Annotated in this window: 37 protein-coding genes; 10 read left to right on the top strand and 27 right to left on the bottom strand. The window is 47.6% G+C overall.

Annotated elements, in window-relative coordinates; genetic code table 11:
• From ACJROR_RS01210 to ACJROR_RS01160, 11 genes are all read right to left on the bottom strand, one after another.
• A partial coding sequence (locus tag ACJROR_RS01210; protein ID WP_406545507.1) for a glycosyltransferase family 2 protein occupies positions 1–561 on the bottom strand: 561 nt, incomplete at its 3' end.
• Positions 562–583: 22 nt separating this feature from the next.
• Positions 584–2,479 (bottom strand): polysaccharide biosynthesis/export family protein, encoded by a 1,896-nt coding sequence (locus ACJROR_RS01205; protein ID WP_406545506.1) that lies wholly within the window; start codon positions 2,477–2,479, stop codon positions 584–586.
• A gap of 257 nt (positions 2,480–2,736) precedes the next feature.
• A complete protein-coding gene (locus tag ACJROR_RS01200; protein ID WP_406545505.1) occupies positions 2,737–3,471 on the bottom strand; it encodes an NAD-dependent deacylase in 735 nt (244 codons plus the stop codon).
• 156 nt (positions 3,472–3,627) lie between these two features.
• Positions 3,628–4,059, bottom strand: a complete 432-nt coding sequence (gene ndk / locus ACJROR_RS01195) for a nucleoside-diphosphate kinase (protein ID WP_406039658.1) — start codon at positions 4,057–4,059, stop codon at positions 3,628–3,630.
• Between the two features lie 87 nt (positions 4,060–4,146).
• On the bottom strand, positions 4,147–5,589 hold the full coding sequence (gene pepB / locus ACJROR_RS01190) for an aminopeptidase PepB (RefSeq protein ID WP_406545504.1): 1,443 nt from the start codon (positions 5,587–5,589) through the stop codon (positions 4,147–4,149).
• Between the two features lie 12 nt (positions 5,590–5,601).
• Entirely contained in the window at positions 5,602–6,768 is a 1,167-nt protein-coding gene (locus ACJROR_RS01185) for an aminotransferase class V-fold PLP-dependent enzyme (protein ID WP_406545509.1), read from the bottom strand.
• A gap of 900 nt (positions 6,769–7,668) precedes the next feature.
• Positions 7,669–8,340 carry an RloB family protein gene (locus tag ACJROR_RS01180; RefSeq protein WP_406545503.1) on the bottom strand — a complete coding sequence of 224 codons (672 nt, stop codon included), beginning with the start codon at positions 8,338–8,340 and terminating at the stop codon, positions 7,669–7,671.
• A gap of 2 nt (positions 8,341–8,342) precedes the next feature.
• Complete coding sequence (locus ACJROR_RS01175; protein ID WP_406545502.1) at positions 8,343–9,740, bottom strand: ATP/GTP-binding protein; 1,398 nt, start codon at positions 9,738–9,740, stop codon at positions 8,343–8,345.
• A gap of 172 nt (positions 9,741–9,912) precedes the next feature.
• The gene (locus ACJROR_RS01170) at positions 9,913–10,377 is read right to left on the bottom strand and encodes a transcriptional repressor (protein ID WP_406545501.1); all 465 of its coding nucleotides are present in this window, start codon (positions 10,375–10,377) and stop codon (positions 9,913–9,915) included.
• A gap of 55 nt (positions 10,378–10,432) precedes the next feature.
• Positions 10,433–10,672, bottom strand: coding sequence for a heavy-metal-associated domain-containing protein (locus ACJROR_RS01165; RefSeq protein ID WP_406545500.1), 240 nt, complete (start codon positions 10,670–10,672; stop codon positions 10,433–10,435).
• Positions 10,673–10,978: 306 nt separating this feature from the next.
• Positions 10,979–16,225 (bottom strand): PKD domain-containing protein, encoded by a 5,247-nt coding sequence (locus tag ACJROR_RS01160; protein WP_406545499.1) that lies wholly within the window; start codon positions 16,223–16,225, stop codon positions 10,979–10,981.
• Positions 16,226–16,532: 307 nt separating this feature from the next.
• On the opposite strand from ACJROR_RS01160, the gene ACJROR_RS01155 reads away from it, so the two are divergent.
• Positions 16,533–17,111 (top strand): hypothetical protein, encoded by a 579-nt coding sequence (locus tag ACJROR_RS01155; RefSeq protein WP_406545498.1) that lies wholly within the window; start codon positions 16,533–16,535, stop codon positions 17,109–17,111.
• Positions 17,112–17,248: 137 nt separating this feature from the next.
• Here ACJROR_RS01155 and ACJROR_RS01150 read toward each other — a convergent pair whose 3' ends face one another.
• The 8 genes from ACJROR_RS01150 to queA all read right to left on the bottom strand — a co-directional run bounded on the left by ACJROR_RS01150 (position 17,249) and on the right by queA (position 26,138).
• Positions 17,249–17,980 (bottom strand): RNA methyltransferase, encoded by a 732-nt coding sequence (locus ACJROR_RS01150; RefSeq protein ID WP_406545497.1) that lies wholly within the window; start codon positions 17,978–17,980, stop codon positions 17,249–17,251.
• Between the two features lie 90 nt (positions 17,981–18,070).
• Positions 18,071–19,063, bottom strand: coding sequence for a hypothetical protein (locus tag ACJROR_RS01145; protein ID WP_406545496.1), 993 nt, complete (start codon positions 19,061–19,063; stop codon positions 18,071–18,073).
• A gap of 219 nt (positions 19,064–19,282) precedes the next feature.
• On the bottom strand, positions 19,283–20,254 hold the full coding sequence (secF, locus tag ACJROR_RS01140; protein WP_406545495.1) for a protein translocase subunit SecF: 972 nt from the start codon (positions 20,252–20,254) through the stop codon (positions 19,283–19,285).
• 10 nt (positions 20,255–20,264) lie between these two features.
• A complete protein-coding gene (gene secD / locus ACJROR_RS01135; protein ID WP_406545494.1) occupies positions 20,265–22,148 on the bottom strand; it encodes a protein translocase subunit SecD in 1,884 nt (627 codons plus the stop codon).
• A 70-nt stretch (positions 22,149–22,218) separates the two neighbouring features.
• The gene (yajC, locus tag ACJROR_RS01130) at positions 22,219–22,587 is read right to left on the bottom strand and encodes a preprotein translocase subunit YajC (protein ID WP_406039638.1); all 369 of its coding nucleotides are present in this window, start codon (positions 22,585–22,587) and stop codon (positions 22,219–22,221) included.
• Positions 22,588–22,938: 351 nt separating this feature from the next.
• Positions 22,939–23,685: an aminotransferase class IV gene (locus tag ACJROR_RS01125; protein WP_406039636.1), complete on the bottom strand. Its 747-nt coding sequence runs from the start codon at positions 23,683–23,685 to the stop codon at positions 22,939–22,941.
• 239 nt (positions 23,686–23,924) lie between these two features.
• Positions 23,925–25,034: a tRNA guanosine(34) transglycosylase Tgt gene (gene tgt, locus ACJROR_RS01120; RefSeq protein WP_406039634.1), complete on the bottom strand. Its 1,110-nt coding sequence runs from the start codon at positions 25,032–25,034 to the stop codon at positions 23,925–23,927.
• A gap of 15 nt (positions 25,035–25,049) precedes the next feature.
• Positions 25,050–26,138, bottom strand: a complete 1,089-nt coding sequence (gene queA / locus ACJROR_RS01115; protein ID WP_406545493.1) for a tRNA preQ1(34) S-adenosylmethionine ribosyltransferase-isomerase QueA — start codon at positions 26,136–26,138, stop codon at positions 25,050–25,052.
• A gap of 466 nt (positions 26,139–26,604) precedes the next feature.
• Between queA and ACJROR_RS01110 the strand changes: the two genes are divergently transcribed.
• Positions 26,605–26,847, top strand: coding sequence for a hypothetical protein (locus tag ACJROR_RS01110; RefSeq protein WP_406545492.1), 243 nt, complete (start codon positions 26,605–26,607; stop codon positions 26,845–26,847).
• A 446-nt stretch (positions 26,848–27,293) separates the two neighbouring features.
• On the opposite strand, the gene ACJROR_RS01105 is transcribed toward ACJROR_RS01110, so the two are convergent.
• From ACJROR_RS01105 to malE, 4 genes are all read right to left on the bottom strand, one after another.
• The gene (locus tag ACJROR_RS01105) at positions 27,294–28,430 is read right to left on the bottom strand and encodes an ABC transporter ATP-binding protein (protein WP_406039630.1); all 1,137 of its coding nucleotides are present in this window, start codon (positions 28,428–28,430) and stop codon (positions 27,294–27,296) included.
• 71 nt (positions 28,431–28,501) lie between these two features.
• A complete protein-coding gene (gene malG, locus ACJROR_RS01100; protein WP_406545491.1) occupies positions 28,502–29,422 on the bottom strand; it encodes a maltose ABC transporter permease MalG in 921 nt (306 codons plus the stop codon).
• A 3-nt stretch (positions 29,423–29,425) separates the two neighbouring features.
• Positions 29,426–31,051, bottom strand: coding sequence for a maltose ABC transporter permease MalF (malF, locus tag ACJROR_RS01095; RefSeq protein WP_406545508.1), 1,626 nt, complete (start codon positions 31,049–31,051; stop codon positions 29,426–29,428).
• A gap of 259 nt (positions 31,052–31,310) precedes the next feature.
• Positions 31,311–32,504 carry a maltose/maltodextrin ABC transporter substrate-binding protein MalE gene (gene malE / locus ACJROR_RS01090; RefSeq protein WP_406039624.1) on the bottom strand — a complete coding sequence of 398 codons (1,194 nt, stop codon included), beginning with the start codon at positions 32,502–32,504 and terminating at the stop codon, positions 31,311–31,313.
• A gap of 532 nt (positions 32,505–33,036) precedes the next feature.
• Here malE and ACJROR_RS01085 point away from each other — a divergent pair.
• From ACJROR_RS01085 to ACJROR_RS01075, 3 genes are all read left to right on the top strand, one after another.
• A complete protein-coding gene (locus ACJROR_RS01085; protein ID WP_406039622.1) occupies positions 33,037–34,884 on the top strand; it encodes a DUF3413 domain-containing protein in 1,848 nt (615 codons plus the stop codon).
• A 5-nt stretch (positions 34,885–34,889) separates the two neighbouring features.
• Entirely contained in the window at positions 34,890–35,738 is an 849-nt protein-coding gene (locus tag ACJROR_RS01080) for a tetratricopeptide repeat protein (RefSeq protein WP_406545490.1), read from the top strand.
• Positions 35,739–36,174: 436 nt separating this feature from the next.
• Positions 36,175–37,503 carry an ATP-binding protein gene (locus ACJROR_RS01075; RefSeq protein WP_406545489.1) on the top strand — a complete coding sequence of 443 codons (1,329 nt, stop codon included), beginning with the start codon at positions 36,175–36,177 and terminating at the stop codon, positions 37,501–37,503.
• Positions 37,504–37,577: 74 nt separating this feature from the next.
• On the opposite strand, the gene ACJROR_RS01070 is transcribed toward ACJROR_RS01075, so the two are convergent.
• Positions 37,578–39,014 carry a M48 family metalloprotease gene (locus tag ACJROR_RS01070; protein WP_406545488.1) on the bottom strand — a complete coding sequence of 479 codons (1,437 nt, stop codon included), beginning with the start codon at positions 39,012–39,014 and terminating at the stop codon, positions 37,578–37,580.
• A gap of 613 nt (positions 39,015–39,627) precedes the next feature.
• Here ACJROR_RS01070 and ACJROR_RS01065 point away from each other — a divergent pair.
• From ACJROR_RS01065 to ACJROR_RS01045, 5 genes are all read left to right on the top strand, one after another.
• Positions 39,628–41,433: an AAA family ATPase gene (locus ACJROR_RS01065; protein WP_406545487.1), complete on the top strand. Its 1,806-nt coding sequence runs from the start codon at positions 39,628–39,630 to the stop codon at positions 41,431–41,433.
• A 361-nt stretch (positions 41,434–41,794) separates the two neighbouring features.
• The gene (locus ACJROR_RS01060; protein WP_406545486.1) at positions 41,795–43,441 is read left to right on the top strand and encodes an AI-2E family transporter; all 1,647 of its coding nucleotides are present in this window, start codon (positions 41,795–41,797) and stop codon (positions 43,439–43,441) included.
• Positions 43,442–43,673: 232 nt separating this feature from the next.
• Positions 43,674–44,849, top strand: coding sequence for an AAA family ATPase (locus ACJROR_RS01055; protein WP_406545485.1), 1,176 nt, complete (start codon positions 43,674–43,676; stop codon positions 44,847–44,849).
• Between the two features lie 261 nt (positions 44,850–45,110).
• Complete coding sequence (locus ACJROR_RS01050; protein WP_406545484.1) at positions 45,111–46,463, top strand: ATP/GTP-binding protein; 1,353 nt, start codon at positions 45,111–45,113, stop codon at positions 46,461–46,463.
• Positions 46,463–47,179, top strand: coding sequence for an RloB family protein (locus ACJROR_RS01045; RefSeq protein ID WP_406545483.1), 717 nt, complete (start codon positions 46,463–46,465; stop codon positions 47,177–47,179). The genes ACJROR_RS01050 and ACJROR_RS01045 overlap by 1 nt, the downstream gene beginning before the upstream one ends.
• A 134-nt stretch (positions 47,180–47,313) precedes the next feature.
• Here the strand turns inward: ACJROR_RS01045 and ACJROR_RS01040 are convergent, their stop codons facing one another.
• From ACJROR_RS01040 to ACJROR_RS01030, 3 genes are all read right to left on the bottom strand, one after another.
• Entirely contained in the window at positions 47,314–47,781 is a 468-nt protein-coding gene (locus ACJROR_RS01040) for a hypothetical protein (protein ID WP_406545482.1), read from the bottom strand.
• A 637-nt stretch (positions 47,782–48,418) separates the two neighbouring features.
• Positions 48,419–49,198: a DnaA ATPase domain-containing protein gene (locus tag ACJROR_RS01035; RefSeq protein WP_406545481.1), complete on the bottom strand. Its 780-nt coding sequence runs from the start codon at positions 49,196–49,198 to the stop codon at positions 48,419–48,421.
• A gap of 25 nt (positions 49,199–49,223) precedes the next feature.
• Positions 49,224–50,558, bottom strand: a complete 1,335-nt coding sequence (locus ACJROR_RS01030) for a DUF2066 domain-containing protein (protein ID WP_406545480.1) — start codon at positions 50,556–50,558, stop codon at positions 49,224–49,226.
• Between the last annotated feature and the right edge of the window lie 139 nt (positions 50,559–50,697).

The raw sequence follows: 50,697 nt of genomic DNA, 5'->3' as shown, positions 1-50,697 counted from the left end.
CTGATATGAGGCTCCCTCAGTCTCGCACATGACAATGTGATGCTGCCGGATAAAGCTGGTTTTGTAGATGCCGTTAAACACCGACGGATGAAAACGCCAGATTCTGAAAGTACCGTATTTGTCCATCACCCTTTCAGTAAATTTAGGATAGCATTCGTACCGGTGAATCCTGTCAGTGCCGTTAGTCTTAAAAAAACCGTTATAGCGGAATACATCAACCTCGGGATAACTCTTCGCATATTCTGCCAGACACTCGTAAAAATCCGGAGCCAGGAGATCATCCGGCTCATAGATGGCCACATAGTTTCCCGATGCATTCTCCATACCGGTATTGCAGGCCTTGCCGTAACCGGAATGGGGAATTCTGATACAGCGGAATCTGGGATCGGAACTGATTTCCCGGCAGATAAGATCATTGGTGTCATCAGGGGTGCCGTCATCTACAATAATGACTTCCAAATCCCTGAAGGTCTGATCCTTAAGAGACTTTATCGCGCCGGGAATAAACTCCCTGACATTGTAGACCGGCACCACAACCGAAATTTTAATAGCATCTGCCATATAAGTTTACCACCGCTGCCGCTTACAGCCCTACCGCTACCTTGGTAGCAACGGCAATCTGGTAGATAATCTGCATGACATCCTTGGCAAACTGCATGTTCTTGGTATCCACTTCCGGCATCACAATGATCCGGGATCCCGGAACCACGGCCAGCTCGTTGCTTCTGGCTACCCTGCCATTGGGATGAACAATGAGGATGTTATCCTCATCGGCTCTTTCCGAAAATCCGCCGGTCTCGTTAATGTAATCCAGCACGGTGTATCTTTCATCAAAAACCACCGCTTTGGGCATCAGCACCTCGCCCCCGATCTGAATAACATTGGATTTCTGGGGAATTATTATCTGATCCTCATCCTCCAGCAAAAGATCCCGGATTCTGCCGTTTGAGGAAACCACTATCACGCCGTCCGGCTGAGCGGACTGTGCCCTTTTGACAAAATCCTGAATAAGCTCAGCTTCCTTGACTCTGATATTGGCTTCATCCACAGAACCGGATTCAGCAGTAAGAGCGGACTGCTCCAATCTCTTCAGAGCATCATTGATAATGAGCCGCTGCTGCTCAGCCACGCTCTTCCGCTTCACATAAATGGAGCCGGTATCGGCAACTAGAGGATCCACCTCCACATTGGCCAGCACCTCTTTAAGATGCGTTCCCTTATGCACGATATAACGGGATTTTCCGTTTATCGGGCCTAATACGCTGGCCACCAAAGTGCTGTTCTGCGTATCAGAAACGAACATCACCCTGTCATCAGGATTAAAACGGTAATTTCTGAAGGCATCAAGAGAGAGATATCTGTTAAAGCTGGTCTTTCCCTTGGAAATGCCAGTGACCTGCACATGAGTGACGTTGGCTTCGATGCCGGAAAGAGCCAGTAAATCATTCCCGGTGCAGGAATCCTTAGTGAACTCATAGGAGGCCGGTTTCTTGATAAGACCGTAGGCGCTTACGGATATCTGCTTGTTATTAACCAAAATAACGTCATTGTTTTCCAGGGTTATTTCAGGGAGATCGCCCTCCGTTATAAACTTGTAAAGGTCGATCTTTTTAATGACTTTCCCCTTTCTTTTGACATGGATCTCGCGATAGCTTCCGGTCTGGGAATTGATGCCCCCGGCCCGGTCTATGTAGGACAGAATATTGTCATTCTGACTGCCGGCATAGCGTCCGGGATTGTTAACGGCGCCGGTTACAAAGATGGCTACCGGCTGAGAGCTCTGAAGATTGACATAAAGCTCCACGTTATTGGTAAAGACCTGTCCGATGGCATTTTTAATGGTGCTTCCCAGGGATGAATCATTGCAGCCCAGTACAAATACCGGTCCGATTTCAGGAATAAAGATATTCCCCTGAATATCCACCGTGAGCACATCCTCATACTGCTTGGCCCCCCACATCTTAACCACAATGCGGTCTCCGGGAGAAACCTTATAGTTGGGGTTGATATCCGTCTGAAAGGTATTGGCGAAATTGCCCTGAAAGAGCTCATAGCCAAAGGGCTTAAGCTTATTGAACTCCACAGTCTGATAAGCTCGCTGAGCCCAGGCCGGCTTCGGAGAATCATCAGGGTTGAAGGGATTGTAATTCGGATCTGAAAAGTCCCCCTGCTGAGCCTGCCCGGAAGCTGCCGGCGTCCCAGCTCGCTCCCCGATTTTTCTGACAGTCTGAGGAGCCTCCGCATTATTGGCCGCCAAAACCGGCGACACCGCAAAAGTCCCCAGAGCAAAAAACAGCGCTCCCGAAAACGCCAGCGTCCGGACTAAGGCAGGCACCGCAGAGGCATCATCGCAGTCATGACCTGACTGAAGCTGATGACGGGACTGTGAAATATGGCAGGATCGCAAAACCGCGCTCGCTAATGACTGCCGAACAGCCCTTCCGGCTGCATGGCTGTTATTAAATAAGCCGAACATCATATGTAGTAGATTCCAGGATGCTCCTTAGAGCCGCTATTCAAAGAAACGGCGCTAAGCAAAAAAACAGTAACAATAAATGTGACCATTGTAGCAAGAAATGCCCTGAGTCTCAAAAATTCAGCGTTTTTTTTGGACTTACGCAGTTACGCTCAGCACGCCATGCCTCTGCACGTAAAGCTTAAAGCTTTCGCGCAAAAACCAAAACGGCAGCCCGTAAGCCGCCGTCATAAATAATCTGCCTGAGTCAGAACTCCTTCTCAGGACTGTTTCTTCAGAAAATCAATGCTTCCGCTTTCCAGAAGCCGGGAAACAAAATCCGGCACTGTAACACCGGCCTTACCGTACACGCTATAGGTAAAGCTGGAATTCTGCAGCGAGGGAGTCAGATTGAACTCCACAGAGGGGTAGCCCAGACGGTTCACCGTCCTTACAAAACCCGCTGCCGGATAAACCACGCCGGAGGTGCCTATGGAGAGGAAGAGACTGCCCCGGGAAAGGCAGCTGTCGATTTCCTCCATGAAGTAGGGCATCTCTCCGAACCAGACAATGTCAGGCCGCAGCTCCTTTTTTCCGCAGACGGGACAAACCGAATCCTCGGAAGAATCCTGCTCCCAGCGGGTATGGGCTCCGCATTCCTTGCAGAGAATGCTCTTAAGCTCCCCGTGCATATGGATGACATTTTTTGAGCCGCCCCTCTCATGGAGGTCATCAATGTTCTGGGTAACCACGGTAACCGAGCCCCGGCGCCACTCCTTTTCCAGGCGGGCCAGAGCCTCATGCGCGGGATTCGGCTTCACATTGTCCAGGTTCTTCCGAAGCCGACTATAGAAGCGATGCACCAGATCCGGATCCCGGATATAACCCTCGGGAGTAGCTACATCCTCCACCCGGTGCTGCTCCCAAAGTCCGTCCTCGGATCTGAAGGTGGGAATGCCGGACTCCTGAGAAATTCCAGCTCCGGTAAGGATCACGATATTCCTGATTTCCGCCATAAGTTCACCTCCGTTTCAGTTAAAGGTCTTTATTGAATACCAGCCCGCTTCCCGCAGAGGACGCCTGCATATGAACGCCCCGGCGCAATCCTGCTGTTTCGGTCGTTAATAATAATTTCCGGGGGCTTTTCCCCTCCGGTATCTTCCGGCATCATACTATCTGGTGCGGGGGCAGATCTCGTCCTCGGTAAAGAAATAGGAAATCTCCCTTTCGGCAGCTTCAATGCAGTCAGACCCATGCACCGCATTCTGGTCAATGGAGGTAGCATAGTCAGCCCGCACCGTGCCGGCCCGGGCGTGCCGGGGATCCGTATCCCCGATAATCTCCCGGTGTCTCCGGACGGCATCCTCGCCCTCCAGCACCTGCACCATAATCGGTCCGGACATCATAAAATCCATCAAAGCATCAAAAAACGGTTTATGCCTGAGGTGAGCATAAAAACCGGCAGCCTCCTGATGATTAAGGTGCACCATTTTGGCTGCAATCACTCTGAGACCGGCGTTTTCAAAACGGTGGTAGATATCCCCGATAAGATTGCGGGCGACAACATCAGGCTTGATAATGGAGAAAGTACGTTCAATAGCCATGAAAAACCTCCTTTTGTAAAAATTTCCGCTAAATATAGATCAAAAAAAGCTCCGGTACTCAGGAGCTTTTGTCATTTGTGATCTTCATTAACGGATTTGCCAAAGATCTTTCACAAAGCGGGCTATAGATCTTATTCCGTGTCCCCGGGCTCCCAGGCCATAGCCCGATGCCGGGGTTTTCTGATAGGAGGCGGAGAGATCGATATGCGCCCATTTCGCAGGATCTTTCACAAAACGGGCCAGAAATGCCGCTGCCGTGGTAGCCCCGGGTTCATCATTTACCGAGTTGGTGATGTCCGCAAGACCGGATTTAACAAGATCCAGATGAAACTCCTCCAAAGGCAGTCTCCAGGCATATTCGTGGGTTTCCCGGGCTGCTTTCAGAAAGGTCTCCGCCATGAAGTCCTCCAAAGCCAGCACCGCATGATACTCTCTCCCCAGAGCCGTCTTGGCCGCGCCGGTCAAAGTGGCGGCGTCCAGAATATACCCGCCGTCCTCTCCGGCTGTAATAAGAGCATCCGCCAGTACCAGCCGCCCCTCGGCATCGGTGTTGTCAACCACTGCGGAAACCCCGTTACGATAGTGAATAATGTCCCCGATGCGCATGGCCGAGCCGGAGATCATGTTTTCCGCGCAGGCCAGATAGGCCTTCACCCGTCCCGGAAAGCCAGTTGCCGCCAGAAGAGCCAGTGCTCCGGCCACAGTAGCAGAACCGCCCATGTCGCTGTGCATGGACTTCATATATGACGAAGGCTTAAGACTGTAACCTCCGGTATCAAAGGTAATGCCCTTTCCCACAAGAGAGGCAAATACCGGAGCGTCATTTCCGGAAGGCGCATAGTCAAGAACATAGAGACAGGGAGGAATTGAGCTCCCCTTTCCCACGGTAACAATGCCCTCATAGCCTTTTGAAGCCAGTTCCTCTCCGGAAATTTTTCTTACAGAAAACCGCCCCCCGGCAAGATCCCTGAGAAGGAGAAGTTCCTTCATATAGGAATCGGGATTAAGGATATTGCCCGGAAGATCAATGGTATCCCGTACCCATTTCACAATCTTTAACAGCGTCTGAAACTCTTCGTCCGCTGAAACCCGGGGCGTAAACTCGAGGCACTGCTTCTTATTAAGAGTGCGAAAGCCCTGACTGAAGGCAAAGGAAGCCTCCGTATCCCAGACAAAATCCCCGGAATCCCGAAGCTGTACATTGTTAAAGCCCCGATCCGCCAGGGTTCGGGCCGATTTTCTGATAAATCTGAGAAAGGCTTCATAACCCATGCCGGCGCATTCGCTGTTTCCGTCATTCCCAATCGCCGGAACAGGCTTTTCCGGAACAATGGCAATGCCGTTCTCCAAAATGGCCGGACTCTGTCCCCGAGGATACCAGGCGGGAATGCTCTCCCGGGAAGCCACATAGACCTCCATGAGCGGATCTTCCTTATCGCCCTTGCTCTCCTCCGCTGCTCCCGCATTTTCCGGAAGCTCCTCCGGTCTGTGACCGGCACTGCTGTCTCTGGCACAACCTTCTGCAAACATGCTGTCTTCTCCCTATTTCCAAAAGCTGCCCTTGGCCTTCAGCTTCAAATATTCCGCTTTCACATAATCCACGGTAAAGTCAATCTCTTCCTCAGTGGTGAATCTCCCTAACGAAAACCTTATGGAAGCATGAGCTTCCTCATCGGAAAGCCCCAGAGCCTTAAGCACATAGGAGGGATTAACTGAAGCCGAGGTGCAGGCCGATCCCGTGGAGACCGCAATTTTGGTAAGAGCCAAAAGAAACTGCTCGCCGTTAACCCCCCGGAAGGTGAGGTTGAGATTTCCGGGGAGACGTTCCCGGAGGGAGCCGTTTACCAAGACTCCGGAAAGGGAGCAGAGTCCGTGCCGGAGTCGTTCCCGAAGATCCCGGATCCGGGCATTCTCTTCATCAAAGCACTGCCCCGCAATCTCATAGGCCAGTCCCAGCCCTGCAATCTGGTGCGTAGCCAGAGTGCCGGATCTGAGCCCCCGTTCATGACCGCCGCCGTGAACAACCGCTTCAGGACGGGGGGCCGTATTCCGGATATAGAAGGCTCCGATGCCCTTGGGGCCGTAAAGCTTATGTCCCGAAAACGAAAGATAATCCGCCGCCTGCTCCCGGACATCAATTTTAATTTTGCCGGCACTCTGAGCGCAGTCAGAATGAAAAAGAGCCCCGTATTCATGGGCCGTATCCGCCAGAGCTTTTATATCCTGCACGGTGCCGATTTCATTATTGGCATGCATCAGAGTAACCAGGAGCGTTCTTTCGTTAAGATGCTCCCGGAGCATTTCCGGAGTTACCCGGCCCTCCCGGTCCGGTTTAATGCGGATCACCTGAAAGCCCAGCTTTTCCGCAAAGGCGCAGGAGTCCAAAATGGCCTTGTGTTCTATGGCGGAGGTGATAATGACATTTCTTTCGCCGCCCTGAAATTTCCAGGCAAGACCGATTACCGCCAGGTTGTCGCTTTCCGTGGCTCCGGAGGTAAAAACAATCTCCCGGGAATCCGCTCCGATAAAGTCCGCCACCTGATTGCGGGCAATGTCCACCGCCTCCGCGGCCTGCCAGCCATAGCTGTGGGATTTGGAGGCCGCATTTCCGAACACGCCGTCCAGGGTGAGACAGGTCATCATTTTTTCCGCCACCCGGGGATCTGCCGGAGATGTGGCAGCATAGTCTAAATAAACTGGAAACTTTATCATCTTAATTTTGCCATCAAGTTCTGTCATTAAATTCTACAATAAGGCTCTGTAAATAAGGCTAACCTGATTGTCTTGAGTTCCGGTTATCTTCATAAAACTTCGGTGTTATCCCTGCACCTCCCATCCGGTCTTGTGAAGGCTGAAGTTCGGTTAATATTCGAGATCAGAATCGGGCAGGGCTGCCTATTGTCCTCTTGTTCTAACCTTTTCCATCTTCCATAATTAGAGCTTTCAGAAATCGATATACCAGTGATATAACTCATCATCCGCAATCCTTTCGGACAGAACCTGAAGTAATTTGCTGCGATAGGGGCTGCGATTGACGGTATTAAAGAACTTGCTCAAGTCAAGATACATGACTCAGTCAAGACATTCATTAACGTATACAATAGCCTTGCCAACGGCCGCTATGCATCCTTACTCCGGCCTGAACATAAAAGCTGTTATCAAAGAAGAGCTTTTCGTACTCCAGACTCAGCACAAGCGCTACGGTCTGTTGTACAAACCGATCGAAAGCAACGAGTATGACTATAAGGACGTTTATCACCCTTCTCCGTTATCACCATTCGCCCTGGAAATGTATACCCGTTTATTGGTTTCGAAATGTAAGTTCCGTTTTCACCGATTCTGAAATTTCACCGGAATGAGCCAGAACACAATCCCTCAGATCAGAAGTCTTCATACCGCCAACTCTGGCGTTATCTTTGCTGTTTATTACTTTCTGAAGATCCTTGGTCAGACATTAAAAACACAATGGATTGCTGCAATCCTATTAACATATGCACATCGGCCGGAGCATCACAGATTAAAATTTCTCTTTATCTAAAACTTAACAAAATATTCAATCAAGGAACAATCAACGTACGCTCTTAGCTAAAAATTTACAATCAGATTCGTCTAATTAAACATACCTTCAATAAGCACACCTATATTAGTACCTAAACTGTTCTTCAGCTGGCAAACATCAGTAGAAAAATTTTTTGCATTATTTATTGCTGTAACGACATTATTTTTATAATTAGCATCAAACTTCAATCTGGTCTTGTTATATGAACCACCAAGACATTCTTTCAATAACGATTCTACATATGTTCTGCCATCTGTCTTTTTATTTTCAAGAAGTTTCTGCTTATCATATTCTTTACAATCTTTGAAGTGCAGAAGCAACCAAAATTCAAAACAAGGATTAGATACATAAAATTTAACTTGAGCTTGTCTTACACATTCCAATAACTGATCGTACTGTTTTTCAGAAAAACTATGTTTATCACGATCAACAATTAAACAGAATTGATCGCCTCTATCAGGAAAATAGTTATCATAATCATCAAGCTCTTTCCTGGCTTCTTTGTACAAAGAAAGAGGATTGCTGCTTGTATTATTTTCATGCCTAATATAAACAAATTCTACCAAAGAATTGATGTTTAACTGTTTTCTATTGCTTTTTATACCAGAAAAATACAGATACTCAGTTTTGCGCCCTTCACAGGCTATAAAATATTTGATTTTTGATTCTAGTCCCGGACGATCATTTTCCGAACGTACGCCATATTCACGATCAATTCTCATAATCAATTATCCACATCTTCATAGTCAGGGTATATCGAATCAAATAGCGGTACAGCTCCATATCTGCCATCCAAATAAGCAACATCTATTCTTTTATCAAATCTTTCGTTGAAACGATCAAAAGGCACTATGACAGAAGCTCCGTTTTCTTTTCTTTCGATGAAATAAATTTCGTCACGTCTAAGTAATTTAAGATTTAAAAGTCTGCTTTCGTGAGTAGTTATTACTAACTGTATATTCTTTATCTTGGCGATTCTCAGAAATGTTTTCACAAAATGAAGTGTAAGCTGAGGATGCAAACTGTGATCTAATTCATCAATAATAAATAATGAATTCTCTTCAGCAAACAATACTGATAATAAATCCAACAGTCTTCTTGTACCATCTGACTCTTCACCGAGAGAAAATTTCACATCAGAAACACCAAAATGTTCAAAACAGATTTCCTTGAATTTGATTTCATCACCATTCGTTGAAATTAATATCAAATTACCATTAATGTTTACACGTAAGACTTTATTATCATTTTCAAGTAAAGACTCTGATCTTTGTCTGCCTAATAATTTTATCGTCTTGTCAACATCGTCTCGAAGTTTGTAACTCACTTTATCAAAGGCCTGATCTTTTGAAATTTCATGCGAAATAATTTTAGAAATTCCTGTATCAAAACTTTTCAGAGCCTTCATTAAATCTGAAAAATTATCGAAAGATAGTGTATCGTATCCAGTAACAAGCGTATCCGGATATGAAATATTTACATTGGAAATCCACTTATAAATATCTCTTAAGATTCCAAGTTTTCCTTCATTTTTATAGAGTTCAGCCTTATTAGACACAACCTCCTTAAGAAATAATTTATAGTCAACTTTACTATAATCCTCCAAATAAATATTCATTCGTCTGGCTATATCAGAATTCAGGTAATTATCATTAAAATACGACACCCCATCATTAATGTTTCGAGTATAGATTGTAACATTTTCTTCTTTACCTAATTTGATTAACCATTCTTCCTTAATTTTCTTTTCAAATACAGAAATTTCAAAACCATATGCATAAACACAATCATTTATAAGTATTTCAAATTCGAAGTATGAATTCCTGTTTTTACTTAATGGGTTCATTCGAAAATAATTATTTCTGTTTGAATCGGCGAAAGAATTTTCTGTACCTTGCAAAAGAATTGTTACTGCATACTGAATAGCCTTAATCAGATTTGACTTCCCTGATGCATTTGCCCCAAAAACAGAAGCAAACTTAAGAAGTTTAAAATCTTTAGCTGAATATAAGCGATCTTCATGATTTTTAATATTACCTGATATCAGTGAAAATGACTGGTTATCATTTATTGAACAGAAATTTCCTACATTAAAACGCACCAGCAATCCTGAAACACTCATAATTTTCTTCTCCCATAAGCGATCATGGATCTTTCCCGGATTTTTTCAAACATTCAAGCTGACGAAATACTTGAGGAAAACGCTTAACAGACAAATTTCATAGACACTCAGTCCGCATCCCAGATTCTGAACGCTCTTTCCTCTTTTTAAGCCTGCCTCTTTTTTTCGGCTCTCACTTCTTTACCGAAATATGCACCGAGTCATCTATGGTGGTGACATCAATCTTTTCATCAGACTTAATAAGCCCCTTTACCACCAGCCCCAGTCTCAGAAGCTCCGGAAGATCAATATCGCAGTCCGTAACCTCGGCACCGCTGGAATCCCGCACCGAACCCAGACGGAACTGGCACTTCCGGCAGGCGCTGACATCAAAGCCGTGGCCTCCGGAAATAATACCCAGGTTCTCCAGCACATTAAGAAAGCGGTAAACCGTGGAAATACCCATGTCAGGGTTTTTCTCCCGGGCTTCGTAGTAAAGCTCCTTGACGCAGGAATAGCTTCCTGAAAACAGGAGATCAATAAGCTCCATACGCTGCCGGGACATGCGCACCCGGGCCTCCTTCAGCTTTTCCAGACAGCGGGAGCGAGCCTCCTTTATCTGGAACTCAGCATTCTCCGATTCTGAAAACTCTGCCATAAAATCCTCACTATCCTGATCCCCTGACAGCAACACTGCCAAAAGACATCGCCTGTCACCTGTCTTTCATCTTAATATCCTGCAGCAGGAATGTCACCTGACCATGCAGTCTTTCCGAAACTCCGGAAAGAAGCCTTAAAAGCTCCTCTGAAGAAAGGTCGGTTTCGATATCCGCCGTGGTTCCCCCAAAGGGCATTATTACATTCCGGAGTTCCGGAAGAGCGGCGAGGCTCCTCCGGAGACTTAAGGCGCAGAGCGGGCAGTCAATGCCGATAATCCGAAAAAGGCAGCGCATTTACTTCCCCGCCCTCCTGAACATTTAAAAAACCGGCTTTGCCCCGACTTACTCATGGAGCACTCGAACTCATGGAGCACTCGAACTCATGGAACACTCGAACTCCGGGAGCGCTCAAAAGCCGTTGCTCACCGGAATATAGCAGATTACCGATCCTGACGCAACTATACCGGTATTCCCCCGGCATTCCCGCACCAGCGGCATCATCTCCGGAAAGCGGATCCGCTGATTTCCCTGAAGCTCAGATCAAAAAAGGCCGCAGGATAATCCTGCAGCCCTTCATTTCACCTTTCTGAAAATTCAGACTTACTTCTTATTCTTTCTTCTTCTCAGGAAGAGAGAGCCCAGAGACAGCATGGCCAGAGAGAGCATGTCCATGGCGCCGCCGCCCTTCTTGCCGCCGGAACCTGCGGAAGAATCACTGTCGGAATCGCTTTCCCAGTCCGGATCCGGGGTAATATTGTCATCACCGCCCGGAGTCACCTCGGACTCAGCTTTCTTTACAGTAAGCGGAATATAGCCGGAGAACACATTGGTATCCTGAGCGGTGGCATCGATGCCCTCGGTTACCAGACGGTAATCACCGGCTTCGGCAAAATCGAGCTTGAGCTCATTGCCCTTCTTCACCGTGACATAGTCATCGCCGGAGGTGGCATCGCAGTCCACAGTCGAACCATTGGTAACACGGCAGAGGGTGTAGCCGTCCATGCCCTGAACCGCAGCGCTCTGAGAGGCGGCGCCGGTCTTCTTGTATACCTTATAGGTCATGTCCAGCTTTTCCACGATCAGCGTAAAGAGCTTGCCTACGTATACATCCAGCGGAGTAACCTCGGCGTTGTCAGCGGTAACCACGCCGATCTTGCTGGCAGAGCTGCCGCCGTTTCCGGAGCCGAAGCTGAAATCAGGCACTTCGCCTTCCTTCCAGTAGCCTCTCACATATACGGAGTGCGTATCGGTGGCCACTGCCTGATCCTCACTGTCAAACACGGTAACAGACACAATGTGAGTGCCGGCCTTGCTGAAGGACCAGTTAAGCACCGGATTGCTAACCGTAAGCTTCTCGCCGTCGACCTCCCAAACAAAGCGTCCGATAGTGCGGTTGCCGCCCAGCTTGGCATTGGCTGCGGAATACTGCGCGCGGCTCAGGGCGTTAACCTCGGCGGGGCCCTCGATTTCCACAAAACCGGTTACCTCGCCGCTGTCATTAACCTGAACAACGGCTTCCGCAGAGGTCTTGAGACCCTCATTGTCGGTAACGGTTACAACTACCTTGTGAGTACCATAGGAGGAGAACTTATGGGTGAAGGAGGTTACCTTGCCGGAAGCGATCTCCGCGCCGTCTACCAGCCAGGAGTAGCTGGCGATCTCACCATCGTCAGAGGCCACAGCAACAAACTCCACGGCTGCATCAAGAGCGGCAGCGGTAAGCTTCGGAGATACGGAAACCACCGGAGGCAGGTTCTCGGAAGGAGGTACCACGGTGATCTCGGCAGAGGCTGTGCCGGAAGCGCCCTTGGCATCAGTTACGGTTACCGAGTAGCGGGTGGTTTCCTCAGGGGTTACCGTGATCCTGGCAGTGGTCTCACCGGTGCTCCACTTGTAGGTGATTTCATCGCCGTCGGCATCACTGGAAGCAGAGGCATCAAGAACAGCGCTGCCGCCGGTCTTAATGGTGGCGGCGGAGCTCTCAATAACGGCTACCGGAGCATGATTATCCACACCGCGGACGGTTATGGTAATCACCTCCTGAGCAGTCCGGCCGTCTCTGTCGGTTACCGTGAGCTTGTAGGAAGTGGTAGCTTCCGGAGTAACTCTGATAGAAGATGTGGTCGCGCCGGTGTTCCAAGAATAGGTGAGTCCGGCTCCGGTGGAACCGGAGGCGTTCAGAGTTACGGTCTCGCCCTGATCAATCTCGGTAGCGGAAGCGGTGATCACAGCCTTGACCGGAATGACATCATCAGAGGAGGAGGCCACAATCTTCTGAGTCTCCGTCATGGTATCCCCGGCGGAGGAGGACTTCTTCATGGTTACGGTATATTCGCCGGCTGCCTTGTAGGCATGGGAAACCTCATAGCCGGAAGCCGTTTCGCCGTCGCCGAAATCCCAGCTGATGTTTTCGTAATCATAGGCAACGCCACAGCCGTTATCCCAGCCCGGAGCGGTCCAGAATTTGGCAGTGAGTCCGTTAACCTCGGCCACAATGGGAGCAGGGAGAGCTCCATTCGGGAAGCACTCTTCTTCAGACTTAACGTTAACGGTAACCGTAGCAGCGGAAACCGCACCCTGATTGTCGGTTACGGTAACGGTATAGGAGGTGGTCTTCTCCGGAGTAACCGTGATCTTGGCAGTGGTCTCACCGGTGCTCCACTTGTAGGAGGAGATGGTGCCGTCAGGATCGGTGGAACCGGAAGCATCCAGCACTACGGAGGTGCCCGGAGCCACCACTTCAGCGCCGCCGGAAATCACAGCCTTAGGAGCCTTGTTTCTGGTATCCAGCACTTCAGGAATGCCGTCAGTGAGCTTGGTGCCGTCCACAGAGGTATCCTGAACGGAGCTTATAGTGAAGTTGCCGCCGCTGGAGGTCTTGTACCAGTTGTTGCCGCAGTCATTGAACAGGAATTCAATGCCGGTTCTGTCGCTGTCAAAGCTGAGATCCTTCTTGTACCAGCCCTTTCCGGCATCGTCCATCTCCACTCCCGGAGGAGTTGTCCAGTCGGTTTCAGCTCCCGGAGTGCCGCGATAGTGGATGCACACCTTGGTAAGCCCCTCGGCGGACGGCTTGAAGTAGATGGTGGCATTGTTCGGGATATCCGTAGGAGCGCCTTCGGTTACTGATCCGTTCTGAGCAATGGTGTAAACGCCCTTGGAGAGACACTTGCCGTCAGCGGAAGGATAGAAGGTGTTTTCGCCGTTGTTATGAATTCTGATATCGGCGCAGCCGGCGTCACGGGTATAGGTGACGGTGGTCTTGAAGTAGCCGGAGCTCTTAACATCGTCCATGGACTGGGAGCTCCAAGCGCCGGTGCCGGAATCCTTGTAATCAAGATATACCGAGCCGGTATCGGAAGCGGCCGGCTTGGCATAAACGGTAACCTTGTCGGTAAGCACCACGGCCCCGTCGGTGAAGAACATATGAGTGCCTTCGATCTCGCCGTTCACATCCTCTTCATAACCGGCGCCCTTCTGGGTGTAGCGGCCGGCGCCTACGTAGGTATGGCCGATTTCGCTCCGGGTAACATTGCCCAGATTGTCAGTGGCCTCCATGTAGTAGTCCACCAGCTGATCCCGGAAGTCGGTGATATAGGCATAGTAGGTATCACCGATCTTCTGAGCCGGCAGCACCTCATAGTTCTTGGAGACGGCATTGGCCTGCCAGGCAACGCCGTTCTTCACCGGATCCAGCTCGCGCTTCTTGGTGCTGTAGACCTTCCACTCGCCTACCTGATTCACGTCCACATTGGGCTGACCGGTAAAGGCCTTGGGATTGTAAACCCGGGGCGCAATATCGGTAGGAGACATTCTCTTGTCCTTATGGGCGCGGACATAAACCTTCACGTCCTTGATGCCGCTGACGTCATAGGCATAGGTGTAAACAGCCCAGGTGTTGTCGGCAAATGCCGTAGTCCAGCCCTCGGCCTTGCCGGAGTTGGCAGAACCAGGGTTAGTAGGATAGCGCTGCACCCACCACATGGAGGGACCGGTCTTATCCTTGGCCAGATTCTTGGAAACATAGGGCTCGGAGAAGAACAGGGACTGGTTAAAGCCCAGGGAAGGCTTAACATTGTCGTCCACGTTTTCATCATAGTAGCCGAAGCCGGAATCGATGGAGGAGATCAGGAAGTACCAGGCCAGCTCAGCCGGATTGGCGCCGCCCTTGTAATCATTGGCCTCATCGCCCTTCACCGGATAGGACATCATGTAAGGATTAAGCTGATTTCCGGAATAGGTAACCTGCTTCTCGGCATCCGTGGAGGGAGACCAGTAGTTGGGATGGGTATCCAGCCAGATCTGCTCGGCGGTCTTGGCATAGTTCAGAGAAGCCTGCAGAATGGCGAAGTTTCTCTCGAGATAGTGGTAGCCGTATTCCAAAGATACCGCATGGCCGAAGGGAGTGCCGGCAAAATTGGTCGGAAGCTCGAACTCCGTGCCGTTGGCGGTATTGAAATCAGCCAGCTGGCCCTTCCAGACACCCATAGGAATATGCCAGTGGTACCAGTCCGGGTCTGAAGAGGAATCACGGGTGTCCACCCAAGAGCCGTCCTGAACATGCTGAATGTCGTCTGCGGGAATAGGATAGGCCTTCAGGTATTCTTCAACGCCCATGCCCACTACACCGGCAGAAGAGTATTCCTCGCCGGATGCCAGCCATGTGCCGATGGAGCCGGCACGGCCTTCGCCGTTATCGCCGTCGTGAGCGATAACGAAGTACATGGTTCTCCCGCCGGCATCAGCCTCGTAGGAGGGACGGTCGATTTCGTTGGAGGCAGTGGCGATGCCCTCCCAGCCTTCCAGCCAGGATCCGTTCTGATCCACCGGAATGCCGGCAATCTTGGAAACCTCGCCGGTCTCCGGATTTACATACTGCACCCAGTGCGGGATATCGCAGAACGGGAACTTGTTCAGAATGTTCTGCTGCTCGTGAGCCATGCCCACATGCTCCCATTTGCCCTTCTCGTAAACATTCTGGAGATCGGCGCGGTTAGGGGGAGAAACCAGGGTGTCATAAGCAGGGTTTTCATTATTGTACGGATAGTCCCGGAGCGCGCGGGAGAAGTGGTTGTTGCCCATTACGGACCATTCGATGCCCAGCTTCTTAAGAGTGGGGATCAGCCTTTCGGAAAACCCGAGCTCCGTGGGGAAGAAGCCCTTGGAGGATTTGAACTGGGAACCCAGGAAGTAATCCTGCTGCAGAGTGACGTTCTGATAAATAAGATCCTTGAGGAAGTATTCCGGTCCTACCAAGGGGCCCATGGAATGGTGGCCGGTGAAGTGAATAGGATCCAGAGCATTGAAGCCGTTAGTGGTCTTAACGGAACCCACCGTGCTCTTCCAGTCAGCTGACCAGCCCGGTTTATAGAAGGCATTAAAGGATCCTCTTTCCGCAAAATCCTGCACGTTGTTGATAACCGCAGCGGACATGGTCACATGAGTCTGGCTCTTGGGATGACTGCCGTTGTTGGCCCTGGCGGTCTGAGCCGGCCAGACGGTATAGGCATTCTGCTTGGCGTCCCGCATGTAGTACTGTTCCAGATTGTCATGGGGCATGGGGGCGCCGGTGGGCAGCAGATACTTGTAACCGGCCGGAGGATTGGTCTTTATTTCCAGAGCTCCGCCGTCATAGGTGTAACGGATGGGGCTGCCCACTGCGGCTGACTTATAGGTAGAGGTATCATAGTACGGCCAGAAGTTCGGCATGTGATTGTGATAAATGTGCGTAGCAGCAACCACCGCCTCCGCATCCTGAGTAAGCGCAAGGCCGGGGAGAGCCATGGCCAGCCCCACGGCAACTGCCATGGCCTTAGGACGAAAACTGAATGTTTTGTTCTTCTTCATATTTGTCAACTCTTAGGCTTGTTAGCAAGGAATGTTCAACACAGGGAAAGCTCCCGTTTAACCTCCGATTTTACATCCTGAGAAACTATTTTCACAGACAAGATGTTAATAAAGTGTTAATTTTTTGTTATTATTTTACTAATATATGACCGGGTTCAAACTTTGCCGTGAAACATTTCATTTTCCGGAAAAGCACGCATTTTCAAGGAAACGGGGACAGAACCGTGCACATCTCTGGTACAATACAGAAGAAGATAAGCATAAGCTTAAAAAGCTGACACCTGACGAAAACACATAGGGGGATTGTATGAAACTCAGCGAAGAAGACGGCGAACTTTTTATGAAGCTCTGGAGCGAACTCACAGACTATGTTTCAGAACAGAAAAACCTGGAAAACCCGCTCCTCTGGCCGCCTGAAAGGGTAAACACCAAGGAATTTCATACCGCCTACACTGCCCTTCTGGATGCCCTGTTCAGCGAAGACGGAGCTCTCATTGACAGCTTCGTGTCCGCTAATCCGGATCTCCCAGGAGAGCATCAGGATCTGGTGTTATCCTGGAAGAACCACATTACCGACAAATTCATTCTGGAACGCTATCTCAAAAAGGGAGCGGTTTTTCACGGGAGGGGCAAGGCCTTCATTGTGCAGGGCATCAGTGAAAGTCTGGAGGATCAGTACTGGGGCCAGGCTCCCCTGATGGTGGAAACCACCCTGATCCCTTTTCGAAAGGTCATTACCTTCACCCGGATCATCAGCGTCTACTCCATTTCCTTCGGCCCCGGAGCCAGAAGAGGCTTTAAGGAAAGCTACAGTGAAATGAAGGCGGCCAAACGGGTCTACTCCTCGCTGCCGGTTCCTGATGATGACGATGACGACGAATACTGAGGCTGTCCCGGTTCAGCGATAATCAGGGATGATGACAGCATCTGAAATAAGCTCTGAAGAAGCTCTGAAGAAGCCCCGGACATCCCGGGGCTTCTTCACGTCATCCCTGCATCATCTCCGTGTCCTGATCTTTTTCTTCAGTGCTTCTTCAGGGAAGCCATAACGCCGTAAATGATCTGGAGCTCGTGATCGGAGAGATCGGCTTTGCCAAAAATATGCCTGAGCTGTTCCATAATGGTGCCGTTAACCTGAGGCTTAATGAAGCCGCTGGTTTTCAGTGCATTTTCCAGAAAGGAGTAAAAGCTTTCCCACTGCTCATGAGCGGGCTTCAGGGGCTCCTTCACCGGGACAGGGCCGGAAGATAAGACGCTTTTCTCCTGCCGGAGGAGGATCTGGCGAAGCTCATAGGCCAGCACCTGCACGCTCATGGCCAGATTAAGGGAGGAATAAGCCGGATTGGCATCAATGTTAATATGGATATCGCACCTGGCGAGCTCGGCATTGGTAAGCCCGGAGCTTTCCCGGCCGAACACCAGGGCAACCCGTTCCCCGTTAGCAGCATGGGACAGCGCCCGGGCGAGGCCTTCCCTGGGCTGATAAAGCGGTCTTTCCAGCGAACGGCGCCGGGCGGAGGCTCCGGCTGCAAAAGAAACGTCCCGGAGCGCCTCGTCCAGAGAGGATACTATGGTAATAGTCCTAACCACATCAAAGGCTCCGCCGGACAAAGCCTCTGACTCCGGGGTGATCACCGGACGGTCGGTAACCACGGTAAGACGGGAAAGGCCCATGGTTTTCATGGCCCGGGCTGCGGATCCGATGTTGCCGGGATGGGTAGGCTCCACCAGCACCACCCGGATGAGATCAAGCATTTTCAGAGATTCCGGACTCAAAGAACCCGGCATTGGCTGTTCCTGAACCATTTTTTGCGATTCTTAAAATTTCCCTGCGTATTTCCGGACTTATGACTTCTTTTCCGCACTGGCGCCGTTTCCGGGAGCGCTCTCGGGGTCTCCCTCGGGAGCAATGGGCGCGTCCTCGGGAGCCGCCTTATGATAACCGCCCTTTCTGGACAGCTCCTTTCCGGCGTAATGATATTCCAGATAATAGGTAACGTTGGTCATCATGGCCAGCCGGAAATAGTCATTGGCTCTTTCTTCTTCACCTTTGATCTGATGGTACTTGCCAAGATAGAAATAGGCCTCGCACAGTCTTTCGGTTTTCTGTTCCTCGGTGGCACCGTCCAGAACGTGCTCCCAGAAGTCCGCCTCGGAACGGAGTCCCAGCATGACCTGAAGCATTCTCACATTCCAGAGATCCTCCCGATCGGCAAGAAGCCGGAATCTTTCCTGAAGTCTCGGAACGGCCTGTTCCGGATGCAGCTTTGATTCAATAATATAAAGCCAGACAATGCGGAAGACATCATTGCGATCCTCAAGATAATACCTGCTGAAATCCTCATGGGCCATCTGATCTCTGAGACCGTAGTAAAGGGCAATGCCCCGGGCCGAGTAGATGCTGCTCAGGGTCGGCTCCAGTTCCAGGGCCGCATCAAAGGCGTCATAGGCTTCAAGATACTTGCCGTCCATGGCCAGCATTACCCCGAAGTAGCCGTACCCCTCGGCAAACTGCAGATTTTCCTGAATGGCGGACATAATCCCCAGCTGCGCCAGAAAAGAAAGACCGGTCTTGTCATAGACGAAGCTTCTCTCATAAAGCAGACGGGCTCTTTCCGTCTTGGTGATATGGGGATCAGCGATCTGGCGGGAAAGCTTGATAATCAGCATCTGATCAGAGGTATCCACCACCCGGGGAGTTACAATTTTGATAAATGACGGATCAATATGACCGTCAGACACCGTCCCGGCGCTCACATTCATTCCCGCGCATCCCGTGAGAATAAAACCGCCCAGCATCAGGGACAAAAAAACTCTGTTAAACATTGCTGCACGCATTGCTGATTCCTGTTATCCCGCATATTCCGGGAAAAAAACACATCCCCGCAGGGCTCCTTCGTATAGTGGCTTTCGCATTTTTATTTTAATGCATTGAAGGAAAATAATGACAGAGAGGGCCGGTAACGTAAGACAAAATGTGAACTTAGCCTGCGAGAGCATAAAAAAACCGGGAAAACGCCAAGGTAATCCCGGTTCGTCATCTGAAAGAACTTCGTTTTAGTCCGGGTAAGGCACCTCGGCCTCAGGCTCGCCGATATCCTTCTTGATCTCCATGGGGAGCAGATTCTCTCTCTGAATCTTGAGCAGGAGCGGCCAGGTAGAAGCCACATAGATGGAGGAGAAGGTACCGAACACAATGCCTACCAGGAGGGCCAGAGAGAAGCCGTAAATCATCTCGCCGCCCAAAAGCAGGAGAGCCATTACGGTAATGAGAGTGGTTCCCGAGGTGATGATGGTTCTGGAAAGAGTTTCGGTAAGAGACACGTCAAACAGTCTGTCCATGGGCATTTTGTGCAGACGTCTGGCGTTTTCGCGGATACGGTCAAACACCACGATCTTGTCATTCAGGGAGTAGCCCACCACGGTGAGCACCGAGGCCAGCACCGTAAGGTCGTACTCCACCCACATCAGGGAAAACACTCCCAGCACCACAAACACATCGTACACCAGAGAGATCACGGCTCCGGTAGCCATACGCCACTCAAAGCGGGCGGCAATATAGGCCAGCATCACAATCAGCGATACCACAATGGCCACAATGCCGCTGGTAACCAGCTCCTCGCCCACGGCCGGTCCCACAAACTCGCTTCTGGTGACCTGAGCTCCGGAATTCATGGAGGTTACGGCTGTTTTAACCTTTTCGGTAATGCCCTGCTGATTCTCCCCCTCTTTGGGACGCAGTCTTATGGAAACGTCCCGGGAGGTGCCGAAGAACTGCACCACAGCGCCTTCAATGCCGTTTTTCGCCAGACTGGCGCGCACCTCCTCCAGATTAACCGGCTCGCCTGAGGGATTCTCGGGGTACTGCACCTCGATAACGGCGCCGCCGGTAAAGTCAAGTCCCCAGTTAAGGCCCTTAACGCCCAGAAGAACAATGCAGCCTATTACCAGGAGCAGACACAAAGCCTCCACCGGCTTTGCGATTTTCATAAAAGGGATAACGGTTCCCTGCTTAATTACCTGAAACATAGCTTCTCCCTTAAATCCACAGCTTCTTGATATTGCGTCCGCCTACAGCCGCATTTACCACGGCTCGGCAGGCGGTAACAGCCGTAAACATGGAGGATACCAGCCCCACCATCAGCACCAGGGCAAAGCCCTTGACGGAGCCGGTGCCCACCAGGAACAGAATCAGAGCCACGAAGAAGGAGGTAATGTTGGAATCCGCAATGGTCACAAACGCCCTCTCATAGCCGAGATTGATAGACTGCTGCACGCCCCGGCCGTTTCTGATTTCCTCGCGGATGCGCTCGTATATCAGCACGTTGGCGTCCACCGCCATGCCGATGGTCAGCACGATGCCGGCGATGCCCGGAAGAGTCATGGTGGCTCCCGGTATCAGAGACATAAGGCCGACAATGAGCACAAAGTTCATCAGAAGCGCCAGATTGGCCACAAGACCGAAGGCCCGGTAGTAGATGATCATGAAAATAAAGAGTATTCCCATACCCCAAAGCATGGCCGTCATGCCGTTTATGATGTTCTGCTGTCCCAGACTGGGGCCGATGTTTCTTTCCTCCACAATCTGAATAGGAGCGATAAGAGCGCCGGCGCGGAGCAGGAGGGCCAGATTATGGGCTTCCTGCGGGGAATCCAGACCGGTAATGCGGAACTTGGTGCCCAGGCGGGCCTGAATGGTGGCCACGTTAATGATCTGCTGCGCCTTGCGGAAGCGGGGTCTGTTCTCCGCATCAGTTCCGGCTGCCTCGGAAGCTGCATCCTGATCAATGGCCTTGTACTCGATAAAGTTGGTGGCCATGGGATCGCCGATATGATCCCGGGTAAAGTCGGACATGATCTGACCGCCCTTGGAATCCAGACTGATATTAACCTCGGGACGAGAGTTTTCATCCATGCCGCTCCGGGCATCGATAATATGATCGCCGGTTAAGATTACTCTCTTGGCTACCACTACCGGCTGATCGTCCTTGCTCATGATGACTTCGGAATTAGGAGACACCTTGCCGCTGGCGGCATCCTGAATGTCAGCTGCCTGATCCACCAGCCGGAACTCCAGAGTGGCTGTGGCGCCGAGGATTTCCTTGGCCCGGGCAGAGTCTTCAACACCGGGGAGCTCCACCACAATTCTTTCCGCGCCCTGTCTCTGCACCAGAGGCTCGGCCACGCCCAGCTCGTTAACACGGTTTCTGATAATGTTGATATTCTGCTCCACGGCATAGGTGCGGATTTCCTTAAGCTTCTCCGGCTTTACCTGAGCAGTGATGACAAACTTGCCGTCAGCCTTTTCATCTGACTGAAACACCATGTCCCCGTGTTTTCTCTTAAGGAGCTCCAGGGCCTTATCCATGGTTTCGGCATCCCGGAAGAAGATCTGAACATCAGTGCCAACGGCCTGAGCTCCGGTAAGACGGATCTTCTCCTGACGGAGCTCGGTTCTGAAATCCTGCACCGTCTGGCCGATAATCTTCTTCATGGCTTCATCCATGTCCACCTCCATCAGGAAGTGAAGGCCGCCCCGGAGATCGAGACCCAGCTTGAGAGGATGAGCTCCGATGCTTCTGAGCCAGTCCGGAGTGGCAGCGGCAAGATTGAGAGCTACCACATATTTATCTCCCAGCTCCTTGGACAGCTTGTCCTTGACGCTGAGACGCAGGTTATTATCCTTAAATCTGATAAGCGCCTGACCGTTCTCATGCTCAATTTTGCACTGATCGCTGCTGCACAGAGGATTCACCACCCCCTGAATCCGGGACAGATCGCTTTCTGCCAGGGTAACGCCTCTGGTTCCTGAAATCTGAATGGCCAGATCCTCGCCATAAAGGTTCGGAAGAGCATAAATCGCTCCCATTATCAGTATCAGGATTATCAGCAGGTTTTTCCATAACGGGAATTTGTTTAACAAAACCGCCTCCTTGTATTCCCGCGGCAGGTTCGGCTGACTCCGCTGCCGCTGTTTGGTAATCCGGTAAAACTTATTTCAGATCCGCAGTCTTCACCACGTCGAAGGTTCCTTTGGGAAGCACGCCGGCAACATTGACGCGTCTTATCATCAAAGTGCCGCTGGCACTGACCTGAACAGTGTAGTAATCACGGTTTTCGCTGATTTTAACAATCTTCCCCACAATACCGCCGGTAGTATAGATTTCATCACCCGGCTTCAGCTGGGACAGAATCTGCTCCATTTCCTTTCTCTTCTGATTCTGGGGCCGCATCATCAGGAAATAGAAAACGACAATAAAGCCCACCATGATGATGAGAAAGGTGAAATCAAACTGCGGCTGAGGAGCCTGAGCGGCTCCGGCGGCTGCTTCATCAGCCAGCGCTGTTGGAAAAAAATTCATGAACTTACCTCAATTGAGCAATGCATACATTCAAGTGGTGCATTATAACCAAATAGGAGATCCTCCGCACGTTTTTTAACTGACATGGAAATGCCGTTTCCGGCGGAAGCATAAGTTACGGGGAATAAAAGCAGGGAATACAGTAACGGCATCCTCGGGGAAAAGAAGGTTGAAAAACAGGTGAAAAGGGGAAGAAAAAATCCCGAAATTTCAGAATAACATGAGGAAAAAAAGAAGCCCGGGGCTCGGAAAGCCGCAAAAACTGCTTAAAGCGTTTCTGACGGCAACGCGCCACATCTGTCAGCGCTCTTTTTCTGTCAGCGGGTTCTTTCTGTCAGCGGGTTCTTTCTGTCAGCGCACTATCTGAGCCGGCATCTCGTTAAGAATTGCGCTTACCAAAAAGATGCGGTCAGCAAGGTAGAGATCGTTCAGCTCGAAAAGACCTTCCTTTATGATGTACCCCCGGGCCTGATAGCGATCTATGGTCTTCTGCCGGGCCACTCCGGCCACGATGCCGGCGCTGATGCTGGGAGTATAGATAATCCTTTTCATCTGCCAGAAAATATTGGCCTGACAGCACTGGGCCACATAATTATCGGTATTCAGAAAAATAATCTCGTCAGCGCCGTCCCGGCGGGCTGCATGGAGGGCCAGACTGCTTTCCACCCGGGAAAGAGTCATATATCTGGAGGTCAGCCCCGCTGCCGGCATGCGCAATCTGCTGATCTTGATCCGGTAGCCCCGGCGATAATCCTCCTCCGGAATCTCCCGAGAATCATGAGAAATCAGAAATTCCGCATGGGGATAGCGATCCGCCACAATGTATACCGACACGGATCCGAAACGGATACCCCGGATGCGGATAAGAGCGCTCAGGGCATTTTCCAGGCGCCTGAGAGAAAATTCTCCGGTAAGTCCCAGTTCTTCCTTGCCGGCCAGAAGACGGCGGTAATGCTCGGCCAGGTTTTCCGCCCTGATAATGTTGCGATCCTTCTCATAAAGGATTCTCATGGTCTCGAAAATGCCAAGCCCGTTAAGAAAACCGTCGGGAAGATAGCCGCCGATTTCTTCAATGCCATCATCGGTTATTCTGAACATCTGCTGCCTCCGAAACCCCTGATCCGAAAATCCCTGTCCCTGTTTCCGGACAGTCCTCAAGAGCGAAAACTCCTCAGGCGCAAAAACAGCGCGGGAGATCCCGCTTAAAAGGATAACGGAGACCATTTTACTGAATTACAAAAGCCTCTCAAAAAATCATGATCCCAAAATTCAGCCGGATTCACCAAATTTTGCAGGATATGGTTTCTGACGGTGATCCCCTTAACGATTCTGCGGCATCAGTCGTTTTCCGGATAGATTTTGAAGAACTCTTCAGCGAACCTCTCAAAGGTCCCCTGGGCGATTTCCGCGCGGATCCTTTCCATAAGATGCTCATAAAATCTGAGGTTGTGAATGGTGTTAAGCCGGGCTCCCAGCATTTCGCCGCATTTATCAAGATGATGGAGATAGCTCCGGGAGTAGTTTTTGCAGGTATAGCAGTCGCATTCCGGATCCAGAGGCCCGAGATCCTGACGATAACGGGCATTTCTGAGCTTAACCACCCCTGAGGACGTGAAGAGATGGGCATTTCTGGCATTTCTGGTGGGCATGACGCAGTCAAACATATCAACGCCCCGAAGCACGCCGGAAACTATATCCTGAGGCTTTCCCACCCCCATGAGATAACGGGGGCGATCCTCCGGCATCGCTGCGGTTATATGATCAAGAATGCGATGCATGTCAGCCTTCTCCTCGCCCACCGCAAGACCGCCGATGGCATAACCGTCAAAGCCGATGTCCAAAAGGCCCTCCAGTGATTTATCACGGAGATCCTCGTAAATGCTGCCCTGAATGATTCCGAAGAGCGAGTTGGGATTATTGAGCCGGTTAAATTCCTCCCGGGATCTTTTAGCCCAGCGAAGACTCAGGTTCATCGACCATTCCGCTTCATCATGTGTTGCCGGATACGGAGTGCATTCGTCAAGACACATAACAATATCGGAATCAAGATCCGTCTGAACCTGCATGGATATTTCCGGGGAAAGAAATACCTTATCGCCGTTTACCGGACTCCTGAAGTAACAGCCCTCCTCCTTGAGCTTGCGGAGCTTCCCCAGGGAAAACACCTGAAAGCCGCCGGAATCAGTGAGGATAGGACGTTTCCAGTTCATAAACTCATGAAGTCCGCCATGGAGCCGCACCACCTCCATGCCGGGACGCAGCCAGAGATGAAAGGTATTCCCCAGAATAATGTCGGCATCAATGTCCCGCACCTCCTCCGGAGTGAGTCCCTTAACCGTTCCGTAGGTGCCCACAGGCATAAAGGCCGGAGTCCGCACGATGCCCCGGGGAAAAACCATTTCGCCGAGCCTGGCTCTGCCGCATTTGGCTTTAAGAGTAAATTCCATAAAAAGTCGGTTCCTTTAATTGTGTTCGCACAGGCGTTCAATATCTTCCCGGGATTCGGGACAGGGATTTTTGGTGATAAACATGGCATCGCCGTAGCTGAAAAAGCGATACCTGTTTTCTACCGCAAAACGGTAGGCCGCCATAGTATGCCGGTATCCGGCAAAGGCGGCCACCAGCATAATTAGAGTTGATTCGGGGAGATGGAAATTGGTAATCAAAGCGTCAATCACCCGATAACGGTATCCCGGATAGATAAAAATCGAGGTGTCTGAGGCAAAAGGCTCCAGATCGCGATCGTTCTTTTCGGCAGCCTGAGCCGCGCTTTCCAGAGATCGCACGGAGGTGGTGCCCACGGCAATCACCCGGCCGCCCTGCTCCTTAACCTCCCGGATTGCAGCAACAGTTTCGGGAGGCACTACGGCATACTCCGAATGCATGTGATGCTTAAGAACATCATCCTCCTTCACCGGCTGGAATGTGCCCGCTCCCACATGCAGGGTCACCCAGGCAAACCGGACGCCCTTTTCCTGCAGTTTCCGCATTAACTCCTCATCAAAATGAAGTCCCGCTGTGGGAGCGGCCACGGCTCCGGGATCCCGGGCGTAAACAGTCTGATAGCGCTCCCGGTCTTCGCTGGTATCGGGTCTGTCAATATAAGGCGGCAGCGGAATATGTCCGATATCATCAAGGATGGTAAAAATATCTGCTTCCCCGTCAAATTGAACCTCAAAAAGATCTCCCTCCCGGGAAACCATGGTGGCTGTGTACCCTCCGTCAAAAAACAGCCGGGCTCCGGGTTTGGGCGAACGGGAAGATCGCAGGTGGGTGAGAGCGGTATGAGAACCGGTAACCCTTTCTATGAGGATCTCAAAGGCCCCGCCGGATTCCTTCTTCCCGAAAAGACGGGCCGGAATCACTTTTGTATTATTAAAAACAAGAAGATCTCCGGGATTGACTAAATCCAGAACATCGTAAAAATGCCCTTCCCGGAGCGTGCCGTCTTTGCCGTCAAGTCTTAAAAGACGGCTATGGGTGCGTTCCGGGGCCGGGTATCTGGCAATAAGCTCCTGAGGGAGTTCAAAGTTAAAATCTGATCTCAGCATGATATGGCGGACAATAAGACAAAAAGCATTGACAAAGTCATTTCTGAAAACTGTGACGGATCTTAAGAACTGAACACGGTTTTTGCAACTGTTACGAGCAATTATTTCCTGAGAACAGGAGTCTTTCCGCCCTCAGCAAGCTTGGCCGTACCTTGGAAAAACAACATGGGGACACAAAAGCCAATTAACGTTTCAGGTATCCTCCCCCAAACCGGAAACAGAGCTCTGACAAATTGCGGCCAAAAACGGAATAACGAACAGATTTGTCAGCAAGCAAGCCTCTGTGTGCTAATCCGCGGCACCAAAAAAAATTTTCTAAAAACTTGACACATATCACATGTTTTGTGATAATAACTGCGATATGACTTCTTTGGTCAATCGTTCATTAGTCACTTTGTATTCATAGTTATTGTTTTAATAACGCCACTCCTTCTCTGAGGGAGTGGTCTTTTTTTATGGACGCTCCATGAAAAGCTTTGCAAGCGCAGCGGAACCGTTACGGCTTTGTCTGAAGGCCGGCATCGGCATCTCCGGAGAAACTCCATTCATGTTAGCGCGGCTTATTACGAAACTGCTCCCTCAGCCGCATCCGCCGGCTCCTCTAACTGTTTTCCCGGGAAGCATCAGAAAATCTCTTGGCCAGATACAGGAAATTGCAGCAGATCTAAGCAAGCAGGTTAAAACATTGCATAAAAAAGGTTATTATTAAATTTTTGGGTTTTAATGCCAGGGTGAATATCAAAGGCTGGTGTCATAGTTATCAATAAGAGTTCATCCGTAATTTTGATTGTTATTACAGGAATGTATTTTGGTAAGGAATCAATCAGATGTCAGTGGAACCAAGATAACAAAATCAGCAGTACTGAATAGCAGCCTGATAATCAGTTTAGTTATCAAGACCGCCTAATAAATAATTTAAAAATATCAAGATTTTGCAATAGCTGAATTATAATTAATAAATTACCAAACTCAAGCATTCCGATTAACTGTAAATTAAAAATCAGTAATTAATATAGAAATTACAATTGAATTACTTTAATTACTGAAATCAATTGATATATCCTAATTTCAAAAATAAATAAACACAACTTAATCTCTAAAAAAGAAAAAGGCGATGTTCGCACACCGCCTGTCTCTTAGCTAGGATTGATTCAATTAAGAACGATTGTACTTGGAGGTTCTTCTGAAGGCCTTCTCTTCATGGTCAAAGAGATAGCATGCCTTGGCTGGAATGCCTACTTCCAATGAATCACCGGTATCAACCGGGATTTCGGAAGCAGCCTTAACAGTGAAGTCCTCACCGTCAACGTCCATGTAAACAAAGGATTCAGCTCCCAGGTGCTCTGCTACCTGTACCACACCGGAAAGACGGTTTTCTGCATCCGGATGATCAACAGGAACCAGGTGCTCAGGACGAATACCTAATTCAACCTTATCGCCAACGTTAGCGCGACGGGCATCAACACAGGCAGTGATCACATCTCCGGTGTTAAGCTTGACGCGGCAGCGTTCTTCGCCAATCTCAATAAGCTGGCCCTTGAGGAAGTTCATCTTCGGGGAGCCGATAAAGCCTGCCACAAACTTGTTGCAAGGATTATGATAAAGCTCCAGAGGAGAACCGAACTGCTCCAGATTGGTTTCAGCAGAATCCTTGAGCGGGCTCAGCACTGCAATGCGGTCAGCCAGAGTCATTGCCTCAACCTGGTCATGGGTTACGTAAATGATGGTAGCATTGAGTTCCTTATGGAGCTTGGCAATCTCAATACGCATCTTTACGCGGAGCGCTGCATCGAGGTTGGACAGCGGCTCGTCGAAAAGGAACACGTTAGGCTGCTGCACAATGGAACGGCCGATGGCCACACGCTGACGCTGACCGCCTGACAGAGCCTTGGGCTTTCTGTCCATGAGAGCTTCAAGACCGAGAATCTTGGAAGCATGAGCCACACGCTTCTCGATGGTGTCCTTATCGAACTTCTTCAGCTTAAGACCGAAAGCCATGTTTTCACGCACATCCATGTGAGGATAAAGAGCATAGGACTGGAACACCATGCCTACACCGCGCTCTACCGGAGGGATGTCGTTCATGTAAACGCCGTCAATCTTGAGTTCGCCGCCAGTGATATCTTCAAGACCGGCCACCATACGGAGAAGAGTTGACTTGCCGCATCCGGAAGGTCCTACGAAAACGATGAACTCGCCGTCCTTGATGTCAAGATTGATGTTACGCAGAGTATCCTTGAGAACACCAAGCTTATAGTTTTTCAAAACATTTGTTAAAGTAACTTCAGCCATTTATATAGCTCCGAATTAAATAATTCCCTGTAAAGGCGGCACCATACAGCCCGTACCGCCAAAATTAACCATTAGCCCTTTACACCGCCTGCAGTGAGACCGCCGACCAGCCAGTGCTGAGCCAGGAGGAACACTACGGTAATCGGGAGACCGGACATAACTGCTGCGGCAGCAAAGTCGCCCCACTTCTTGTCCTGGGAAGCCATGTACTGCTGAGAACCTACTGCAAGAGTGTAATCATTTACATTGTCAGTAAGCAGAATGCTGGCCACCGGAACTTCGGTGATGGTACCGATAAAGGCAAGAATGAACACCACTGCCAGAATCGGCACGGAAAGCGGCAGCAGCACCAGTCTGAAAGCCTGCCACGGGGTAGCGCCGTCAATTGCAGCTGCTTCTTCCAGAGACGCATCAATGGTTTCAAAGTAACCCTTGATTGTCCAGATGTGCAGCGCAATGCCGCCCATGTACGACAATATCAGACCGCCGTGGGAGTTAAGACCCAAAGCCGGAATATAGGAGCCGATGTTATCAAACAGAGCATAGATGGCAACCAAGGCCAGCACTGCCGGGAACATCTGGAACACAAGCATGCAGTCCAGGATGAACCCCTTGCCCGCAAAGTTCAGACGCGCAAACGCATAGGCGCTGGTGGTTGAAAGCACTACGATAAAGGCTGCGGTTACTACTGAAATATAAATTGAATTCCAGAGCCAGCGCAGTACCGGGAACGGCGGTAACACTTCCTTCCCGCTGGGATCTACATAAGAGATTCCCAGAGCCAGCTTCCAATGATCCAGCGTCAGCGAATCGAATCCCGGGAAGAAAAGTCCCAAAATACTGTCAGATACGTTGGTGGCAAAATTACCTTCACGGAACGAAATCATCACCACCATGAACAGGGGGAACAAAATCGCCATGAGGAAGATGCACATGAACGCATGAGTTGCCCAGATGCGATATTTAATCGACTTTGGTTGTACTATTGCCATTTGTTATCTCCCTGTGTCCCTCTTGGTTAACTTGAGCTGAGCAACTGCCAGAGCGCCTACCAGAATGAATATCATGGTAGCGATTGCAGATGCCAGACCATAGTCATGTCCGCCGGCGCCGCCTTCAAATGCCAGACGGTAGGTATAGGACACGAGCAAGTCAGTAGCGCCTGCCATGGTAGCTGTGGTGCTGCCAGGTTCAGGCAGATAGTCAGGACCGCCGTTGGTCAACAACATGATAAGAACGAAGTTGTTGAAGTTGAAGGCAAAGGATGCAATCATCAGCGGGAACAAAGGCTTCCACAGAAGCGGCACGGTAATGTTGAAGAAATTCTGGATAGGACCGGCTCCATCCATGGCTGATGCTTCATAGAGATCATCCGGAATGGATTTGAGAAGACCCATGCAGAGAATCATCATATAAGGATAACCCAGCCAGGCGTTAACGATCAAAAGCATCATACGAGCCAGATTCGGGGAAGTGGTCCATTCAGGCTTCACGCCGAATACAAAGTCAATGATTCTGTTGATTTCACCGAAATTCTCGTTAAAGAGTCCCTTGAATACCAGAATGGAAATAAATGAAGGAACTGCATACGGCAGAATGAGAATTACGCGGTAAATAGCGCGGCCCTTGAGGAATTCCCACTGTGCAAAGCAGGCCAGCACCATGCCGATAGCAAGAGTAATGCCTACGGTGCCCAGAGCAAAAATTACAGTCCAGATAAAGATCTTGACGAACGGCTCTCTGATGTTGCTGTCAGTGAAAATTCTCTTAAAGTGAGAGAAGCCAACACCGACACGGAAACCAGGAGTGTAGTTCTCGCCCTCGAACTCGCCGGTCTTGTCATCTATGTAACGGAAGTAACCTCTTTCCATGTCGGGCATGAAAAGCTTCTGGGTCTGGTTATCAAGAAGCAGATGCGGGTTCTTGAACATACGGCCATTACCGAGAACCTTGCCGTCAGGAAGCTGAGTGAACTTCTTTCTCATGGCGCCGAAGGTGTGCAGGTCGATCATGGAAAGTTCGTTGGAATCAAGACTCACCTTAACGGTCTTAAGGAAGTCGCGGAACTTCATGGTGCACTTAATGCCGCAAGGAGTGGGCTGATAGTTGCTGTCAACCTTTTCCACGTGAATAGTGTTCTTCTCAACGCTGAGTCTGGTAGTCTCCTTGGCCATGTCATCCTTGTCATAGAAACGGATATCGGATGACTTATAGGTTTCAACAGGAGTAACAGAACCGTCAGGAGCTGTCTGTCCGCCGGTGGTGAGCACTATTGAATAAAGTCCCTTGTTGCTGCTTTCAACAATACTGAACTTGTATTCTCCGCCCTCTACGCGGTACTTTTTCTGGAGATGGAATTCTTCAGCTCTTTCGAGAGTGAACAGGTTATTATCTGAATAGTTGGTAAAAGAGATGTAAATCGTATATACCAGCGGGAAGATAATAAACACAATCATGCTGGCTATACCCGGGAATATATAGCGGTGCGGGTAGAAGCGGTTAAACCAGAACGCCGCCAGACCTCCGCCAATTACCACGGCGAACAACCCTGCAAATGCATACTGTCCATCCGAAAGCATTGAGCCAACCCACCACAAACCAAACAGCAGAATTGGCAACATGATCAGGATTTTTCGTAAAGCTCCGGAATCGCCCTTGGCGGCTCCTCCTCCTGAAGCTTTTCCTCCATTCTTAATAGATTCCATGCTAACAAACCTTAAAAACAAACAAACCTAGCTTTTCTGTTATGTAATAAACCATGAGCTTTATTACAAATAAAAACTTTAATAATCTCTTATTAAAGTTTTTACTTCTAAAAACTCTTTAAAAAGCTCCGGAATTTTACTTCCGAAGCCTCTAAAAACAGCTTAAGCTTAGCTATTACTGTTCAATACGACGTTCAGCAGTGCTGAGTGCTTCGTCAACAGTCTGACGGCCCTTGGTGGAGTTGGTCAGAGCAGTCTGGAAGGAAGACCAGAAACGGTTCATTTCTGCTACGTTAGGCATCGGATGACCAACTTCAGCGTTAGCTCTGGTTGCAGCGATACGGGAACCGATCTTAGGATCAGCCTCAAGCTTCTTTTCGAAGGAGTTGAGAGCTGCCACGCCGAGCTGCTTGTCATCGTTCATAGCCTGGAGGCCTTCATCGGTGAGCAGGTACTTCTCAAGGAACTCCTTGGCAAGATCCTTGTTAGGAGAAGCGGCATTGATGGTCATGCCCTGAACACCTACGAACGGATGAGCCTTCTGGCCATTGAGGGAAGGAATGGCATTAACGGAAATGTCAACCTTCTTGGTGTCATAGTTGCCCCATGACCACGGTCCGTTGATGATACATGCAACCTTGCCGTTAACGAAGGAAGAATCCATTACACCGTAGTCAACACCCTTTTCCATATGGCCGCTCTTGATGAGGTCAACCAGGAAGTTAACACCCTTCTTTGCGCCGTCGTTGTTAACACCGGAATCCTTAACGTCATAGCCAGTTGCAGTCTTCTTGAATGCATAGCCGCCGTTAGCGGAAATCAGCGGATAGGTGAAGTAGCCGTTGTTGTAATCCCACATAATGGCGCGCTTGCCTTCTGCCTTCAGCTTGTCATCAAGAGCGATGAAGTCTTCGAATGCCTTAGGAGCATCCTTGACAATAGCCTTGTTACAAATGAGGCCGATAGCTTCGATAGATACAGGATAGCCGTAGTACTTGCCGTCTACCTTCATAGCTTCCCAGGCAAAGTCAGCAAAGCGAGCCTTTTCTTCAGCGGTCGGTTCAATCGGGGTGAGGAGAGCCTGCTTAGCCCATTCGCCAAAACGGTCGTGAGCCCACATAAAGATATCAGGGCCGTTACCGGTAGCAGCGGTCTGCTGGAACTTGTTTTCAACCCCGTCAGGATGCTGAACAGTAACCTTAACACCAGTAGCCTGCTCGAACTTCTTACCTACCTTGGCAATACCGTCATAAGCCTTGTCGCCGTTAACCCAGATGGTGAGCTGACCTTCTTCAATACCGGCAACAGCGAACTGAGATAAGCCAAAAGCGGCCAAACCAACTACAGTTGCTAAAACACTCTTTTTCATTAGTCTATCCTTTTATATATTTACCAGATGAGACGGCATCACTGTCAAAACAGCAAAACAGCTAGCCTAACAGATAGAATGATAGACGATATCAGGATCCACTACACAACAAAAAAAGCGAATTTTTCTACATTGCTCATGTTTTCATGATTAAGCAACGGCAATTTTACGCAACAATTACGCATTGACAGCGTTTTCAGGCACTGCCCCGTTATTTTAAAAGCTCTCTCCGGAGCTCTGCGCCTGTCAGGATTGTCATTAAAATTTCCCCGCACAAAACCTGAAGCAGGATCGGAGACAGCTTTTATTCTGAATTCTTTCATCGCTGAAGCAGTCTGCCCCGTTCCCCTCCCCTGCCGGCGCCTGATAACTTACTTTTAAGACGCAAGCTTCGTCAGCCGCATTCCCCTGGAAAAGCCGCAAGAAATATGCGGTATGGAATAAAAAGCCTGTTTTGCCTTATAATGCAAATCGGCGCTAATATCACAAGAGTCACTGATGCGTCATAGATTCTTTATTGCAGGGTCGTTTAATGGATAACCTGAAAATTCCCAGTTTTTTTACCTACAAGGACGAAGTTTCCCGCACCATAAGCTGGGGACACTGGTTTCTGTTCCTGAACATTTTTCTGGCCGTGGCCATCGGACTCAGTTATCTTTATAACACTCCCACACCATCCACCAGTCTCGGCATTGTTTACCTTATCATCAGCTGGCTGGGACATTTCAGCTGTCTGGTAACCATTATCTACATCCTGATCTTTTTTCCGCTTTCCTTTATCGGCAATCTTAAAATCTACCGAGTGCTGGCAGTTATTCTGACGGTGATCCTGTTCATGATCATGCTGGTAGACGTGAAGCTGTATCAGGCCATAAAGATTCATATCAATCTCTCGGTACTGGATCTCTTTTTTGAGCAGGAGGGATTCTCCACCGGGCTTAACTTTAATTTCCTTTATATAGCAGCTCCGGTGCTCCTGGCTATAGAATGTCTTTTCTCCTCGCTGTCCTGGCATCACATATACACCCGCAGCCATCAGAAGCTCAGCTTTTTTGTCTCCTCCATATTTCTGATTTCATTTTTCTCAGCCCACATCATGCATATTTGGGCTGATGCTTACAAATACGTGCCTATCACTCAGCAGAAATCCATTTTTCCGGCATACTATCCCATGACTGCCAACACATTCCTGAAGGAGCATGGCTGGATCGTGGACATTCAGGAAGGGGCGCAGAACGAAATCGAAAGAAAGAATATCGATCGTTATCAGCAGAAGATCCGCTACCCTCTGGAAAATCTGAGAGTAACGCCCAGAGAGGAGCCTCTCAATATTGTCATTGTATTTATCGAAGGACTTTCAAAGAGTTATCTCAATATCGAGTACATGCCGCGCCTGATGGATTTTGCAGCCAGGCACGACTCCTATGAAAACCATTTTCTGGGCAGCAATGATGCCACTCTTTCGGCCTTCGAGGTGATGTACGGCCTCCCCGGACAGTACCTCCCCCTGATCAGATCCAGCGAAACCCCGCCGGTTAACATGACTGAAATGCTGCAGCAGGATTATAAGTTTCAGTCCTTCATGACCGGAAAACCCAGTAAAAAGGTCACCGATTTCCGGGCCATCAGCGGCATTCGCAGAAACCAGCTTAAAAGCTTCTCCTCTGATGAAGAGACCGTCAGAGCGGCAGTGCAATACATCAGAAAGTGGGATCGCTCAAGACCGCAGATGATGATAATCAACCTTAACGCTCCGATAACCCTGAAGGACTCCCAGACCGCCCCGCGGAAATTTCAGCCGGAGATTCCCTACAGCCAGCTGATTTCAGACAATATTGAAATCGGCGACCCCCAGGTATACAACCGTTACTACAACACCCTGCTCAGCACCGATGTCCTTATCGATGAAGTCCAGTCAGCGCTGCTGGAGGAAGGCCGGCTCAAAAACACCGTGTTTATCATTACCGCTCTCCGGGGTATTTCTCTCCCATTCCCGGGATACCAAGATGCCAAATATGACCGCCGCACCTTTCACGTGCCTCTTATTATCAGCTGGCCAGATGCCATTATCCCGGCAAAAATCACGGCGCTCACCAGTTCTCAGGATTTAGCGCCCACCATTTCCAGAGAAATACTAGGCATTCGCAACAGCTACGATACCTACAGCACCGGCATGAATGTGCGGGATCTGGATAACCGCCCCTGGATCCTGAGCGGAGATTCCTCGGAGATCCGCATCATAGCAAGCAATCAGACCACTGCCTTTGACAAGCATGGCAATGCCAGCATCTACAGCGATGATGATGAACACAAGAATCAGCCCAATATGTCAACACTGATTAAGGCCATTAAGATTCTTAATAAATTTAAGGACAAGTAAAGGAAATGATAGAAGTCGCAAATCAAAACAACATCAGGGATATTATCCAAAAATCAGCTGAAAAAACCGTATTATTGTACGTTTTTGATCCGCAGGATCCCAAATCCGCAGCCCTGACTCAGGCTCTGGAAAACGCCGCAGGAGCAGGCAATGAATTCTTAATTCTGGCAGAAGCAGACGTTTCGGATCCTGCTATCTACAGCATCTGCGCTCAGATTGGCATTACTTCGCTTCCGGCTATCTGCGTGCTGGAAAACGGCCGCCCGGTGGATCTGGTGCTTTCTGACAGACTTTCAAATCTGGAGGCTGTTCCCGGTCTCATTGCTTCCTTTATGCCCGCAAAAGAAAAAATTCTTTTTGCGGAAGCTGTGAAGCTTGAGGAAGCCGGCAAAAACCACGAAGCCTTTGCCAAGCTTCAGGAAGCCTTTGAAATAGCCCCCAAGGACATCAACATCAGGTTCGGCTTTGCCGATATCGCCATTAAGACCAAAAAACTGGATAAGGCCCGGGAAATTCTGGCAGGAACGGATCCCGCTGATCAGCAGTCCCAGATCTACCAGGATCTTATGGCCGCTCTCACGCTGGCTGAAAAGAACCGGGAAAATCCGGAAACCCGCATTCTTGAGACCCGGCATCAGGAAAATCCCGATGATCTTGACATTGCGGAACAGCTGGCCACCGCCTGGAGTCAGGACGGGAAGACTGAAGAGGCCTTACAGCTTCTGCTCAGCTACCTGAAAAGGGATCTCAACGCCGGAAACATTAAGAAGGTTTATCTTGACATTCTTTCCACCATGAACGGCGATCCCCTGCAGGGCAAATACCGCAGAGCTGTTTACTCTCTGATGTATTAAGTCCGCCCTTTTATTGCAGCTAAAATCCGCTGAAATGGCTGATTGCAGGGCTGATAAGCCCTGCTTCCTTTCCCGCTCCTCCGTTGTACCACCCGCATTCACCCTGAAAAACAAAGCTGTGCCATATCACTCGCACCGTGCGGTGCTTGCATTAAACTTACCATACAATTTTCTCTTGCCATGCGTCTGGTTCGAGCCTGCGATCTGCCCAAAATTGCATTTTTGCGGGAAATCACTCATATAAAACCATTGATTTTGCGTTAAAACAGCCAAACAAAAACTCACAATTTGCTGATAACCTCAAAAAACCAAACTTTTGCGGTGAAACATAACTGCAAAAATCTTACTTTTGCGGTAAATTCGATTTATAAAAACTGTATTTTTGCCCCCTTGTTCCCGCCAAAAGCAGGATTCACCGTAACGGAATCAAGCAATCATGTTTAAAAGAAAAATCTATGACAAACTTCTCCAATGGAAACATGAATCAAACGGCAGTACGGCACTTCTCATTGAAGGAGCACGGCGCGTTGGGAAGTCAACAGTAGTTCAGGAATTTGGTAAAAATGAGTACGACAGTTTTATTTTTATAGATTTTTCAGCAGCAAAACAATCTGTGCTGGAACTATTTAATAATTTTTCTGATCTAAACTACTTTTTTCTCCAGATCCAACTCCAGTACAAAACAGATCTTATCGAGAGAAAGTCTTTGATAATCTTTGACGAAGTGCAGCTGTGCCCCAAGGCCCGTCAGGCAATTAAGCACCTCGTCAGGGATCACCGTTACGATTACATAGAAACCGGTTCGCTAATTTCCATTCGCCGGAACGTGAAGGATATTGTCATCCCCAGCGAAGAAAGAAAACTCAGCATGTATCCCATGGATTACGAAGAATTTCTCTGGGCTGTGGGTGACAGCGCAACCTGTCGTCTCCTGCGGCAGGCCTTTGAATCCGGAATAAAACTGGGAGAAAAAACAAATCGGGAACTTCTGCAGCGGTTTCGGCTGTATATGCTGGTAGGAGGCATGCCGCAGGCCGTGGATGCCTATCTTAAGTACAACAATTTTAAAAAGACAGACCTGGTAAAACGGGACATCATCAATTTGTACATGAACGACTTTGCTAAAATTGATCCCAAAGGACGAATTTCAGCCTTATTTGAAAACATCCCGGCTCAGCTTAACAAAAATGATTCCAGATATCACGTATCCAGCGTCCTCAAAAATTACCGCGCAGAAGACATTCTGGAACTGGTTTTCGAGATGCAGAATTCAGGAATCGTTCTGACGTCCTATCATACCAATGACCCGGTTATAGGGATGTCCGCCATCAAGGATCTGACAAAATTCAAGCTTTACATATGCGATACCGGGCTTTTTGCAACCCTCATGTTCAAGGATAAGGATTTCACCGATAACGTAATTTACGAAAAACTCCTTAACGATAAGCTGCCGTTTAATTTAGGATATCTGTATGAAAATGCTGTGGCTCAGATGCTGACAGCAGAGGGAAACAGTCTGTTTTATCATACTTTTCAAAACAAAGAGAATAAACGCAAATTTGAAATTGATTTCTTAATTTCCCGAAAAAATAAAATCTGTCCTCTTGAAATAAAATCATCCGGTTACCAGACACATGCTTCTCTTGACGCTTTTATTGAAAAATACCACGCCCGGATTCTCTCAAGCTATGTCATTTACACCAAGGACACGAAAAAAGAAAACAATATCCAATACCAGCCTGTCTATATGGTGCCGTTTCTATAGCTCATGAACTGCAAAACCAACCGAATAGCAAAACATACTCAGCGAGGCAGCAAATGTTCAGCAAACAGGCCGATTTACTTCATCAGCTCCTTGTAAACAGCCTGATCCTTTACTATCTTTGAAATCAGCGCTCTGGTTCTCATGACATCATTTTTGTTCTTGCAGACTCTGAGAGCGGTATTTGCATTCATCTGCGCCTGCTCCCAGCGCCCCCGGTAGCTCATGAGCTCGGCATTAAGCTGGTACATGCTGCAGGTATCCTTTTTGATGCGATAGGCCTTCATGAGAAGTTCTTTACCCACCACCGATTCTTTTGAACGATTAAGCCGTCTCAAAATCTGAATGGCGCTGTCGGTCTTTCCGCTTTCCAGATATGACTGAGCAAGATTCACCGCCACAACCTCATTATCAGGGTGCTTCCTTAACTGTGATTCCAGCATTTCAACAGCCTGAGCAGCCTTTCCGGATCCGGTCAGATAATCAGTCATGGTGTCAATAATAAAGAGATTAGCGCTGAATTTGCGGTTCAAAACATCCAGAGCCTGCCTGGCCGCGCTGAAATCACCGCCATCGGTAGCGGTCAGAGCCAGAAGATACCAGGCACCGTAATCTTCCGGATTAACCTTTACCCGTCTTTCTGCCTCGCTCTTCAGGTGTTCTCTGGAAATACCGCTGTAACGGGCCAGAATCCTGCTTTTGGCAAACTGATAATCCGTGCTTTCAAAGTACTTGTTTTTCTTGAACTGACGGGAACGGTTTTCCGCATCAGCCACGCGCTTTTCGCTGAGGGGATGGGTGAGCAGCATTTCAAAGGCGGGATTAATTTTATTGTCCATCGCCCGCAGCTTGCGAAACAGGGAAGGCATTCCTTCAGGATTGAAGCCGGATCTATAAAGAAGATCAATTCCGATTCTGTCCGCCTCTTCTTCGTTGGAACGGGTGTAGTTAATGCCTGCCTGCTGCGCCCCGTTTACTGAAGCCGTCACTGTGGCCATAGCCAGAGCCGGATTCACCACCCCCAGAATAAGTCCGCCAATCATGCCCAGAATGCCGGCAGTCTGGGCATCGCTTTGAATTTCAAGACTGCGGGCCAGGTGTCTCTGAGTAACGTGAGTCATTTCGTGAGCCAGCACTCCGGCAAATTCGCTTTCCGTATCCGTTGCCGCAATAAGTCCGGTATTGACCATTATTTTGCCGCCGAAAAACGCTGCTGCGTTTACACTCCGATCCTCGACAAAAAAGGATTCAAAGGGGTAGCGGACTCCCTGCGCCTGTGCCGCCATGCGGCCAACTGTTCCGGCAAGATATTCGCTGAGAACGGGATCATTAACAATAGGCAGCTGGGATCTGGCCACAATCATAAAATACTGCCCCAGCTCATTTTCCTTTTCGACAGACATTCCCCGCACACCGGCGGTACCGATATTGAAGTCTGATCCCAAGGCCCCGCCAAAAGCCAGAAGACCGGTCAGCAGCAAAAGCTTAAAGTTTTTCTGAAATTTAAAGAACATGTCTCCACCGCCACATCTGACTGAATAAGCCGCATTATCAGGACATCATTCTACCCCAATTCGCTCCGGATACCGGAAAAACCATGATCCCAAGGGAGAACGAGACGGAATCAACAAACAGGCAGAGATACCGACTGTGCCCCGGCAAATACCAGGCACCGAATATCAGGACAGTCGCAGAAGAATTCTCGCAATGTTGCTATTTGCGCGGATTGGCCTTAATATTTTTTGGTAAGGCCCGTGCTTGTTCTTTGCCGGCAAGACCGCAGCAGAAAGCTTTTTCCGGACGTCAATTTGTCTTTGAGATCCAAAGGTCTTCCATTATCTTCGCAACTAGCGGTTTAAAGACTTTTGACGCTGTGCCCAATTTATCAGGGTGCTAAACAGGCGCCAAAAACAGATCAGAGCGTACGTGCCATACTACGCGGCATACTACGACATTGTAATTAACGGACTCTGAATTACGGAATACAACAAAATGAGCGCCCGAACCAAATGAGTCTGCAGCGCATAACCGTTTTTCCTTCGCGGCCTTTACCGCTGCGCTATGCAAGGCAGCAAAGATGCGAGCGTCTGAACTTCGGGAGTTCGCTGCTTAAACAGTGATTACATAATGACAGACAATATGCCATCATTACTCAACAATCCTTTTGGACATATTTCATTTGATGAATTCCAACAGGATAAAGTCGCTTTTGCAGACAAAACCGGCTTTATCGCGGAGCTTGATACCAAAAGCATGTCCAGATCTCCTCTGCTGCTCCGCCCCCGGTGTTTCGGCAAAAGCGCCTTTATTCTGATGCTGAAGTGCTTCTATGATACTTCATACAAGGATCGGTACGAGGAGCTGTTTTCAAAAACGGCAATTTACGAAAAGGATCTTTCAAGCAAGAATACGTACCATGTGATTGATTTTGACTTTTCCGGAATTTGGGGACGCGATGTTAATACCCTTGTTAATGGTTTTATTATCGCCATCAAGTCCGGAATAGCGGACTTTAAGAAAAGATACCCGGATTTTGTCTTTAACCCCGCCAAAAATGAAACAAAAACGCCGTCAGGATTGTTGAAAACCTTTCTTTCAGCTTACAAAAAGTTTTCTTCCAAAAAGCTTCTGTATGTCATGATTGACGAGTACGACAATTTTGCCCGTAAGCTTCTGTTCCGGGACGAGGAACAATCCAAAACAATAACCGAAGCTTACGGATTCATCGCAGCATTCTATGAAACCATAAAATCAGGAGCCAATGACTGCATCTCCAAAACCTTCATCACCGGAGTTTTACCGGTATCGCTGAACTCTTTGGTGTCAGGCTTTGACATTTCCCTTAATGTAACATCAGAACCAAAGTTTAGTACCTATGCCGGTTTTACCGAAGAGGAGCTTGGTGTCCTGATACCAAAGCTTGTGGATACAGATAAGTTCGGTGTCAGCGTATCGAATCTTATTACTCTCATGAAGCCCGTATACGGCGGATACTGCTTCAGTGCCGCATCCCCGAAAACGGTCTTTAACTCTTCCCTGTGTCTTTTCTATCTGCATGAAATCGCTGAACAAGAACAGCTTGCTCCTCCGGAATTATGTCTTGCTCCCTCTTGTGATCACTATGGCAAAAAACTTGAACATCTGTTGAATACCGCCGGAGCCGGACTTGCAGATGACATTCTCGATACCTATCTGAGCGGAAAATGCTTTTTTGTCAGTCAGCTGTATCAGAACTTTGATCTGATTGGAAATACTGACTGGGACAGAGAAAAGCTCCTGTCCATACTGTATCATCTGGGATATCTGACCACTGCTCCCAAATTTAAGGGCGGCAGGCTGACTCTCCGTATACCAAATCTTTTAATGGCCAGAAGCTTCGATGAGTGCGCCATAAATCTCAGATTAACCCCTGACACAGCATTCACCTCATACGCGCTTGATATCTCCCCCCTTGAAAATACGGAAGATGACCTCTCATCCTTTGCAGTATCCTGCACAGAATTTCTGAGCAGCATCGTTACCAACCCGATATTGACTCATAGGAATGAAAAGGCTTTAAATCTGACCCTGTATGCCAAACTTTCACAAACGCGCGGCATACAGGCCAAAATGCAGAAGCCTCTCAGAATTCCCGCCATTAATAGTACCGGCGAAGGCGAACCAATGGCGGATCTGGTTGTTACGGTTAACCGCGGTAAAAGCAATGAATGCGTTTATCTCTTTAAATTCAGGCATCTGCCTGAAATCTCCGACACAGACAAGAGAGAAGGCAATGAGAATAATTATGAATCAGAACTCCGGCGTCTTAAAAGAGAATCTGAAAACAAAGCCCTGATGTACTGCTCCGCTCTGGATTTCAGCGGAAAACAGATTAAGGCCTATATAATGATATTTCAGGGGCCTAAATGCATTCTGTGTGAAAAGCAAAATTAACAAGGCTTTGCAGCACACGGCAGAACTGCCATTTGCGGATATACCGAATATGAAAGAGCATCCTTGCATACAGAGCTTTGAAAGATAAAGCATTACCAGTCGTCCGGCACTGCTGCGCCCCTGATGTTTAAGCACCTAATCCGGATGCGGAATGCTTTTATGGTCTTTAGTATAATCGGAGACAGCGGAATACTTGCAAGGCAAGCCCGATAAGTAATACATCCCCGGGGAGCTATCATCTTCCCGGTTTACGGTTAGCACTCCGAGGGGCTTTGTGATAGCATAACGGCGTATTCTCGTGTTTTCCGGCTTTATTCCCGGTGTTGTTAAAAGATAAAGACAAAATAAAAAGAAGTGAAACATGTTTGAATTTATCAAAAAGTGGTATTTTCGCAATCTTTCGAATCCCCCCAGCGCTGTTCTGTTACTCCAGTTCATAACAATTTTTCTTCTGGTGTACTATGGCAGCGGAGTTTTCGGGCCTTTGATTGCCGCTTTGGTGCTGGCCTTTATTTTTGAAAGGCCGGTGTCCTTTCTGGTAAGGCACGGTGTCAGCCGTACCTTCGCCGCCACAATTGTCTTAGGAAGCGCAGCCCTCCTGGTAGCGGGAATCCTGTTTGCCGTAGTACCGCCGGCAGCGCAGCAAATCACCGCCATGACCCAGAAAATCGGCATTGCCTTAAATAACAGCAATACCCCGGCATCCGATATAAAAGGCAGTTTAAAAGAAGCTGCAGCCAAGGACGCCGAGAACAAGGCGCTGAACAAGAATTCAATGGATACCTCCACCGATACCTCAGGTAATAGCAGCAAAGTATCCGATACGGAGAATCCGGTCAAAGATGCAAATCAGGAGGAAACACCGCAGGCATTATCTGAAAACAGCCTTAGGGAAAATCCGGAACAAGACAGCGGCAAGGAAGGAGCGGTGCTTAATAGCGGGATTGATTCCAGCACTCCCCTGCTCTCAGAAAATCAGGACTCAGCTAACTCAGAGAATATAAATCCTGAAAACCCTCTTCCTGATTCTCAGGAAACAAAAGACAACACAGCTTCTCTGAAAGCAAACAGTTCCGAAACGGCAGCATCAGGAAACATCAACGAAGAAACAAAGGCAGAAACCCCAGCTTCAGGAAATGTCTCATCAGATGACGCAGCAGAAGACAAGAAGAAAGTCCAGGAGGAGATCGACAAGGCTGAAAACGACAAGGCTATGAGCTGGATCACAGAACAGTTCAATAAAATCAGGGGCAAGCTTCCCGAAAGCTATCAGAACATTGTCACCGTGGATCAGCTGAAATCCGCTGTGATATATCTTGAAGAATGGTTTAAAAACATTATTACTCCGGCCATAAAGCAGATTGCTCCTATTTTCATGAACACTATGAGCTTTATAACGGTGTATTTCCTGATTGTTCCCATATTCGCTTTTTTCATGCTTAAGGACAAGGATCGGCTTCTTAACCTCATTGGTCATTATTGTTCTGCCTATGATGAAGTAGCGGCCTTTTGGAAAGAAATCAACAGGCTTATTTCCAAATACCTTATTGGCAACATTATCCACATTTTCATTGTCGCCATAATTAACGGCATATTTTTGGGAATCATGGGACTTAATTACACTCTGCTTTTTGCCATTGGAATAGGTCTCAGCGTTTTAGTGCCGTACGTAGGCATTGTCATCATTACCATCCCCCTTATTGGCGTGGGGCTTATGCAGTTCGGTCTCAGCAGCGATATGCTGATCCTGCTGTCGGTTTATGTAGTGCTTCAGATCGTTGACGCCTACGTCATTACACCTATGCTGTTCTCGGAAGCCCTGAAAATTGACACCTTCTCAATTCTGGTATCAGTATTTCTCTTCGGCGGAATATGGGGCTTCTGGGGTATCGTGCTGGCAATCCCGCTGGCTGTGTTTATCAAGACCGTGGTAACCATGTGGCCCTCGCGGGATCCGGTACCCATCGCAGCGCCGCCGGAAAAAGAGGAGGATGCACCGCAAAGCTGATAAAACAGTGCTAAACGTCAAAATCAAACCAAAAATCGAAAAAGCGGCGTGATTTTTCATATCAGCGAAAAACGCAGATAGGTATGTCGCCGCTTTTTACGAAGGCTTGAAAAATAAAGGTTGTTTAGCTGTATTTAATACAGTTTGGTAATAAATTTTACCACATACGCTAATACTAAATACAAATCTCCTAAACTAGTACATGAGAAGTAAAGCCTGTACAGGAAAAGCAATGTTTGTTAAAAGAATGACACTAAAAAATTTTAGATGTTTTTCAGATTTGTCAATTGATTTTGACGAACATTGTACCGTATTAACAGGAAAAAACAGTTCCGGAAAATCTTCTGTTCTGGATGCTTTGTCAATTGCGCTGGGAAGCTATCTTACGGGAGTGACGGGAGGTACATTTAACAGTCTGTCTCAGGATGATGTTCGGTTGCAGTCTTTTAAGTCCGCCGATTCTTCTGAATCAAAAAATACAATTCTTAATCGCAAGATGTTCCCTGCTGAAATTGAAGTGGAAATCAGCGCTGAATCCCGTGATTTTCACTGGAAAAGAAGTCTCCTGAAGGAAGGGGGGCGAACAAAGACCGCGGACTCCAAACCGATAACTGAATACAGCCAGGAGCTTCGGAGTGCTGTAAGCAAAGGGAAAGAGAACCTTATTCTTCCGGTAATCGCATATTACGGAACAGATCGCTTGTACAAGCAAAAGAAAGACTCCGCAGACGAATGGATCTTCGGCAGATTTGAAAGAACTCAGGGATATGACCATTGCCTTAACACAGCTTCAGATGAAAAGCTGTTTCTAAGATGGTTCAGGAGAATGCTTGCCGTTGAGTATCAAAACAGAAAAAACGTTCCGGAACTCATGGTGGTCAAACAGGCAATGGGAAGATGCTATGCCTGTATGGAAGCCGGTACGGACAAAGGCAAGGAAGGTAAAGAAGGCAAAGAAATTCCTGATTTTGATTTTAAGACCGACAGCCGCGAATTTGAAATTGAATACATAAATTCGGAACGTCAGAAAGAGCGTCTTCCTTTCAGAATGCTAAGTGACAGTCTTAGAGTAACATTAAGCATGGTTGGAGATCTGGCTTCCAGAATGGCCATGCTGAATCCGGATCTCCAAGATGACATCACCCGGAAAACTCCGGGTATTGTTATGATAGACGACATTGACATGCGCCTCCATCCGGCCTGGCAGAAAAGCATAATCGGAGCACTCAGGAACATCTTTCCTGAAGTTCAGTTCATTATCACGGCTCACTCACCAACTGTACTTGCCAATATTGATTCCCCCTCTCACATCAGAATGTTAGACCACAACGCAGTTTCAGTGTCAGGTTTTAAAACCAGCAGTCCAGCCACAGATGATCTTATGGAATGCGTAATGAACAGAGATTGAAGCCTTAATAACACGACTTTAATCATAAACTGACTTCATGATGAAGTAGAGGGTCTGGCGCAAATGGTCAAAACATGGCATTGGCGAGAAATACTAAACTACGCTGAGTAAGTTAAAGTATTTACTGGGAGAAGATCATCCTGAAGACATTCGGAAAAAAATCCTATGATATGGAATTTACTTTAGATTATTAACCAAAAGAACGGCAGTTTATAATTTAATACTAAGAATGAGCCATTATTTTTACAGCAGGAGTCCTCTATGCTAATCAAGATATCAGTTGAAAATTATAAATCATTCGATTTAAAAGAGGAACTTTCCATGATTTCCTCTAACAGAATAAACGACTGTCCAAAAAACTTCGTACAGATAAAGAATACAAAAATACTAAACAATGCAGTTGTATACGGCGCAAACGCATCCGGGAAATCTAATTTAGTTTCTTTATTTTCATTTATCCAAATGGTTTTACGGAATGGTCTTACCGTTAACTGCATGAACTGTTTTTGCAAAAACAGAGCAGAAAATAAAACCAAAGATAGTGTATTTGAGTTACAGTTTTCCATTGGCGAAGAATTTTATGCATACGGTTTCAGCGCCGTGCTAAATCAAAGAAAAATTAAAGAGGAATGGTTATATAAACTTAATGAAGATGGCGGTGCCGCCCCTCTGTTTACCAGAGATGAAAATAATAAACCGACTCTTGGTGACAACATCAATTTTTCTGATGAAGAAGAAAGCAGATTTAAAGTTTACTCAAATGATTTTTCAGACGAAAGCACACTGCTTTTTCTTGCGGAAATGAACCATGTTAAAAAATTTGACAATAATTCTAATTTAAAATTTTTTCATGACGTATTTAACTATCTTATGAACAATATAATCGTAATAGATCCTTATTCAGGAATATCAGGGAAAAATACATATAATGATGAAAATATAAACAATATAAGCGCTTTGATTAAAACATTTGATACAGGAGTAACAAGTGTTAAGACACGTCAGGTTTCAATGGAAGAAATTAATAAAACTGACGCATATCGGATTTTACACACTATTATTACTGAATTGAAAGAAAACAGGAGCAAGATGTCTGAATTACCGTTTATATGTCGCACAGGAGGAGATTTCTTTATTATAAATATGGATAATAATGGTAATCCTGACATATCTATCATTATCTTAGAGCACGGGGCTTCACCTTATGAATTCAGTTTTTATGAGGAATCTGAAGGAACAAGAAGATTATTTGATCTCTTAGAAATAATTATGACTGTTCAAAATGATAACATATTCGTGGTGGATGAACTGGATCGCAGTCTTCATCCAAAACTAACTGAACATTTATTAAAGTTATTTATAACGAATCATGAAAAAGATAAAAACCAGCTCTTGTTCACAACTCATGATAATGCTATCATGGATTACAATCTGTTCAGAAGAGATGAGATCTGGTTCATTGAAAGAGATGGGAAAAACGCCAGCAAGCTTTATTCATTAGATCGTTTCAAAAAATTGTACGATCATGAATTGAGCAAAGCCTATCTTGACGGAAGGTACGGAGCAATTCCTGTGTTCCAGCAGTTTGCTTTCTCAGAAGGAGAAGAATCATAATGCCTGTTCATATTTACACCAACTGGAACAGTCGTCCATATGATAATCAGGAACAAATCGAACCTTTTAAAAAATTCTATTTCATTTGCGAAGGATTAAATACAGAAACGTACTATTTCAGAAGACTGATTGATTTAAGAAAGCAATTGGGCATCCATCAATTAATTGAACTCCGTCTTTGTGAAAAAACCGGAAAAGACAAGGATATTTCGTTCCCGAAGAATCTTAAAGCATTTGCAGATGCGCAAAAGAAAAATCCTGAACTCGGCTTTGATCCTCATCGTGATAAAATGATTATTGTGTTTGACGGTGATATTTTTGAAAACAAGGTCTCCGGTTATGATGAACTTGTTTCATCAATTGAAGAGAACGATATTGCTGCTGTAACAAATCCGGGATTTGAGCTTTTCCTTATATTACACATAGAAGGCAGCTATTACACGCATATACAAGGGCATGAAGCAGAATTCCTGTCCATGGATGAACATGGCAGATATAGTTATGCGTATAATGTTTTGCGTGATTTAACACATATGAATGCGAAAAGTAATCCTAAAATTGGCAAGCTTGCCGATAATGTGCTTACAGCCATTAATCAGGAAGAGCACATAAATCAAGACATACACAAATTAAAAGGTCAAATCACAAGCAATATTGGCAAGGTGATTAAAATGATTATCAATGACAACCCCTTAAATCACTCTAAATTTAATTAACATATATCGGTTTTATAAAAACTTTTGTCTCTAAATATTTCTGACTAATATACCTTAACCCTATAAATAATTACATTAATACATTGTTATTAGCACAACATCTGGTTAAGTTTAAATTAGTTAAAGAACTAGTGCTAATATATTTTCTGCAAGTGAAAATTATCTCTTGCAAGCGTTTCTATTCTATATTTTTTATTAAAAGCATAACGAGCTTCATCAATAGCTATTTTACTAAAGCTATCATTTTTTGAGCAAAACAGATTAAATAATTCAGTAGTATAGTTATCAGGATTTACAAAATGTATATAGTATTGTTTATCCATCCTTGCACTGATATCTCTCAATATTTTTCTTTCAATCATTATATTAATAAATTCTTTTTTATATTGTTCTTTGTTATCATCATTACAAACAACCACAAAACCTTTTGCACAAATAATAAAAAAAGGAATAAATGTAGAAACATTTCCATGATTAAAAAATGGATATCCAAAATAAACGTATAAAAGCTCACATCCAATACCTATTTTTATTGAAGTATATATCTCGTAGATCATATCAGCGTATTTTTCAGAATAAATATCTTTATTTATATAAATCATATCATTTCCAGTTTGTTTGCAATTTATTATAAAATTATTTGCAATTTTATCACTCTGTTATTATCAATTATACAAAACCGCATATTACTTATGAATCAGTCTGAAATATAAAACGTCTTTCAGTGATGACTATTTATAAGTATAGTACAAAAAGTCAAAATAGTAATTTTTGCTAGAACCGTGGCTAAAATTAAGGATTCTCTACTTTTATTTTGGTTCAAATCACGCAGAAAACCCTATTGATCTCAGTCGCTGCCAAAATTCAGGATATGTCAGGTCAAAAGTGCCATCTCCAAGCCAAACTGAAGTCCTATGAGTGAGGAACCGAAACCAGCAATCAGGGCAAAGAGATCCGTGCCAGCGTCAGCATGATCCAGCTAACTTAACGGATCTTGCCGCGTAAGGTCTGGGCCGGAACTCCATTTACCATATTCTGATTAACCCAAATTTCGGGATCAGTTTAGCTATTACTTCTTTGCCAGATATCAGATCGAAATCTTTAACAGCATGTACAAAATACCGATGCTTTACATGCTGTATTCTGCTTCCGGAAAACTTTACACAGACTGCCCTGCCACATAACTCGGCATGACACGGAAAAGAACTCATAGATGTAGTTGCCCAAAAGAATCAGGTGTCAGAAAAGCTTCCTTTTATCCTCTTCTTTCTTAAAAAGCCGATCCAACACCTGGTTAACCAGATTTTTGGTAACGCCCTTCTTATTGGCAATGCTGGTATCATCAATAAGATCCACAGCTTTCACTGCATCCCTGATGTTGTCCACCCGGCGGGAAATCTGCTCCGCCCGGGAAGCCGGAAGAATGCCGCCTTTTGCCTTCTCCCGCCGCATCAGCATCTCAGGAAACATTTCCTGGGGGAGACAGTCCACGGATAGTGTTACCCCTGAAGAAAAACGGGAAATAAGATCCCGCTTACCAAAACCGGATTTGGTAGGGGATTCGTGAGAAGCTACCGCCAGAAAACCGGAGGGCTCCCCCAGCCAGCGGTTATAAAGGCTGAAGATTTCAGCCTCGAGATTACTGTTACCGGCAATGGCATCAATATTATCCAGAAGAATGACATCATAGCTTTCCACTCCTACCATCATGGTATACATGGAATCCCAGTCAAACTCACTTACTTTGGCCATATCCAAAACGGTGGCATGCATGCCCATTGCCTCCGCTCGGAGAGTGGCTCCTTTTATGAGGTGGGTTTTGCCGCTGCCGGAAGGACCGTAAAGATAGAGAAAACGCCTTTCTTCCCGAGCCGCATTGACCGATTCGTTCATATAGTTGTAGGCAGCAACATTGGACGGACACACACAGAACGAATCCATGGAAATCCCCGCCCCAAATGAAAGAGTCAGGGGCAGCTGCATGCCGCTTTCTGTAATTTCAGAACTATTCTTCGCCATATTCCGCCTGCCTGCCTCTGACAGATTAACGTTCTACAACGCCTCCCCCGGTATGGAGTCTGTTGTTGGGGTTCGGATAACCGCCGGAATCACGCTTATAACGATCCCTGAGTTCCCGAGCGGCCTCATCGTATGAAATACCGGATCCGGCATCATCATTGCCGTTCCGGGATGCGCTGGTCAAATCTCCGTCATCAGCCCTGGTATTGCTGTCTCCGGAATATCCCGTGCTGCTTCCGGAACTACCGGAGCTGTTACGACCGTAGGCCCGCGGGTTATAGAGATAAACATACTGAGTTCTGTTAACCAGTACTTTTTCCTGAGCGATCGCTTCTTCCAGCACCATGTCCTTGGCAGGCTTCAGTAAGAAAACCACATCCCCGCCCTTCACCTCGGCAATGCTTACCGACTGGAACCCCTTATCGTAAAGGTCGTCCTTTATCTGCTTCATGATAGAAAAGTTCACCGCACCCTGCACCAGAACCCGGTATGAACCGTCATCCTGTTTTCCAAGTCCCAGAGCCTCCACATGAGAGTATCCCGGAACTTCACTGGTATCAGAGCTGTTATCACGGCCAGGGTTGCTGCTTTCATCCCTGACCGTTTTGGCAGAAAACAGCGCAGAATTGTTTTTAAGATCCTGATAAAACCGCACCGCCACCTGAGAAAGACTTCCAAAAACGGAGTTCGATAAAACCTCTGATTTCTGGGAAATATTCACTATATGGTAAGCAAACTGATACTGCCCGCCTGGTTCCGGACTCAGAACGCCCAGAAGAGCATAGCCGGAGCTGTACTTCTGAGAAGCCTTGCCAGCCTTCTCGGAATCGGAAAGCATCACATCGGAAGCCCGGAGATCAGCCATGTCGTCAAGATCAAACAGCGGGATCAGAAGATTGACCCCGTTTCTGGAACCGGCCTTTTTAAGCTCGGCAAGAAACTGATCTTCGGCGTCAGTGATAAATGAAGTCTTGTATTTCTGCTCTCCCAGATCATCGGTTTCAGGAAGGCCCAAAAGCACCCAGGCAACCAGAGGCTGACTCAGACCTCTCCACACAGAAATATCTCCCCGGGAAATGAGTCTCTTGATCTTGGCTTCGTCAAAAACAATGATGTATTCCGAGCCATCCATGGAAATGTCCTCTGAAGCAATCAGGGACTGAATATTCACACTGAGAGAATTAGGATCCGTGGCTCCGCTGCTGACATCAGTGACCATCCTCTTGAAGGCCTTAGAATAAGCCGCGTCATAATCACCGTCAAAAGGAACCTTATAGGTATAACCTCCGGCCAGAGAAATACCGGACAATCCCAAAAGGGAACAAAACAATGCGCTTTTGAATGAATTCTTCATACCCATGCCGAAATCTGCCTGAAAAACTTACCAATACATCTAATAACACCGAAGCCGGCTGGTAAGCTCACACCATTATCGTACAATGCCGCATCATCACCTGGCTAACCCCAGAGTGATAACGGGCAATCCTTTACAGAGCAAT

Source organism: Succinimonas sp., from assembly GCF_045225735.1.
Classification (GTDB): domain Bacteria; phylum Pseudomonadota; class Gammaproteobacteria; order Enterobacterales; family Succinivibrionaceae; genus Succinimonas.
This window is presented reverse-complemented; position numbering and strand designations above follow the sequence as displayed.

Coding starts and splice junctions, on each gene's coding strand:
- ACJROR_RS01205 (WP_406545506.1), bottom strand. CDS start 2,479: ATGATGTTCGGCTTATTTAATAACAGCCATGCAGCCGGAAGGGCTGTT.
- ACJROR_RS01200 (WP_406545505.1), bottom strand. CDS start 3,471: ATGGCGGAAATCAGGAATATCGTGATCCTTACCGGAGCTGGAATTTCT.
- ndk (WP_406039658.1), bottom strand. CDS start 4,059: ATGGCTATTGAACGTACTTTCTCCATTATCAAGCCTGATGTTGTCGCC.
- pepB (WP_406545504.1), bottom strand. CDS start 5,589: ATGTTTGCAGAAGGTTGTGCCAGAGACAGCAGTGCCGGTCACAGACCG.
- ACJROR_RS01180 (WP_406545503.1), bottom strand. CDS start 8,340: ATGAGAATTGATCGTGAATATGGCGTACGTTCGGAAAATGATCGTCCG.
- ACJROR_RS01175 (WP_406545502.1), bottom strand. CDS start 9,740: ATGAGTGTTTCAGGATTGCTGGTGCGTTTTAATGTAGGAAATTTCTGT.
- ACJROR_RS01170 (WP_406545501.1), bottom strand. CDS start 10,377: ATGGCAGAGTTTTCAGAATCGGAGAATGCTGAGTTCCAGATAAAGGAG.
- ACJROR_RS01165 (WP_406545500.1), bottom strand. CDS start 10,672: ATGCGCTGCCTTTTTCGGATTATCGGCATTGACTGCCCGCTCTGCGCC.
- ACJROR_RS01160 (WP_406545499.1), bottom strand. CDS start 16,225: ATGAAGAAGAACAAAACATTCAGTTTTCGTCCTAAGGCCATGGCAGTT.
- ACJROR_RS01155 (WP_406545498.1), top strand. CDS start 16,533: ATGAAACTCAGCGAAGAAGACGGCGAACTTTTTATGAAGCTCTGGAGC.
- ACJROR_RS01150 (WP_406545497.1), bottom strand. CDS start 17,980: ATGCTTGATCTCATCCGGGTGGTGCTGGTGGAGCCTACCCATCCCGGC.
- ACJROR_RS01145 (WP_406545496.1), bottom strand. CDS start 19,063: ATGCGTGCAGCAATGTTTAACAGAGTTTTTTTGTCCCTGATGCTGGGC.
- secF (WP_406545495.1), bottom strand. CDS start 20,254: ATGTTTCAGGTAATTAAGCAGGGAACCGTTATCCCTTTTATGAAAATC.
- yajC (WP_406039638.1), bottom strand. CDS start 22,587: ATGAATTTTTTTCCAACAGCGCTGGCTGATGAAGCAGCCGCCGGAGCC.
- ACJROR_RS01125 (WP_406039636.1), bottom strand. CDS start 23,685: ATGTTCAGAATAACCGATGATGGCATTGAAGAAATCGGCGGCTATCTT.
- tgt (WP_406039634.1), bottom strand. CDS start 25,034: ATGGAATTTACTCTTAAAGCCAAATGCGGCAGAGCCAGGCTCGGCGAA.
- queA (WP_406545493.1), bottom strand. CDS start 26,138: ATGCTGAGATCAGATTTTAACTTTGAACTCCCTCAGGAGCTTATTGCC.
- ACJROR_RS01110 (WP_406545492.1), top strand. CDS start 26,605: ATGAAAAGCTTTGCAAGCGCAGCGGAACCGTTACGGCTTTGTCTGAAG.
- ACJROR_RS01105 (WP_406039630.1), bottom strand. CDS start 28,430: ATGGCTGAAGTTACTTTAACAAATGTTTTGAAAAACTATAAGCTTGGT.
- malG (WP_406545491.1), bottom strand. CDS start 29,422: ATGGCAATAGTACAACCAAAGTCGATTAAATATCGCATCTGGGCAACT.
- malF (WP_406545508.1), bottom strand. CDS start 31,051: ATGTTGCCAATTCTGCTGTTTGGTTTGTGGTGGGTTGGCTCAATGCTT.
- malE (WP_406039624.1), bottom strand. CDS start 32,504: ATGAAAAAGAGTGTTTTAGCAACTGTAGTTGGTTTGGCCGCTTTTGGC.
- ACJROR_RS01085 (WP_406039622.1), top strand. CDS start 33,037: ATGGATAACCTGAAAATTCCCAGTTTTTTTACCTACAAGGACGAAGTT.
- ACJROR_RS01080 (WP_406545490.1), top strand. CDS start 34,890: ATGATAGAAGTCGCAAATCAAAACAACATCAGGGATATTATCCAAAAA.
- ACJROR_RS01075 (WP_406545489.1), top strand. CDS start 36,175: ATGTTTAAAAGAAAAATCTATGACAAACTTCTCCAATGGAAACATGAA.
- ACJROR_RS01070 (WP_406545488.1), bottom strand. CDS start 39,014: ATGTTCTTTAAATTTCAGAAAAACTTTAAGCTTTTGCTGCTGACCGGT.
- ACJROR_RS01065 (WP_406545487.1), top strand. CDS start 39,628: ATGACAGACAATATGCCATCATTACTCAACAATCCTTTTGGACATATT.
- ACJROR_RS01060 (WP_406545486.1), top strand. CDS start 41,795: ATGTTTGAATTTATCAAAAAGTGGTATTTTCGCAATCTTTCGAATCCC.
- ACJROR_RS01055 (WP_406545485.1), top strand. CDS start 43,674: ATGTTTGTTAAAAGAATGACACTAAAAAATTTTAGATGTTTTTCAGAT.
- ACJROR_RS01050 (WP_406545484.1), top strand. CDS start 45,111: ATGCTAATCAAGATATCAGTTGAAAATTATAAATCATTCGATTTAAAA.
- ACJROR_RS01045 (WP_406545483.1), top strand. CDS start 46,463: ATGCCTGTTCATATTTACACCAACTGGAACAGTCGTCCATATGATAAT.
- ACJROR_RS01040 (WP_406545482.1), bottom strand. CDS start 47,781: ATGATTTATATAAATAAAGATATTTATTCTGAAAAATACGCTGATATG.
- ACJROR_RS01035 (WP_406545481.1), bottom strand. CDS start 49,198: ATGGCGAAGAATAGTTCTGAAATTACAGAAAGCGGCATGCAGCTGCCC.
- ACJROR_RS01030 (WP_406545480.1), bottom strand. CDS start 50,558: ATGGGTATGAAGAATTCATTCAAAAGCGCATTGTTTTGTTCCCTTTTG.